The organism is Streptomyces sp. NPDC048481 (genome assembly GCF_043200075.1).
GTDB lineage: Bacteria > Actinomycetota > Actinomycetes > Streptomycetales > Streptomycetaceae > Streptomyces.
The window spans coordinates 1-57671 of record NZ_JBICXC010000008.1 but is presented as its reverse complement, the minus strand read 5'-3'; the positions used below and the strand labels follow the sequence as shown (position 1 = coordinate 57671).

The following is a 57671-nucleotide window of genomic DNA, read 5'->3' as shown; positions in this document are numbered from 1 at the left end:
GCATGGCGATCATGGCACCGCTGTCGCCGAAGTCGAAGGCGAGCGGGAAGGCGAACATCAGGGAGCCGATCGCGGCCAGGGCCACGATGGGCGCGAGCTGCCAGATCCGCAGCCTGCGCTGCGGGCGCAGTTCGACCTCGACCTCGGGGCCGCTCGCGAACATCTCCTCGGGCTCGGGACCGTCGTCGGTCACACCGCCCGTGGTGTCGTCCTCGTCCGGCCCGTCCGGGCTCAGACGGCCTTCCTCGGGCTCCGGTTCACCGCTTCCGGCGGTGCGGTGCTCGATGCCTTGCGCGGTGTCACGAGGGCCGGCCTCCATCGCCACGCGCCCTCCCAACTCGGACTCCACTTGGTCGATCGAAGCTCGATGATGGCACGCCGCCGCAGGCCTGGATGACGGCCTGGGCGTCCCGATGCCATGACGTGATCAGGCTGTGACCGGTCGCTCCACCAACGCCAGCGCGAGCTCCGGAAGTTCTGTGAGATCAGCCGCAGCCCCACTCAACCAGTGCACCCGCGGATCGCGCCTGAACCACGAATCCTGACGGCGCGCGAAGCGCTTGGTGGCGCGCACGGTCTCGGCCCGCGCCTCGTCCTCGGTGCACTCTCCGGCCAGGGCGGCCAGGATCTGCTGGTAACCGAGCGCGCGGGAGGCGGTGCGCCCCTCGCGCAGGCCCTGCGCCTCCAGCGCGCGGACCTCGTCCACGAGCCCCGCGTCCCACATCCGGTCGACGCGGTGGGCGATGCGCTCGTCGAGTTCGGGGCGCGCCACGTCGACCCCGATCTGGACGGTGTCGTAGACGGAGTCATGGCTGGGCAGATTCGCCGTGAAGGGCTTGCCGGTGATCTCGATGACCTCGAGGGCGCGGACGATGCGGCGGCCGTTGCCGGGCAGGATGGCTTGCGCGGCCTCGGGATCGGCGGCCGCCAGCCGGGCGTGCAGGGCGCCCGAGCCGCGCAGGGTCAGCTCCTCCTCCAGCCTGGCGCGCACCTCGGGGTCGGTGCCGGGGAACTCCAGATTGTCGACCGCGCCGCGGACGTACAGACCGGAGCCGCCGACCAGGACCGGCCAGCGGCCCTCGGCGAGCAGTGCGTCGATCCGCTCTCGCGCCAGCCGCTGGTACTCGGCGACGGAGGCGGTGACGGTGACGTCCCAGACGTCCAGGAGGTGGTGCGGGACCCCGGCGCGCTCCTCGGGCGTCAGTTTGGCGGTGCCGATGTCCATCCCTCGGTAGAGCTGCATGGAGTCGGCGTTGACGACCTCGCCGCCGAGTCGCCGAGCCAGGAAAACGCCCAGATCGGACTTTCCGGCCGCGGTGGGTCCGACGACGGCGATGACGCGGGGGGCGGGGGGTGCGCTGCTCACCGCACCAGTCTCGCAAACCTCGCGACCGCCCCCGAACGAGTTACGTGACGGCGCCGGTCCGGGGTCGTTCCCCGTTGCGGGATGCCCGTCACCCTGCGCAAGGGCGACGCCCCCCGGTGGCGCGAACGGACGCACCGGCCGACGCGGGATTTCGCCCGCACGAGTACCGTATGGAGTGGACATGGGCGTTTTGGCGCGACTTTTCCGGAGGTCGAAGTCCGTGGAGGAGCCGACGACGGAGGAGGCGGCGACCACCACCGACGTCGGGGCGCCGGCCGGTGAATCGCAGGACCGGACCGAGGCGGAGACGGTCACGGAGGACTCGCCGGAGCCCGCCGCAACCGCCCCCGGCGTGACCGAGGACGGCACGGAGCCCGTCACCACCGCCGACGACGACGGCGTCGACGGCGTCGGGATCCCCCGTCAGCAGTCCCCGGAGGAGACGGCCGACAGCGAGGCCGCCGACGACGGCGCCCGCACGTAACGCACCGCGAGGGAAGGTGGCTCATGGGTCTCTTGGACAATTTGAAGGCCAGGCTCGCCCCGGCCAAGGGCAAGGTCACGGACCTCGCCCAGCAGCATGGGGACAAGGTGCATCACGGCATCGACAAGGCCGCCAAGGTCGTCGACGAGAAGACCAAGGGCAAGTACAGCGACAGGATCCACAGCGGCACCGACAAGGCCAAGGGCGCCATGGACCGGATCGCGCACAAGGACGCTCCCCCGACGGGCGGCGGCGACACGTTCGTCCCGCCGACCCCGCCGCCTGCTTCCTGACCGGGCGTGGATCGGCGGACGGCCGCGCAGCGGACACGCTCGCGGCCGTCCGCCGACCCGCGCCCGGCGCCGCGCCGGGCCCCGCTGCGCACGTCGGCTACGACCAGGCAGCGACCACGTAGCCGACGCCGTACGGCGCGTCGTCGTACAGCAGCACGCCGGACAGCCCGGCGTCCTCGGCAGCGCCCGCGAGCACCTGCCAGGGCGCCCGGCCGCAGGCCTTCAGTTCGTACGCCAGCTCCGCGTCCAGCGCCCTGAGCGCCGCCACGTCCGCCGTGCCCAGCGCGCGGGCGACCTCCGCGTCGAAGGGCGCGGCGCGCTCGTCGAGGTACCCCGGGGCCTTCACCGTGCGGCACGCGCTCGCGTCGCCCATGACCAGCAGGGCGACCCGTGCGGACGACGCGCCGATCTCCCGGCCCACCTGGACGCACCGCTCGGGCGCGAGCGGTTCCCCGACACCGAGCCCCTCGACCGGGGCGGCCGACCATCCGGCCCGCTCCAGCAGCCAGGCGCCCACGGCGAGGGACGGCGGGAGGTCCCCGGCGGACGACGCTTCCCGCGCGCGGGGCGTCTCGTCTCCCTCCGACGTCCCCGACGTCTCCTGCTCGCGGGCGGTCCGCGGCGTCACGGGGGTGTTCACGGAGGTGTGCTCGGTGACGCGGGCGAGGCGTACGCCGACGTCCACTCCGAACGCGCGGAACGAGCCTCGCGCGCCCTCCGGGTGGGAGCCCCGCCCCGCCTTCTCGGCGGGGCCGACGACCACGAGCCGGTCCGGCCGGGCGGCCGCCAGCACGGCCAGCGCGTCGGAGCAGGCGGTGCGCGCCGCGTCCAGCTCGGGCGCGGCGCCCGAGGCGACCTCGGGCACGAGCAGAGGCGGACAGGGACAGACTGAGGCGGCGACAAGCATGATCGGCAGCGTAACCCCGCAGACGTACCCCGGGGCACCCCCATGGGCTTCCCCAGCGGCGCGCCCTTGAGCCGGACGCCGTCGTCCTCAGGGCCGCCGGCCGCCGCCGGAGCGCCCGCGGGTTGTCAGTCGCAGCCGCAGCCGCTGCCCGTGGTCACCGGAAGCGGCGCGGGCGCGCCGATCTTGGGCAGGCCGAGCAGGACACCGGCCGGCTTGGCCGACTTCTCGGCGGTGCGCTTCTCCCAGGCGTCGCCCGCGCGCGTGCGGCGCACGTCCAGGACGGCGCCCTCGGCCAGGAGGTGGTGCGGGGCGGCGTAAGTGATCTCGACCGTCACCACGTCGCCGGGGCGCACCTGCTGTTCCGGATTGGTGAAGTGCACCAGACGGTTGTCGGGGGCGCGGCCGGACAGGCGGTGCGTGGCACCGTCCTTGCGGCCCTCGCCCTCGGCCACCATCAGCTCCAGGGTGCGGCCGACCTGCTTCTTGTTCTCCTCCCAGGAAATCTCCTCCTGAAGGGCCACGAGACGCTCGTAGCGCGCCTGGACGACCTCCTTGGGGATCTGGTCCTCCATGGTCGCGGCCGGGGTGCCGGGGCGCTTGGAGTACTGGAAGGTGAACGCCTGGGCGAAGCGGGCCTCGCGGACCGCGTGCAGGGTCTGCTCGAAGTCCTCCTCGGTCTCGCCGGGGAAGCCGACGATGATGTCGGTGGTGATGGCCGCGTGCGGGATGGCGGCGCGCACCTTCTCGATGATCCCGAGGTAGCGCTCCTGACGGTAGGAGCGGCGCATCGCCTTCAGGACCGTGTCCGAGCCGGACTGCATCGGCATGTGCAGCTGCGGCATCACGTTGGGCGTCTCGGCCATGGCGGCGATGACGTCGTCGGTGAAGTCGCGCGGGTGCGGGGAGGTGAAGCGGACGCGCTCCAGGCCCTCGATCGCGCCGCACGCGCGCAGCAGCTTGCTGAAGGCCTCGCGGTCGCCGATGTCGGAGCCGTAGGCGTTGACGTTCTGGCCGAGCAGGATGATCTCGGAGACCCCCTCGGCGACCAGCGCCTCGATCTCCGCGAGGATGTCGCCGGTGCGGCGGTCCTTCTCCTTGCCGCGCAGCGCCGGGACGATGCAGAACGTGCACGTGTTGTTGCAGCCGACCGAGATCGACACCCAGGCCGCGTAGGCGCTCTCGCGTCGCGTCGGCAGGGTGGACGGGAACGCCTCCAGCGACTCGGCGATCTCGACCTGGGCCTCTTCCTGCACGCGCGCGCGTTCCAGCAGGACCGGCAGCTTGCCGATGTTGTGCGTGCCGAAGACCACGTCCACCCAGGGGGCCTTCTTCACGATGGTGTCGCGGTCCTTCTGTGCGAGGCAGCCGCCGACCGCGATCTGCATCCCGGGCCGGCTCGCCTTGCGCGGCGCGAGGCGGCCGAGGTTGCCGTAGAGCCGGTTGTCGGCGTTCTCGCGCACGGCGCAGGTGTTGAAGACGACGACGTCCGCGTCGCCGTCCGACCCCTCGGGGGCGCGCACGTAGCCAGCCTCTTCGAGCAGCCCGGACAATCGCTCGGAGTCGTGGACGTTCATCTGGCACCCGTAGGTGCGGATCTCGTAGCTCTTGGGGGCTTGGACGTCCACTGCGAGGCTCCGGTCGCTGCTGCTGGTCATGGCTCAAGGGTAGGCGCTCGCCGGAGGACGCCCGCCGCCCCCGTCCTCCCGGGACCCGGCCGCGCTCAGGGGTCGATGAGGCCCGCGCGGATCGCGTAGCGGGTGAGCTCCAGCCGGTCGCGCATGCCGAGCTTGTGCAGGAGGTTGGCGCGGTGCCGTTCGACCGTCTTGGCGCTGATGAAGAGCAGGGCGCCGATCTCCCTGGAGGTGTGCCCCTCGGCCACGAGCTTGAGGATCTCCTCCTCGCGCTCGGTGATGGGCCGCTCGGGCAGGCCGTCGACGTCGGCGCCGCGGTGCAGCCGGTCCAGGTAGGAGCGCACGAGCGCCCGCTCCGCACCCGGATAGATGAACGGCTCGTCGCGCACGACCGCGTGGCACGCCTCGACCAGGTCCCGGTCGGCGACCGACTTCAGGACGTATCCCCCGGCCCCGGCCCGCAGAGCCTCGAAGAAGTACTGCTCGTTGTCGTACATCGTCAGGATGAGTATGGGCAGCGCCGGGAGTCTGCGGGACAGCTCGCGCGCGGCCTGCAGCCCGGTCATTCGGGGCATGGCCACATCCAGGACGGCCAGATCGACGTCCCCCTCCCGCGCGCGTGCGACCGCCTCCGCCCCGTCACCGGCCTCGGCCACCACCGTCAGGTCGGGCTCGCCGTCCAGTATCAGCCGCACGCCACGGCGTACGAGCGTGTGGTCGTCGGCGAGGAGCACCCGGATCGGCCCGGCCGACGCGGACGATGCGGCCGGGGCCGACGACGTGGACAACGCTGACGGCAGGGGCAGTGAGGCTGAGGTCGTCCAGGACACGGGATGCGTCATCGCGGGCCTCCGTGCGCGGCCGGGGAGGCTGTCGCCGGGGCGGCGGCCGCCTTCGCCAGAAGCCGTACGTCGGTCCCGCCGCCGGTCCCGTCACCCCCGCCGCCGTCCGCGCGCGAGGAGACGGTGAGGACGGCGCCGATCAGCAGCGCCCGCTCGCGCATCCCGCGGATGCCGGCGCCCTCCCCGGCCCGCGCGCCCAGGCCGGCGCCGTTGTCCCGTACGAGGAGTTCGACGCCGTCGCCGGCGGGGCGCAGCCGGAGTTCCGCGCGGTCGGCGCCCGAGTGCCGGGCGGTGTTGGTGAGGGCCTCCTGAGCCACGCGGTAGAGCACCAGCTCCGTCTCCTCGGTCAGCGCGGGCAGCCCGGTACGAAGCTCGTGGCGCACCGTCAGGCCGTGGGTGGTGAACTCGGCGGCAAGGGAGCGCAGCGCGCTGAGCAGGCCCAGCTCGTCGAGGACGCCGGGACGCAGCCGTCGGGCGATGCGGCGGATCTCGTCCAGGCCGGCCCGGGTCGCCTCCTGCGCCTGGCCCAGTTCCTCACGCAGCACCTCGGGGGCCCGGTCTGCGACACGCTTGAGCTGTAGCAGTACGGCGGTCAGCGTCTGCCCGACCTCGTCGTGGAGCTCACGGGCGACGCGGTGACGCTCCCGCTCCTGCGCGGACAGCGCCCCGGCGGCGCTGGCGGCGCGCTCGGTCTCCAGCCGGTCCAGCATGGCGTTGTACGTGGTGATCAGCTCTGCCGTCTCCACCGGCCCCGCGACCACCGCCCGGGCCCCGGGACGCAGCAGGTCGGCGTCGGCCATGGCCCGGCCCAGCCGCCCCAGCGGCGCGAGGCCGACGCGCAGCACGACCGCGTTGACCGTCAGGAGCGCGGCCAGGCCGCCCAGCACGACGAGCACCTCGCCCGGCAGCACCGGTGTGGAGACGGTCACCGGTCCCAGGAGCAGCGCGGCCGCCACGACCAGGCCGGCGGCGTCGAGGCCGAAGATCCGCCAGAACAACGACACGTGCGCGGCCCCTCCCCTTCTGCCTGGTGTGCCGGATCCGCGTGACCCGTCCCGGCCGTACGCACTGCCCCTCTTGTCCGGTCCGGCGTGACTGTCATGACGTTCGCGATGGAGCTGACTGAGTTGGTCGCGCCGACCGTGTTGATCATGTTGATTGTGTTGACCGTCGTGGTTGGCACAGAGGTATCGGCTGGCACACCCGTCTCGTCCGGCGGCATCGGAGTCATCCCGGTCGCGGCTCGATGGCACCGCCGTGACCAGCCTCTCCGTAGGCCGGCGGCCCTGTCCATCCGTCATGACACCCATGTCGTCACCGTACGGGCAGGTGGCAGCATGAAGACTCCGGGCACCCGTCGGAAGACGTCACGGAACCACCGCTCACCACCACCTCCACGACCACCAAGGGGAAGAAACGTGACTGCTCCACGGCTGCGAACGACTCCGCTGCCAGGCATCGGCGTCCAGTACGACCTCGTGACGCGGGAGCAGCGCCATCTGTCCGTCGTGGCCCACCGCGACGGCGCGCGCACCGTCAACATGTACCGGAGCGACGACCCCGACTCCTGCGCCCAGTCGCTGCGGCTGACCGGCGCCGAGGCGGGCGCGCTGATCGACGCGCTGATGCCGTCCCACCACAGTGCGAGCCTGCTGTACACGACCGACCTGGGGCTGGTCGCCGAGCGCGTGGAGGTGGCGGCGACCTCCCGCTGGAACGGGCGGCTGCTGGGCGACACCAAGATGCGCACGGACACCGGCGCCTCGATCGTTGCGGTGCTGCGCCGGGCCGAGGCGATCCCCTCCCCGACGCCGGCCTTCCGTCTCGCGGGCGGTGACACGCTCATCGTGGTGGGCACCCGCGAGGGCGTGGACGCGGCCGCCGCGATCCTGGGCCGGGAGTGATCGGGTGCACTCCGCGGTCCTGTTGATCGAGTTCGGTTCCATCATTCTCGGCCTGGGCCTGCTCGGCCGGTTCGCGGCCCGCTTCCGGTTCTCGCCGATCCCCCTCTACCTGCTGGCCGGTCTGGCGTTCGGCGAGGGCGGGCTGCTGCCGCTCGGCGCGAGCGAGGAGTTCGTGGCCATCGGCGCCGAGATAGGCGTCATCCTGCTGCTGCTGATGCTCGGCCTGGAGTACACGGCGAGCGATCTGGTCTCCAACCTCAAGGCCCACTATCCGTCCGGTCTCGTCGACTGCGCCCTCAACGCCCTGCCCGGCGCGGCCGCCGCACTGCTGCTGGGCTGGGGGCCGGTGGCGGCCGTGGTGCTCGCGGGGGTCACCTGGATCTCCTCCTCCGGAGTGATCGCCAAGGTGCTGGGCGACCTCGGGCGGGTCGGCAACCGCGAGACCCCGGTGATCCTCAGCGTGCTCGTGCTGGAGGACCTGGCGATGGCCGTCTACCTGCCGATCGTCACCGCTCTGGTGGCCGGGGTGGGGCTGGCGGCCGGCAGCGTGACCCTGGCGATCGCGCTGGGCGTCGCGGGGCTCGTGCTCTTCGCCGCGGTGCGCTACGGCCGGGTCATCTCCCGTTTCGTGTCGAGCGACGACCCGGAGAAGCTGCTCCTGGTCGTGCTGGGGCTCACGATCCTGGTCGCCGGCGTGGCACAGCAGCTTCAGGTGTCGGCGGCGGTCGGCGCGTTCCTGGTGGGCATCGCGCTGTCCGGGGAGGTCGCCGAGGGCGCGCACACGCTGCTGAGCCCGCTGCGGGACCTGTTCGCCGCCGTGTTCTTCGTCTTCTTCGGGCTGCACACCGACCCGGCGAGCATCCCTCCCGTCCTGCTGCCCGCCCTCGCGCTGGCCGTCGTCACCGCCGCCACGAAGATCGCCACCGGCTACTGGGCGGCCCGGCGGGCCGGGATCTCGGTCAAGGGACGCTGGCGGGCCGGCGGTGCGCTGGTGGCCCGCGGGGAGTTCTCCATCGTCATCGCCGGGCTGGCGGTGACCGCCGGCATCGAGCCGTCCCTCGGACCGCTGGCCACGGCGTACGTGCTGATCCTGGTCGTGCTCGGCCCCGTCACCGCCCGCTTCACGGAGCCCCTCGCCGCGTGGTGGACGCGCCGCCGGGCGCGCCGCGAGACGGCCGCCGTACCGGAGCGGCCGGTCGAGGCGCGGCAGCAGACGTCGGTGGGCGACTGAGGCGAGCACCCGCGCGGACACGTCGGCATGCCGTCAGGCGTGAACCCTGTGCGAGACCTGTGAGGGCGGCCTGCGAGGACGGCCTGACGGGAGCTTGAGGGAACCGGGCCCGAGTCACGGCGGTCGAGGTCTGTGTCACGTTGGCCCGGGCCGAACGCCATGCGCGGCTGTCCGCGTGCCGAGGGCGTGCCGCCCAGAGACGAGTCTGGCGGGGCTCTCCGGGGCTGGGGCCGAGACCGGGTGCGGGACTGGGCGCGGGGGCCGTCCGGGGCCGTGCGGGGCTGCGCAGCGGCCCGCCACGCGCACGTCAGCTGCCGGGGCGGGACCGCGACTGCCGGGGTCACGCGCCGTCGGGTCTCCACCCCTGGCGGCGCAGCACCTCGCAGACGTCCGGCGCGCGGTAGTGCTCGCCCTTGAGCACCTTGCCGTCCGCGCGGCGGGCGACCCGGCCGTCGGGGCCGAGCTTGGTCATGTTGGAGCGGTGGATCTCTGCGAGGACGGCGTCGAGGTCGATCCCGTGCACCAGGGCCGTGCCGTAGGCGACGTAGACGACGTCGGCCAGTTCGTGCGCCAGCCGGTCCAGTGGGCCGCTCACCGACACCTCGGCGACTTCCGCCGCCTCCTCGGCCAGCAGGTTTCCGCGCTGTTCGGCAAGGCTCGGCGGCACCTCGGTCGGGGTGGTGCGGACGTCGAGCCCGAAGGCCCGGTGGAACTCACGGACCAGATCGGCGGGCGAGGAACTCATGCACCGACTGTACCGACGGCCACCGACAGCCCCGCCCCTCCCGGGCCCGGTGGGCCCCGCCCTGGTCAGCACCTCGTGAAGGCTGGCAGGATCGCGGGCATGTCCAAGGTGTTCTCCCGTCCCGGCAGGCGCGGCATCCTGGGGGGCGCGGCCGCCGCCGTCCTCGTCGTCATGGGGCTGCTGCTGTGGTGGCTGCTGCCCCTGGGCGAAGAGCCGCCGAGCGGTTCGATCACCTTCAGCACCGGCACGACGAGCGGCGTCTACTACGAGTACAGCAGCCAGTTGCGCGACGCCCTGGCCAAGGACATGCCCGACCTGGACGTGAACCTGACGACCAGCAACGGGTCCCCGGAGAACGTCGAGCGGGTGGCGACGGGCGCGGCCGACTTCACCATCGCCGCGGCCGACGCCGTGCAGGCCTACGAGTCGCAGCACCCCGGCGGAGCCGCCAGGCTGCGCGGCGTGGCCCGGCTCTACGACGACTACGTCCAGCTCGTGGTGCCCCGCGACTCGGCGATCCGCTCCATCGCTGACCTGCGGGGCAAGACCGTGGCGACCGGCCTGCCCCGCTCCGGTGTGCGCCTGATCGCGGAGCGGGTGCTCAAGGCGGCGGGCCTGGATCCGGTGAAGGACATCAAGGCCAAGTCGGAGGGCATCGACACCGGCCCGGAGAAGCTGAGGCGGGGCGAGATCGACGCGTTCTTCTGGTCCGGCGGAGTGCCGACGGCGGGGCTGGAGAGGCTGGCCGACACCTTCACCTTCCGGTTCGTGCCGATCAGCTCCGAGCTGGTCGCCCAGATGCACGACCAGGACGACTCCACGGGCTACTACCGTGCCGCGAACATGCCCGAGTCGGCCTACCCGACCATCCAGAACGGCTCCACCGTGGCGACGATCGCGGTGTCCAACCTGCTCATCACGCGCACGGACATGGCGCCCCGGCTCACCGAGTGGCTGACCCGCACCGTGATCAGGAGCCGCGACGGCATCGGCGCACATGTGCACTCCGCCCAGTTGGTCGACCTGCGCACCGCCATCTACACGGACCCGCTCAAGCTGCACCAGGGCGCCCGGAGCTACTACCGCTCCGTCAAGCCTTGACTGCCGCAGTACATGCGGCAGTCACCACTGCACCGATCAACCCTTCTCCATCGCCAATGCAGCCATCAACACCGCGGCGGCCAGGGCTGCGGCCACCTGGACTGCGCCCGTCAACTCCGGGTCCATCAACACCAAGTCCATCAATCCTGCGGCCGTCGGCACTGCGGTCCTCAACCCCGTGACTCGCAGCCAGGCAACCCAGCAGTCCGGCAGTCCAGCAGTCCACTGCCGATGTTCGCTCCAAGGACGAAGTCACCTCGACATGTCGCGCCGCGGGCTCACGTCGTCGGCGACCTGGGCACGGACACCGTCGCCGTCAGTCCGCTCGGCTCGTGGTGGGCGTACGTCAGGGAGCCGCCGCCGGTCGCGAGCAGGGCCCGGGAGATCGACAGGCCCAGTCCTGAGCCCTTGACGTTCTGGTGGCGTCCGCTGCGCCAGAATCGGTCGCCCACGCGCGTGAGCTCCTCGTCGGTAAGGCCCGGCCCGTTGTCGGTCACGACGACGGTCGAGGTGTCGCCGTCGGCGGCCACCGCGACTTCGACGCTCTCGCCCCGCGGGGTGAACTTGATGGCATTGTCGATCACCGCGTCCAGAGCGCTGGAGAGCGTCACCGGGTCGGCCCAGGCCGTGGTGGGCGGGCAGTCGCCCACCAGCCGGACGCCCTTGGCCTCGGCGGTGGGCGCCCAGGCGGCCACCCGCTCGGCGGCCAGCGCACCGATGTCGGTGACCCTCAGGTCGGCCTCGGCGTGCTCGGCGAGGGCCAGGTCGAGGAGATCGTCCAGGACCTGGGCCAGGCGCTTTCCCTCGTTCTGGACGGAAGCGATCTCCTCGTTGCCCTCGGGCAGCTCGTAGCCCAGCAGTTCGATCCGCAGCAGCAGGGCGGCGAGCGGGTTGCGCAGTTGGTGGGAGGCGTCGGCGACGAAGGCGCGCTGCTGTTCCAGCACGTTCTCGACGTTGTCCGCCATCTCGTTGAACGCTCCGGCCAGCCGTCGCAGCTCCGGCGGTCCGCCGGCCACCGCGACCCGGGATTTCAGCCGGCCGCTCGCGATCTCGTGGGTGGTGGCGTCCAGGACCCGCACGGGTCGCAGCACCCATCCGGTCAGCCGCAGGGCGGCCCCGATGGCCAGCAGCATCGCGGCGATCTCGCCGGCCCCGATGACCAGCCAGCCGTGCAGGATCCTCGACCTCATGGGCCCGGTGGGCGAGTCGGTGACGACGACCGCGACGACGTCACCGTCCCTGATGACCGGCGACGCCACGACGAGCCGGTTGCGCTGCCACGGCCACACCTGCCGGGGGTCGTGGCTGCGCCGGCTGAGCAGCGCCTCGTCGAAGGCGTCCCGCACCTCGCCCGATTCGGGGAGGTACCAGTCCCGGGGGGCATGAGCCATGGGGGTGTCGGTGCCGTAGAAGACGCCGGCGCGGATGCCGTAGACGTCGTAGTAGCTGGCGAGCTCCCGGCCGAGGGTCGCGCGGCGCTCGTTGGTGGACGCCGCCGTGGTGTCGCCCGCGCCGGACGAGGCGGTGACGAACTGGGCGAGCGCCGCGAAGCGCGCGGTGTCGTCGATGCGGTCGACGACCACCCTCTGCTGCTGGGCGCCGGCCACGCTGATCGCCAGCGGCACCCCGAGGGCCAGCAGCACGGCCGCCATCAGGACGATGAGCAGCGGCAGGAGTCGTGTACGCAACCGCGGTCCCCGCTACGCGGCCGGGGCGACGAGCCGGTAACCCACGCCGCGCACGGTCTCGATCAGGGCGGGCATGCGCAGCTTGGCGCGCAGCGAGGCCACATGTACCTCCAGGGTGCGCCCGGTCCCCTCCCAGCTGGTGCGCCACACCTCGCTGATGATCTGCTCCCGGCGGAAGACCACGCCGGGGCGCTGGGCGAGCAGCGCCAGGAGGTCGAACTCCTTGCGGGTCAGCTGGACGGCCGCGCCGTCCACCGTGACGCGCCGGGTGGGCAGCTCGATGTGGACGGCGCCCAGGCGCAGCACACTGTCCTGGCCGGTGGCCGGGTCGTCGGGGACGGTGCGGCGGCTGACGGCGTGGATCCGGGCGAGCAGTTCCCCGGTGTCGTACGGCTTCACCACGTAGTCGTCGGCGCCCAGGTTGAGGCCGTGGATGCGGGAGCGCACGTCGGAGCGGGCGGTCACCATGATCACCGGGGTGGCGGTGCGCTTGCGGATCTTGCCGCAGACCTCGTAGCCGTCCTGGTCGGGCAGGCCCAGGTCGAGCAGGACGACTCCGAAGCCGGGCCCCTCCGGGACGAGCGCCTGCAGGGCTTCTTCGCCGCTGCGCGCGTGGGTGACGTCGAAACCGTGCCTCTTGAGGACGGCGGACAGCGCGGCGGCGACGTGGTTGTCGTCCTCGACGAGCAGCAGTCTCATCCCGGCCTCCTCCGGTTCGGTTCCTCGCACATTCGGCCTGACTCACTCAGTCACCTGTGCGCTGGCACGACGTCCCGACAGGACGCACGAGAAGAACGCACGGAAGACAGCGGCACACGCGTGTGTGCATCATGGCAGTCACGCTGATGGACGAGGACGCCGTCAAGCGGGTTCCGGTTGCAGGGGGCTTCCGTTATCCGGCCGATACGCCCGCAGGTCACAAGTGCTACGACATGTGTCCGATTGCTATCGGATCGTGATGCTCAGATTCCCCTCAGATGTAATGACGCTGGTCGCGGCGGGTCACTACTGTCCAGCGCAACCGAGGAGGACGGAGCACCAGAGCGATGACCGAAGTTTCGGTGACCAAGGAGGACGCGGTCGCGAGCGGTGACCTGGTCGTCCTGAAGAGCGTCAACAAGCACTTCGGCGCGTTGCACGTTCTCCAGGACATCGACCTGACGATCGCCCGCGGAGAGGTCGTCGTGGTGATCGGCCCCTCCGGGTCCGGGAAGTCGACGCTGTGCCGCACCATCAACCGCCTGGAGACGATCGACGAGGGCGCGATCGCGATCGACGGCAAGCCGCTGCCCCAGGAGGGCAAGGCGCTGGCGCGGCTGCGCGCCGACGTCGGCATGGTCTTCCAGTCGTTCAACCTGTTCGCGCACAAGACCGTGCTCGAGAACGTGATGCTCGGCCAGATCAAGGTCCGCAAGGTGGACAAGGCGAAGGCCGAGGAGAAGGCACGCACGCTCCTCGACCGCGTCGGTGTGGGCACCCAGGCGGACAAGTACCCCGCGCAGCTCTCGGGCGGGCAGCAGCAGCGTGTGGCCATCGCCCGCGCGCTGGCGATGGACCCGAAGGTCATGCTCTTCGACGAGCCGACGTCGGCCCTGGACCCCGAGATGATCAACGAGGTCCTGGAGGTCATGCAGCAGCTGGCCCGGGACGGCATGACGATGATCGTCGTCACCCATGAGATGGGTTTCGCACGATCGGCTGCAAACCGCGTGGTGTTCATGGCGGACGGGCGCATCGTCGAAGAGGCTGCGCCCGACCAGTTCTTCAGCAACCCGCGCAGCGACCGTGCCAAGGACTTCCTGTCGAAGATCCTGCACCACTGACCCGCGCAACGATCTTGCGGCCCTGACGGACCCCGCACCGCCCGCAGTAGTTCATCACTCTTCTAAGGACGTTCTCCATGAAGCTTCGCAAGGTCACCGCCGCTTCGGCCGCAGCCCTCGTCCTCGCCCTGACCGCCACGGCGTGCGGCGGCGACAACAAGGACGACGCCGGCAGCGGCTCCAGCGCCGGCAGCGGTGGCGGCGGCAAGATCAAGGTCGGCATCAAGTACGACCAGCCCGGCCTCGGCCTCAAGAAGCCCGACGGGTCCTTCGCCGGCTTCGACGTGGACGTCGCCAAGTACGTCGCCAAGCAGCTCGGCTACCAGCCCGACCAGATCGAGTTCGTCGAGACCAAGAGCGCCGACCGCGAGAACGCCCTCGCCCGCGGCGACGTCAAGTTCATCGCGGCCACGTACTCGATCAACGACGAGCGCAAGAAGAAGGTCGACTTCGCCGGCCCGTACCTGCTGGCCCACCAGGACCTGCTGGTCAAGGCGGACTCGGACATCTCCAAGGGCACGGACCTCAACGGCAAGAAGCTGTGTTCCGTGACCGGCTCGACGTCGGCGCAGAACGTCAAGAAGACGATCGCCCCCGACGCCAACCTGAAGTCGGTGAGCTCCTACTCGGAGTGCATCGCCGGCCTGCAGAGCGGCGCCGTCGACGCGGTCACCACCGACGACTCGATCCTTGCCGGCTTCGCGGCGCAGGACCAGTACAAGGGCAAGTTCAAGCTCGCGGGCCTCAAGCTCAGCAACGAGAACTACGGCATCGGCGTCAAGAAGGGCGACACCGCGACCGTGGACAAGATCAACAAGGCGCTGGAGCAGATGGTCAGCGACGGTTCGTGGCAAAAGGCGGTCGACGCCAACTTCGGCCCGGCCAACTACAAGAACGAGCAGGCCCCGAAGATCGGCGTCATCGTCAAGTAGTCCGGGCCACGGCCCACCCTGCGGGGTACCTGCGGTGCGCCGCCGTCCGTCGCGATCCCGGCGGCGGTGCACCGCACCCTTCCCATACGCCACCCAGCCGGAAGCGCGGGAGATCGTGTTCGACTTTCTTGATGGTTACGACGTCCTAGGGGCGTTCTGGATGACGGTGAAGCTCACCGCCGTCTCCGCCGTGGGCTCCCTGGTCTGGGGCACCCTGTTGGCCGCCATGCGGGTCAGCCCGGTCCCGTTGATGCGCGGGTTCGGCACCGTCTACGTCAACATCGTCCGGAACATCCCCCTGACGGTCATCATCCTGTTCAGCTCGCTCGGTCTCGCCGACATCTTCGGCATGACCATGGGAAGCAACGACTTCGACGTCCAGGGCTTCCGGCTGGCCGTGCTCAGCCTGGTGGCCTACACCGCCGCCTTCGTCTGTGAGGCGATCCGCTCCGGCATCAACACCGTGCCGATGGGCCAGGCGGAAGCGGCCCGGGCCATCGGCTTGACCTTCACGCAGACCTTGACGCTGGTGGTCCTCCCCCAGGCCTTCCGCTCGGTCATCGGCCCGCTGGCCAACGTGCTGATCGCGCTGACCAAGAACACCACCGTGGCGGCCGCCATCGGCGTCGCCGAGGCCGCCTCCCTGATGAAGACGATGATCGAGAACGAAGCGCAGACGCTGCTCATCGGCGCGGTCTTCGCGTTCGGGTTCGTGGTCCTGACCCTGCCCACCGGCCTCATCCTGGGCTGGCTCAGCAAGCGACTGGCGGTGAAGCGATGAGCTCGGTCCTGTACGACACGCCCGGCCCTCGCGCCAAGCGGCGCAACGTCCTGTTCTCGGCGGTCTTCACCGTCCTCCTCGCCCTCCTCCTGTGGTGGATGTGGCAGAAGATGGACGACAAGAACCAGCTCGACTCCGCGCTCTGGAAGCCGTTCGTCGAGTCCGAGGCCTGGACGACGTATCTGCTGCCCGGCCTCGCCAACACGCTGAAGGCCGCGGCGCTCGCCATGGTCATCGCACTTCCGCTGGGCGCCGTCTTCGGCATCGCCCGGCTCTCCGACCACCGCTGGGTGCGCGCCGTGTCCGGCACGGTGGTCGAGTTCTTCCGGGCCATCCCGGTGCTGCTGCTGATGCTGTTCGCCAACGAGTTCTACGCCCGCTCCACGGACGTGGGCAGCGCGGACCGGCCGCTCTACGCCGTCGTCACCGGTCTGGTGCTCTACAACGCGGCCGTCCTCGCCGAGGTCGTCCGGGCCGGGATCCTCTCCCTGCCCAAGGGGCAGACGGAGGCGGCGTACGCCATCGGTCTGCGCAAGGGGCAGACCATGAGCAGCATCCTGCTCCCGCAGGCGGTCACCGCGATGCTCCCGGCGATCGTCAGCCAGCTGGTCGTCATCGTGAAGGACACCGCACTCGGCGGTGTGATGATCGGATTCGCGGAGCTGCTCAACTCCCGTGGCACCCTGGCGGCCAACTACGCCAACGTGGTCCCGAGCTTCATCGTCGTCGCGATCATCTTCATCCTGCTCAACTTCCTCCTGACCAGCTTCGCGAGCTGGCTGGAGCGCCGGCTGCGGCGGAGCAAGCGCAGCACCGGCGCGGTCCTCGGCGCCGACAAGGTCGACGACCTGAACGCCGCGGAGGTCGGCGGAACCTACGGCACCGGCGCGGGCGGCGGCATCTGACGCCCGCTCAAGCAGGGCGACCCGTACGGAAGGCAGTGGCCGGCTCGCCACTGCCTTCCGTCGCTTGACGCAAACAACGACAATGGGTTGCATACGTTCTGTGATCGTGCACCCTGCTCCAATCCGTGGTTCAGCCCATCCCGCGAGGACACCGTCGAAGGCAGGGGGCCGCACGCCGTGGACCCGGTGATCATCGTCGGAGCCGGGCCGGTGGGGCTCACGCTCGCCCTGGCTCTGGCGCGGCAGCAGGTGCCTTCCGTAGTGCTCGACGAAGGTCCCGGCAAGGACGAACCGCGACTCGCGCGCACCGTCGTGCTGCGCGAGGACACCGCCGCCCTCGTCCAGCGGCTGACCGGAGCCGACCTCGACCGCGCAGGACTCCGTTGGGCCGGATGGCGCTCCATGCGGCGCAAGCAGGTGATCCGCGAGGTCGTTTTCGACGACGGCTCCGCCCCGGCCCCCGCGCACGACGGCGACCCCGCGGAGCCCGCGCCGCTGCACATCGCCCAGCACGTTCTGACCGCCACGCTGCGTGCCGCGCTGGAGGGCGAGCCGCTGGTGAAGATCGCCGTGGACAGCCGACTGGACGGTCTGGAACAGGAAGCCGCCGGCGTCACGGCCCACACCCGCGGCCCCCGGGGCACCTGGTGGCGCGGCAGCCATGCGGTCGGCTGCGACGGGCCGCGCTCGACCGTCCGCAAGCTCCTCGACGTCCGCTTCCCCGGCCGCACGGCGGTGGAACGACATGCCGTGGCCGCCCTGCGCGTGGAACTTCCCTGGGCCGACGAAGCGTTGCTCCACCGGACGCCGCCATGGCGCACGTCCGGCCCCTCCGCCGGGGAGGTCACCGGACGCCCGCTGCCCGACGGCGTCTGGCGACTGGACTGGCTGCTGCCGCCCGGCAAGGACCTCGTCACGCCCGAACTGCTCGTCGCGCGAATCCGCGAGACCCTGGCCGGCTGGAGCGGCGGGCCGACGCCCGCCTACGAGCTGCTGGACACCGGCGTCCACACCGTGCACCACCGGCTGGCCCGCCGCTGGCGCGTGGGGCGGGTCTTCCTCGCCGGGGACGCCGCACACCTGCTCGGCGCGTTCGGCGCCCAGGGCCTCGACGAGGGGCTGCGCGACGCCGACAACCTGGCCTGGAAGCTCGCCCTGGCCTGGCACCACGGTCATCACCAGGCACTGCTCGACAGCTACCAGGAGGAGCGCCGCGCGCTCGTCTCCGCCCGCCTGCGCGCCGCCGACCAGGCATTGCCCCTGCTGCGGGGCGGAGGCGGCATAAGGGCGTACGTGCCCGGTTCCGCCCGCGGGCAGGACGCGCTGCTCACCGACGCCCACCTGGGACGGGGACCGCTGGGCGCGGCCGGCGGCTACGAGGGCTCTCCCCTCGCGCCCCGGTACCTTGAGGCGGAGGTCCCGGTGGGCACCGCGCCGGGCGCGCAGGTCCAGGACGTCCGCGTGACGGCGGAGGACGGCTCCTTCGTCCAGCTGCGGGACCGGCTCGGGAGGGGTGCGCTGCTCGTCCTGCTGATCGCTCCGGGCACCGGTGTGTGGGAGCGCCGGCACTGGGTGAGCGCCGGGATCATGCCCCGCCTGGCCGCCGCGGTGACCGCCCTGCCGAGCCCGGCCGAGCTGCTGGTGGCGGAGAGCTATCCGGGCGCGGCCGCCCACACCGTCCTGCTGATCCGGCCCGACGGCCATCTGGTCGCCGCGCTCAACGGGGTGCGTGCCGCCGACCTGTACGCGGCGGCGGAGGCGGCTCTGGGCGGCCCGGCGACGGCGCAGGGCGCACAGGAGGCTCAGGGCGCCGGCGGCGGGACGAAGGAACACAGGAGCGGCAAGGGACCCACGGGGACCGCAGCGGCCCAGGAGGCGTCCGCGGCCGGTGCCGCGGCGGCCAGCGCGGTCAAGTAGCAGCCACACGAGTCCACCGCCGGGACCACGCAGCAGCGGTGACTTCCGCGATCCCGGCGACCGCATGTCCGCCCGCACTCATCGTCACGTTGAGGTCCACATCGTGACAATGAGTTGACCAGGTTGAGCCGTCATGGTCTACTCCGGATCGTGACCGACACCAATGTGCGCCTGTGGCGGAGGGTCCATATGGACCTCGTCCGCTATGCGGGCTGCGTGTGTCGTCCGTCCTGCTGAATTCGCATCCCCCTTCACCGGCGCCCCCGTCGTAGCGCACTCGCGTACGTGCGCCCGGGCGCGCCCCTCCCCGCGAACCTTCACTGGACGGTACCCGTGTCTGTCTCCCCTGTTTCCCCTAGTCCCTCAGTTCCCTCTTCCCCCTCCGCCGTCGCTGCTGACGCCTCCGTCGCAGCGCCCACGCAGGCGGATCTCCTCGACTTCGTCCGGCGCACCGCCGCCGACGCCGAACTGATCTCCTCGCTCCCCCTAGACCCCGAGGGCCGCACCTGGGTGCGCCTGGAAGGCCCCGGCGGCAGCGAGGCCTGGCTGATCGGCTGGCCTCCCGGCACAGGTACCGGATGGCACGACCACGCCGACTCGGTGGGCGCCTTCCTGACCGCCCGGGGCACGCTCAAGGAGTACTCCCTCGCCGCCCGGCTGCCCACCGACGGCTGGAAGACCCTGGAACTGGCGGACGGCGTCGACCGCGAACGCTCCCTCACCGCCGGGCACGGCCGCGCCTTCGGCCGGCATCACGTCCACGAGGTGCTCAACGAGTCGCCCGAAGAACATGCCGTGTCCGTCCACGCCTACTACCCGCCGCTGCCCGGCATCCGCCGCTACAGCCGCACCGGGCGCGTGCTGCGGCTGGAGCAGGTCGAGCGTCCCGAGGACTGGCAGTGAGCGGCTCGGACATCTCAGGCTCCCCACAGAGCGGACCTCCGCACGGACAGCGGGACGGACAGACGCACGTGCCCTCGGACGCCCGGCAGGACGACACCACCGACCATCACGTCGACTGTAACCCTGACGGCCACATTGACGGTTACATTGACGGCGGTCGCCTCGAAGAGCACGTTGACGGCGACCTTGACGACCAGGTTGACGACTACCGTGACGGTGACCGCATTGACCACCGCCATGACAGCCGCGTTGACGTTCCTGCTGACAGCCTGACGTCCGACCGACAGCCGCCCAGTATTGACGAGTTGCTCGACCGCGTACGTTCCCGGTACGCGCGTGTGGAGGCGCGGGAGGCCTACGAAGCCGCACGCGCGGGCGAGGCGCTGCTCGTCGACATCAGGTATGCGGCCCTGCGTGAACGGGACGGGCTGATCCCCGGCGCGTTGGTCATCGAGCGCAACGAGCTGGAGTGGCGTCTGGATCCCCGGGGCAGCCACCGGCTCCCCGAGGCCGTCAGCCATGACGTGCGGGCCGTCGTGATCTGCAACGAGGGTTACGCTTCGAGCCTCGCCGCGGCGTCGCTGCACCAGTTGGGGCTGCATCGGGCGACCGATCTCGTCGGCGGCTTCCAGGCCTGGAAGGCCGCAGGGCTGCCGTTGACGTCGTAGACGGGACCGCGCCGACCACCGTCGGCGCGGTCCCGTCCCCCAACCGTCCGCACCGTCCAGGCCGTTCAGGCCGTTCAGGCCGTTCAGGCCGTTCAGGCCGTTCAGGCCTCCACGCCTCCCGTCCTTCCCCGCGTTTCAGTCCTTCGCCGTCGCCACCGTCACGGCGCGCACCCTGAGCGCCATCCGCCCCGGTACGGCCGTGGCGACGAGCGCGAGCAGTCCGGCCCCGGCGACCACCGTGGAGTACACCAGAGGCACCACCGCCGGGGCCGCCCGCCCGGTCATGCCGACGCTGAACGCGGTCAGGACGGCCAGGGCGATGCCGCTGCCCAGGCCGACGGCGAGGAGGAGGACCGAGAGCGCCTCGGTGCGCAGCATGCGCAGCACCTGACGGCGGGTCGCTCCTGCCAGGCGGAGCAGTGCGAACTCCCGGACCCGCTCGGCGACCGACATCGCCAGCGTGTTGACCACGGCGATCGCCGTGAACGCGAGGACCAGTCCCATGGCGAGGAAGTTGACCTCGGCGTTCGCCTGTTGCCGCTCGGCCTGAAGCGTGTCGGCGTCCGCCGGCGAGATCACCGTCAGTCCCGGGAACTCACGCAGTGTGCTCGCGAGTTGTGTCTGTGTGCGGGGCGTGCGGACGAGGAGGGAGGAGGAGAGCGGGTTGTCGACGTGGCGGGCGATCAGGCCGTGCGCGAAGGTGAGGTCTCCGAAGCCGAGACCTCTGGCGTAGACGGCGGCGACGGTGAGGGTGGCGGGCGTGCCGTCGCCCAGCGTGAGTTTCAGGGTGCTTCCCGGTGTCAGGTGGAGCTGGTCCGCGGCCAGTTCGCTCACGGCGACGGTGTGTGCGGTGAGCTCGTCGAGCGAGCCTGCGGTGACGTCGGGGTCCCAGGTGCGGTCCAGGCCTGCCGGGGTGACGCCCTGGGCGGGGTACTTGTCCAGGCCGACCCGCACGGTCGTACGGACGACCTCGGTGACGACGGTGTGCTGCCCGCGCAGTTGTCGTGCCGCCTCGGCGGGGACGCCGGGTCCCCGCGAGGCGACGACCCAGTCGGCGCGGACGCCTTCGCGGGCCTGGGCGCGGGCCGCGTCGCCGAGGGTGGGCTGCACGAACAGCACCGTGCAGGCCATCCCGACGAGGAGGGTGAGTGGGGTGACGACGGAAGCCATCCGAGCGGCGTTCCCGCGGAGGTTGGCGGCGGCGAGCCGGCCGCCGGGGCCGGTCAGGCGCAGTGGACCGGCCAGCACGAGGACGGCCGCCCTGACCAGGAGCGGTCCGAGCAGAGCGACGGAGGTGGACATCACGACCACGGCGAGGAACGTGACGGGTGTCGAGGCCGGTTCGGTGCGCAGCACCCTGAGCAGGGCGACGAGGACGACGCCGCCGGCGAGCAGCAGCAGGCCGGCGAGGAGGCGGCCCCAGCCGGGCCGAGTGCGCTCGGTGCGGGCTTCGGCGAGCGCCTCCGCCGGGCGGATCCGGGCCACTCGGCGGGAGGCGATCCGGGCGGACGCCCAGGCGCCGAACACCGTCGCGGCGACGGCGGCGAGCGGAGGCAGCGCGCTCACCGTCTGCTGCAGTGTGGCGGGTACGGCGCCCAGGGTGACGAACCGGCCGTACAGCCACCCGCCCAGGGGGATTCCCAGGAGCGCCCCGGCCGTGCCCGCGGCCAGACCCACGATCAGTGCCTCACGTCCGAGAAGCCGGCGAATCTGCCCCGAGGTGGCGGCGATGGCGCGCAGCAGTGCGAGTTCGCGGTGTCGCTGCTGAACGGAGAGCGCGAACGTTCCGACGACCACCAGGATCGCCACGAGCAACGAGGTGCCGCCCATCGCTCCTCCCATGCTCACCAGCCTGGTGCGCGCCGCGGCGGCGTCCAGGAACTCGACCGGCCCGCGGCCATCACCGGTGCTGACCTGGGCTCCGGTGCCCTGGAGGGCGGCGGCCACGGCGGTCTTCAACCGGCCGGGATCGGTTCCCGGCCTCGCGAACACGCCGAACGCCGTGACCTGTCCGGGACGTGCGGCGAGTCGGCGCGCCTCCGCGGTGGAGAAGAAGAGGGACGTCTGATGGCGTACGGCGGTGTCGGGGGCGGCGACACCGGAGACGCGGTAAGTGCGCGGCGCTCGCGTCGACTGGACGGTGAGCCGGTCGCCGGGGGCGAGGTGGGCCCGTCGGGCGAGGATGTCGTCCACGACCACGTCGGTGTCGGCCTCGGGAGCGGCGCCCGCGGTGAGCCGGTAGGGCGTCAGCACCGCGGATTCCCAGGCGTGCCCGTACGCGGACCCGCCGTCGGCCCCCGTGGCGGCCGGGCGGCCGTCCGGGCTCAACGCCCGTGCGGGAAAGGTGAGTTCGGGGATGACGCGGGCGACTCCGGGGGCGGTAGCCAGCCTGTCCCGCAGGTCGGCGGGCAGCCAAGCGCGTTCGGCGATGGGCTTGGCCTTGTATTTGACCTTGGTCTTGCCCTTCTTGTGCTTGACGGTGGTTTGGTGGACGTTCTGGTCGGCGGAGACCACCACCGGCGCCGCGGCATAACGCTCAGGGCGGATGGTCCCTCTCAGCCCGGTCTCCAGGAGTGTGCCGCAGGCGGTGATCAGGGCGGCCGCGCACATCAGGGCGAGGAAAGCGCCGAGGAAACCGGCCTTACGGGCGCGGACCGTCTTCAGGGCGTAGCGCAGCATCATGACGGGTCCGTCTCTGTTGTGTCGTCCGGGGCGGTGAGGTGGACGGGCCCGTCGGGATGATCGGGAGCGGGGTGGGCGAAGAACCGGGTGAGGACGATGCGCGCACCGGGCGGGGTCGCAGACCCGGGGCGCTTGTAGCGGTTGAGGAGGGCGATGTACTCCTCGAAGAACTCCCGCAGTTCGGGCGGGGTGAGCCGGAGGGCGCCACGGGAGTAGGGGAAGGCGTCGCACCAGGGGTCGCCGTCCGGCGCGTCTCGCTGAAGCCGTTCGAAGAGTTCCACGTCCGAGGCGTAGACGTGATGGTTCAGCTCGTCCATCACCTCACGCATCGCGGGACTCTGGCGGCTGCGCGGCGGGAAACGGCGGTCACCGGGGACGGCCCGCCACCAGCGCCGGCGCTGAGCGGACGGCTCCGGGCAGCCGCCCGGTCGCAGCGCGCCATCGGCCTCCGCAGCCGTCCGCGCGGGCGTCCGCGCAGATGTCTCCCCGGCCGCTTCTTCGGTCGTCGCCTCGGCCGTCTCCTCGACGAAGCCGTATCTGGCCAGTTCACGCAGGTGATAACTGGTGGAGCCGGTGTTCAGGCCGAGGGCTCGGGCGAGTGTCGCCGAGGTAGCCGGCCCGTGCAGCGTGAGGTGTTCGAGCATGCGCCTGCGGCGAGGCTGCGCGAGCGCCTTGAGCGTGGCGAGGTCGCCCAGTTCGATGGGCGCAGCGGGCTCGGAGGCTCCGGGTTCCTTGGGCGTTGGGGGCATACGCACACACTCGCCTGTGCACAGACACGTGTGCACTGCGGCGATCCGGCGTCTTCAACGGGGGATATCCCCACCCTGGGGCTCGCGACCGCGGTTCAGGTTCGCTGTTCCCCCTCCCCCCGCCCCACCCCGCCCCCCAGGTTCAGAATTCGTCGTTCTCCAGGAACTCCGTGTCCTCGCCCTCTTCTTCCAACGCCTGCCGGACCACCCGCAGGGCCATGCCCTCGGGGTAGCCCTTGCGTGCGAGCATGCCGGCCAGGCGACGCAGCCGTCTGTCGCGGTCGAGGCCGCGCGTAGATCGCAGTTTGCGGGCGACGAGGTCGCGCGCCGTCTCCTCCTCCTGTTCGGAGTCGAGGCGGCCGACGGCCTCGTCGATCAGCTCCGAGTCGACGCCCTTGGTGCGTAGCTCCCGGGCGAGGGCACGCCGGGCCAGGCCTCTGCCATGGTGGCGGGACTCCACCCAGGCGTCCGCGAAGGCGCTGTCGTTGATCAGCCCGACCTCCTCGAACCGCGAGAGCACCTCCTCCGCCACGTCGTCCGGGATCTCTCGTTTGCGCAGTGCGTCCGCGAGTTGTTTTCGTGTGCGCGGGGTCCCGGTGAGCAGGCGCAGACAGATCGCCCGCGCCCGCTCAGCCGGGTCCGCGGAAGACGCCCCCTGCTCGGCCCTCGACGAGGAGGAGTCGCCTTCGTCCTTGGCGGACGGTTCGCCGAAGCCGCCCCGACGACGCCCACGCCCCCCGCGTGGACCTCCTTCGGCGCCGCGCCCCGTCCGGCCGCCCCGGGGCCGGGCGTCGTCGCCGTCCCGCGCCCCCTCGTTCCGACGCCGGTCGTGTTGCGGCCGGTCGTCGCCGTCCTGGGCAGGGCCGTCGTCGACCCCGCTCTCCTCCTCGTGGGGGATGCCGGGGTGGACGTACTCGGCCCAGTCGGTTCGTCGTGTCACGGATCAGCTCTTGGCAGCCGCGGCCTTGGTCTTGGCGGTCTTTGCGGCGGTGGCCGGCACCGCCTTCGCGGCGTCGTCCGAGGTGCCGGCAGCCACCGCGGCGTCCGGGCCCGGTTCGGCGGCGGACTCTTCGGGACGCACGCCGACGCCCAGCTTCTCCTTGATCTTCTTCTCGATCTCGTTGGCGAGATCGGGGTTGTCCTTCAGGAAGTTGCGGGCGTTCTCCTTGCCCTGTCCGAGCTGGTCGCCCTCGTACGTGTACCAGGCGCCGGCCTTGCGGACGAAGCCGTTCTCCACGCCCATGTCGATCAGACCGCCCTCGCGGCTGATGCCCTGGCCGTAGAGGATGTCGAACTCGGCCTGCTTGAAGGGGGGCGCGACCTTGTTCTTGACGACCTTGACGCGGGTGCGGTTGCCGACCGCGTCCGTGCCGTCCTTCAGGGTCTCGATACGGCGGATGTCGAGTCGCACCGAGGCGTAGAACTTCAGCGCCCGGCCACCGGTCGTGGTCTCCGGGGAGCCGAACATGACGCCGATCTTCTCGCGGAGCTGGTTGATGAAGATCGCGGTGGTCTTGGACTGGTTGAGCGCGCTGGTGATCTTCCGCAGCGCCTGGCTCATCAGACGGGCCTGGAGGCCGACGTGGCTGTCGCCCATCTCGCCCTCGATCTCCGCGCGCGGCACGAGTGCGGCGACGGAGTCGATGACGATCAGGTCGAGGGCGCCGGAGCGGACCAGCATGTCCACGATCTCGAGGGCCTGCTCGCCGTTGTCGGGCTGGGAGAGGATCAGATTGTCGATGTCGACGCCGAGCTTCTTGGCGTACTCGGGGTCGAGGGCGTGCTCCGCGTCCACGAAGGCGACCTGGCCGCCGGCCTTCTGCGCGTTCGCCACGGCGTGCAGCGTCAGCGTCGTCTTACCGGAGGACTCCGGGCCGTACACCTCGACCACGCGGCCGCGCGGCAGACCGCCGACGCCGAGGGCGACGTCGAGGGCGGTCGATCCGGTGGGGATGACCTCGATGGGCTCGTTCGGCCGCTCGCCGAGCCGCATCACGGCGCCCTTGCCGAATTGCCGTTCAATCTGTGCGAGTGCGGCGTCCAGGGCCTTCTCGCGGTCGGTTCCTGCCATGGGTTCCACCCGATTTGCTTGAGTCGATCGCTTCACGTCAAAGACGCTAACGCCTGCCACTGACAATGCGCCTCGACGCCGGTTCGGCCTGTGGATAACTCATGCGCTTACTGCCCCATACCGGGACAGAACACCCGCGAAGAGCCTTGCCGGAGCCTCCATCAGAATGGATGTTCGATTTTGGTGTCAAGCGCACCACGCGGCACTTCCGAGGCTACGTCCCCGAGCCCGTGAGCCTCCGGACCCGCCGCTTGCTCCCCCGGGTGTACAACGGGTGCCTCCGCCCGGACGACGACGGGCCACGGCGCGTCCGGGAGGCTCGGAGCATGGACCTGGACGAACAGAAGAGCAGGGCGGCATCCCTCACCGGTACCCGCCCGGCGTTCATGAATCCGCCACCGGACCCCGCGCACGGGCACGCCCGCTCGCGCGAAGGCTTCTACCGGGCGATCGCGCTCCTGCTGGTCCTCTCCGGCCTCTTCCACCTCGTGGTGTTCGCCGTCGACGGCGGTCCGTGGAACGGCCCCGTCTCCTGGCGCAAGCCCGTCACCTTCGGCCTCTCCTTCGGCGTGACCCTCCTGGCGGTCGTCGAAGTCACCTCGTACCTGCGGACGGGGCGGCGGCTGCGTACCGCGCTGCTCGGGGTCTTCGCCGCCGACTGCATCGTGGAGGTCGCGGGCATCACCCTCCAGGCGTGGCGCGGAGTGCCCTCGCACCTGGACATGGAGACGCCCTTCGACACGGCGGTGTCCATGACGCTCGCGGTCGGCGGCGGTGTTCTGGTGGTGCTGCTCACCGTGTTCGCCGCGATCTCCTTCCGGCGTCGGCCGACGGGCCCCGCCGGGATGGCGCTCGCGGTGCGCTCCGGCTTCGCGATCCTGCTCGTCGCGCTCGCCTCGGGCGCGGCGATGATCGCGCGCGGCGTCGTGCTCACCCGCACGGGGCACCAGGAGGCCGCGTACAGCTCGACAGCGTCGCTCAAGCCTCTGCACGGGGTCAGCCTGCACGCCGTCCTGGTGCTGCCCGCGTCGGCCTGGCTGCTGTCGCGCACGTCCTGGAGCGAGACGGCCCGGCGGCGCATCGTGGCCGCGGCGGTGGGCTGCTACGTGGTCGCGGTCGCCGCGGCCGCGGTATGGGCCGTCCTCACGTACTGAGCCACGGCGCCCTCACGCGCGTGTTCCTCGTCCCGCCTCCCATGCGCACGGGCCACGGGCGGCCCGGTGACGGCGGACCCGGGACCGGCCACAGGCCCTGCCGTAGCCCTCAGCCGTACCCCTCAGCCCGGTCCGCCGGGTCCCCGGCGCGGGCCTCGCGTCCGGTCCCGGCCGCGTGTCCACAGCCCGCGCGCTCGGGTGAGCGCTCCCGGCCCCTCGCCGCGGTCACGGTGTCCGTGGACGCGAGGGTCGTCCGTGACGTCGTAGCGCTTGACGTAGGCGCCCAGGAACGCCTGGAGGGTGGCCACCGCCGGAATGGAGATCAACGCCCCTATGGCGCCCAGGAGCGCGGTGCCCGCGATGACGGAGCCGAAGGCGACGGCGGGGTGGATGTCCACGGTCTTCGACGTCAGCTTGGGCTGCACCATGTAGTTCTCGAACTGCTGATAGACCACGACGAAGATCAGCACCCACAGGGCGTACAGGGGCGAGACCGTGAAGGCGATCAGCATGGGCAGGGCGCCGGCGAGATAGGTGCCGATGGTGGGGATGAACTGCGAGACCACGCCCACCCAGACGGCGAGGACGGGAGCGTACGGGATGCCGAGGGCCTGTAGCAGCACGTAGTGCGCCACACCGGAGATCAGCGCCATCAGACCGCGCGAATAGAGGTAACCGCCGGTCTTGTCGACGGCGATCTCCCAGGCCCTCAGCACCTCCGCCTGTCTGGCCGGCGGGAGGACGGAGCACAGTGCGCGGCGCAGCCGCGGTCCGTCGGCGGCGAAGTAGAACGAGAACAGGGCGATCGTCAGCAACTGGAAGAGGCCGCCGAGGACCTGGGTGGAGACGTCCAGGACGCCCGCGGCGCTGTTCTGGGCGTACTTCTTCAGCCAGTTGGAGTGGAGCAGGCCCTCCTGGATGTCCACACGCCTGAGTTCGGTGTGGAACGTGGTGTTGACCCAGTTGATCACCGAGTCCAGGTAGTCGGGGAAGCCCTCGATCATCTTGATGATCTGTCCGGCGAGCATCGAGCCGAGCAGGGCGAAGAACCCCGCCACGACGATCAGCAGGCCGAAGAAGACCAGGAAGGTGGCGAGCCCTCTGCGCATCCCCCGGGCGGACATCCGGCTGACCGCCGGTTCTATCGCGAGGGCCAGGAAGAACGCGATGAGGATGTTGAGCAGCAGGCCGATGAGCTGGTGGAAGGCCCAGGTGCCCAGTTGGAACGCGCCGACGAGCGCGAGAGCGAGCACCATGGCGCGCGGGAGCCAGCGCGGCATGCGCGCCGCGTGCCCGGCCTCGCCCTGGTCGGGAGGCTGCTGCGGGGGCGGCGTCGTGCCGGGCGGGGATGCGTTCCGGGCGGTCTGCCCGGTCTCGTCAGTGGGTGCCACGCAGCAAGTCTCGCCTACGCCACCGACAACCGGGGAGCCGCGTGCGGTCTTCGCCCGAGGTCAGCGCATCTCCTGGGGGACGTTCATCACCAGGCACACCACGCGCCACACGTCCTTGGCGTCCCAGCCGTCCGCCAGCGCCTGGTGCACCGTTTTCCCGCCGAGCTCCGCCATCACGTGATCGCGCGCGAAGGTTTCGGCGTATCCCGTGCCGAAGTGCTCGTCCATCCGCTGCCAGAAGACCGTCAACCGCATGCCACCAGTATCCCGCGCGCGGGGGGTGGCCCCTGCCGGGACCGCCTGCCGAGACCGCTTTCCGCCCTACGGTCTGACCATGGCCGAAACCGGAGCATCCCCACTCCCCCCGACGCCCCCGGCGCACTCCCCGCTCTTCCGCGCCGAGCACTTCGTCTGGCTGACCGCGCGCGTGCTGGAACAGCGCATCTTCGCGCACGACTTCCTCCACGGCGCCGCCGATCCCGTCGAGACCGCCCTCGACGCCTACCGCAACGAGGACGGTGGATACGGCCACGCGCTGGAACCCGATCTGCGCGGCCCTGTCAGCCAGCCGCTGCACACCGCGCGCGCACTGAGGGTCCTGGACTCCATCGGGCGGCTGAACGGGCGGCGAGTGGAGCGGGTGTGCGGATATCTCACGTCCGTCTCCACCCGCGACGGCGCGCTGCCGGCGATCCATCCCAGCCAGCGCGGCTACCCGGCGGCGCCTTTCATCCCGATCGTGGACGACCCGCCCAGCGAGCTTCTGTCCACCGGGCCGGTGGTGGGCCTGCTGCACCGCAACGAGGTGTGGCACGCCTGGCTCTTCAGGGCGACGGACTTCTGCTGGCAGGCGGTGGACTCCCTGGAACGGTCCCACCCCTACGAGGTCCAGGCCGCCGTGGCCTTCCTGGACTCCGCTCCCGACCGCCCGCGCGCGGAAGCGGCAGCCGACCGCCTGGGCCGGCTGGTGCGCGACGAGCGGCTCGTCGCCCTGGACCCGGACCGCCTCGACCTGTATCCGGTCGCCCCCGGCTACGCCCCGGGCGAGCACCACTTCCCGTACGACTTCGCGCGGACCCCGCAGTCGCTCGCGCGCGCGTGGTTCACCGACGAGGAGATGGCACGCTCCCTGGACCACCTCGCGGACGCGCAGCAGAAGGACGGCGGCTGGCCCGTCCGCTGGCGCCGCTGGGCGCCCGGCACGGCGCTGGAGGCACGTCCCATGGTGACGATCGAGGCGCTGCGCACCCTGCGGGCCTATGGCCGCAGCGTCGGCTGACCGCCGGCCCGCCGTCCCTCGTCCACCGCGCCGCGCCGCACCACGCCACGCCGACGGCTCCTGCCACCCCTCGTCCGCGCTCCTCACGCCGCTTCGACCGAACCCGCCGCATCCACCACCGTCGCCGTTCCCACGGCCGTGCCCTCTGCCGGCGCCGCTTCCGCCGGCAGACAGCCCGCCCCGCCGACGGCCCGCTCATCCCCCGATGGCCCGGACGCCCGCCGTGACCACTACGGCGGCCGCGACCACCAGCAGGAAGGGCGCCCGCAGCACGAGGGCGACGACGGCCGCGGCGAGCCCCGCGGCCCGCGCGTCCAGGACGAGGGCGCGGCCGTCCGCGAAGGTCTGCTGGGCCGTGAGGGCGGCGAGCAAAGCGACGGGGAGGAGGGCCGCGAAGCGTCTGACGACAGGCCGCTCCAGGACCCCCTCGGGCACGAGCAGTCCGGCGAGCTTGACGGCATAGCAGCCGAGTGCGGTCGCACCGATCGCGATCCAGGTGTTCACCGTTCCTCCTCCTTCTGTCCTGAGCCGTCCCGGTCGGCGTCCGGGTTCCCGCGGGAAGCCTCCCGGCGGACCGCGCGGCGGCCTTCGGCGTACAGCACGGCCGGCGCGGCGAGCGCGGCCGCCAGGACGGGCACTCCGGCGGGCAGAACCGGCAGCAGGCCGAGTCCCAGGAGCACCGCGAGTGCGGCGACGGCCCGCTCGACGGCGGATTTCAGCATGGGCGCGAGCAGCGCCAAGAAGACGGCGGGTCCGGCCACGTCGAGTCCCCACGCGTCGGTGTCGCCGAGGGCCTCGGCGCCGAGGGCGCCGAGCAGCGTGGTGAGGTTCCACAAGACGTAGAGGGTCACTCCGGTGACGGCGAAGCCGAGGCGGGCGGCCCGGCGTCCCGGCTGGGCCAGCGAGACCGCCGTCGTCTCGTCGATCACCCAGTGGGCGGCGAACGGGCGCACCGCGCGCGGGAGGGCGAGCGACTGCGACAGACGCAGGCCGTAGAACGCGTTGCGCACGCCCAGGAAGAAGGCGCCCGCGGCGGCCGTCAGCGGGTTGCCGCCCGCCGCCAGGGCTCCGACCAGCGCGAACTGGGATGCGCCGGTGAACACCAGGAGGCTGAGCGCACAGGTCTGCCACACCGTGAGTCCGCTGCCCGCCGAGGTCACGCCGAAGGCGAACCCGGAGAGTCCCACGGCGACCCCTACGGCGAGGGCGTCCCGTACGACGGCGCGGTCCGGTTTTCCCCCGGCGTCCGCCTGGGTGCCCGGGTGGGCTGCGTCGGCGCCTGCTGCGCCGGTGTGAACTGGGTCCATGTCAGCTGGGTCCGTGTGGGCTGTGTCCGTGTGAGCTGTGTCCGTGTGAGCTGTCTGTTCTGCCACGTCCCGGACGCTAGGGGCGCCGGTCCCGCCGCGTCTTGTACGTTCTTGCGCTCCCGCTGGTAGGCCCCAGGAGGGACTCCCACGATGCGGGCGAAATGACGATTGAGGTGGGGCTGGTCGGTGAAGCCGACGGCCACGGCCGCCTCGGCGGGCGCCGTGCCCGCGTCCAGCAGCCGTCGCGCCCGCCGTACCCGCGCGTCGGTCAGCCAGGCGTGGGGCGGCAGCCCGTAGGTGTCCCGGAACGCCCGCAGCAGCGCGAACGAGCCGGTGCCCAGGTCCTCGGCCAGCTGGTCCAGCGTCGGCGGATCGACCAGCCGGTCCTCCAGCGCGGCACGCGCGCGTGCGGCGATCCGGGCGCCCGCCGACCGGATCTCCCGTTGCGGCAGCGGTCCGCCGTTGAGCCGCAGCAACCGTGTCACCGCCACCCTCAGCAGGGTGTCGGCGGCCAGTGCGTTGCCCTCCTCGGCGGCCCGGAGCACCCGGTGCACGAGGGTGGCGGCATACGGGTCGTCGAGCACGGGACGGACGAAGCCCACGGCTCCGCGCAGGGTCGTCGTCTCGGCGGCGATGCCGGCCACGACGTCGGGCGAGGGATACACGGCCCCGTAGCGCCAGCCCTCCGGGACTCCGGCCCGCCCGGTGTGCGGGGTGTCCGGGTTGACCAGCGCGAGGGCTCCCGCCCCGGCGTACTGGTCGGCACCGCGGTGGGCGAAGACCTCCACCCCTTCGGCTATGGCGGCGATCACGAAATGCTCATGCGTGTGCCGCACGAACGTCTTGCGGACATAGCGGGCGCGCAGCAGGTCGACGCCGGGCAGCTCGGCATACCGCCAGTGCCGTGCGAGCTCACCCGATTCCGCCATGCCCCCATTCTCCGCGACGCCCGGAGATTGCCCACTCGCCCCTCCTGCCGTCTCCTCCCGCCTCTCCGCCCGGTCTCCTCCGACCGCGTCCCGCGCCCCGCGTCCCGCCGCGCGCCGCCCCCCTACGCGCCGCCGTGCACCCCCACTCACGCCCCTCCCGCCTCACGCCACTGCCGCCCCCAGCCGCCCCGCCGTACATCCCGCCCCACGCCGCCCGTGCCGCACGCCGCCCCGTGCCGAAGGGCCGCGCCGCGTCGGCGGTGAAGCCGCAGCTCAGCACCATTGTCAGTGGTCGGGTGCAGGATGGACGCATGGTCAGCTCCGCACACCGAGCCCTCGACGGCTTCTCCCCCGCGACCCGCGGCTGGTTCACGGGGGCGTTCTCCGCGCCCACCGCGGCCCAGGCGGGCGCGTGGCAGGCCATCGGCGAGGGCTCGGACGTGCTGGTCGTGGCCCCGACCGGGTCAGGCAAGACCCTGGCCGCCTTCCTCGCCGCGCTGGACCAGCTCGCCTCGACGTCCCCGCCCGCCGACCCGAAGAAGCGCTGCCGGGTTCTCTACGTCTCCCCCCTCAAGGCCCTGGCGGTCGACGTCGAGCGCAACCTGCGCAGCCCGCTGACGGGCATCCGCCAGGAGTCCGTGCGTCTGGGGCTGACCGAGCCCGAGGTCAGGGTGGGCATCCGGTCCGGCGACACCCCGCCGGCCGAGCGCCGGGCGCTGTCCACCCGCCCGCCGGACATCCTGATCACGACCCCCGAGTCGCTGTTCCTGATGCTGACGTCGGCCGCCCGCGACGCGCTGACGGGCATCGAGACGGTGATCCTGGACGAGGTGCACGCCGTGGCCGGCACCAAGCGCGGCGCTCACCTCGCGCTGTCCCTGGAGCGGCTCGACGAGCTGCTTCCGAGGCCGGCCCGCCGCATCGGCCTGTCGGCCACGGTCCGCCCGGTCGACGAGGTGGCGCGCTACCTGTCCCCGCACCGCAAGGTGGAGATCGTCCAGCCGAAGTCCGGCAAGGAGTTCGACCTCTCGGTCGTGGTCCCCGTGGAGGATCTGGCCGAACTGGGCGGCTCGCCCGTCGCCGACGGCTCCGAGGGCGCCGAACGTCCGTCGATCTGGCCGCACGTCGAGGAGCGGATCACCGACCTCGTCCAGGCCCATCGCTCCACGATCGTCTTCGCCAACTCCCGTCGCCTCGCCGAGCGCCTGTGCAACCGGCTCAACGAGATCGCCTACGAACGGGCGACCGGCGAGTCCCTGGAGGAGCACCACTCCCCCGCGCAGCTCATGGGCGGTTCGGGCGCAGCCCAGGGCGCTCCGACCGTCATCGCGCGCGCCCACCACGGCTCCGTCTCCAAGGAACAGCGCGCGCTCGTCGAGGAGGACCTCAAGGCGGGCAGGCTTCCCGCCGTAGTGGCCACCTCCAGCCTCGAACTCGGCATCGACATGGGCGCGGTCGACCTCGTCGTCCAGGTGGAGTCGCCGCCTTCGGTGGCGTCCGGCCTCCAGCGGGTGGGACGGGCGGGGCACCAGGTGGGCGCGGTGTCGACCGGTGTGGTCTTCCCGAAGTACCGCGGCGACCTCGTCCAGGCGGCCGTGGTCACCGAGCGGATGCGCACGGGCTCCATCGAGTCGCTGCGGGTCCCCGCCAATCCGCTGGACGTCCTGGCGCAGCAGCTCGTCGCGATGACGTCGCTCGACACCTGGCAGGTGGACGACCTGCTGGCGACGGTCCGCCGCGCGGCGCCCTTCGCGTCGCTCCCGGAGTCGGCGTTCACGGCCGTCCTGGACATGCTGGCCGGCCGATATCCGTCCGACGCGTTCGCGGAGCTGCGCCCGCGCGTGGTGTGGGACCGGGTCGCCGGCACGGTCACCGGCCGTCCCGGCGCCCAGCGCCTGGCCGTCACCTCCGGGGGAACGATCCCCGACCGGGGCCTGTTCGGCGTGTTCCTCGCGGGCTCCGACCCCAAGAAAGGCGGAGGCCGGGTCGGCGAGCTGGACGAGGAGATGGTCTACGAGTCCCGCGTGGGCGACGTCTTCACGCTCGGCACCAGCTCTTGGCGGATCGAGGACATCACCCGCGACCGCGTCCTGGTCTCCCCCGCCCCCGGCGTCCCGGGCCGGCTGCCCTTCTGGAAGGGCGACCAGCTGGGGCGGCCGCTGGAACTGGGCCGGGCGGTGGGCGCTTTCCTGCGCGAGGTGGGCTCCCTGCCCAAGGACGACGCCCGGCTCCGGCTGCTCACCGCCGGTCTGGACGCGTGGGCGGCCGACAACGTGCTGTCCTACCTGGAGGAGCAGCGCCAGGCGTGCGGGCACGTCCCGGACGACCGCACGATCGTCGTGGAGCGCTTCCGGGACGAACTGGGTGACTGGCGGGTCGTCGTCCACTCCCCGTTCGGCGCCCAGGTCCATGCCCCGTGGGCGCTCGCCCTCGGCGCCAAGCTCTCCGAGCGGTACGGCATGGACGCCCAGGTCATGCACGCCGACGACGGCATCGTGCTGCGGCTGCCCGACGCCGACCTCATGAGCCTGGACCTCCTCGACCACGAGCCGGTGAAAGCGGGCGCCGAATACGACGCGGAGCAGGCGCCCGTCGGCGCGGCGGACGTCGTCTTCGACAAGGGCGAGGTCGACCAGATCGTCACCGACCAGGTCGGCGGTTCGGCGCTCTTCGCGGCCCGCTTCCGCGAGTGCGCGGCCCGCGCGCTGCTGCTGCCGCGCCGCAACCCGGGCCGGCGCACGCCCCTGTGGCAGCAGCGCCAGCGCGCCGCTCAACTGCTCCAGGTGGCGAGCGAGTTCGGTTCGTTCCCGATCGTTCTGGAAGCGGTCCGCGAGTGCCTCCAGGACGTCTTCGACGTGCCCGGCCTCGTCGAGCTGATGGGCGACCTCGAGTCGCGCAAGGTGCGCCTGGTCGAGGTCACCACACCGGAGCCCTCCCCCTTCGCCCGCTCCCTGCTGTTCGGCTATGTCGCCCAGTTCCTCTACGAGGGGGACTCCCCGCTCGCCGAACGGCGGGCCGCCGCCCTCTCCCTGGACTCCCGGCTGCTCGCCGAGCTGCTCGGCCAGGCCGAACTGCGCGAGCTGCTCGACGCCGACGTCCTGGCCGAGCTGGAACAGGAACTGAGGTGGCTCACCGAGGACCGCCGCGTGAAGGACGTCGAGGGCGTCGCCGACCTTCTGCGCCTCCTCGGTCCGCTCACCGACGCCGAACTCGCCGAGCGCGGCGCCGAACCGCATTGGGCGCAGGAACTGGCCGTCGCCCGCCGCGCCATCCGGGTCCGCATCGCCGGCGCCGAGCACTGGGCCGCGATCGAGGACGCGGGCCGCCTGCGCGACGCGCTGGGCACGGCCCTGCCGGTCGGCGTGCCGGAAGCGTTCACGGAACCCGTCAAGGACCCCCTGGGCGACCTCCTCGCCCGGTACGCCCGCACCCACGGCCCCTTCACCTCAACCGCGGCGGCCGCCCGCTTCGGCCTCGGCGTGGCGGTCACCGAGGGCGCCCTCCAGCGGCTCGCGGCGGGCGGGCGGGTCGTCCAGGGCGAGTTCCACCCGGCGGGCATCGGCCAGGAATGGTGCGACGCGACGGTCCTGCGCCGGCTGCGCCGCCGCTCTCTGGCGGCCCTGCGGCACGAACTGGAACCCGTGCCGCCGCCCGCGCTCGCCCAGTTCCTGCCCCAGTGGCAGCACATCGGCCGGGGGCACTCACTGCGCGGCGTCGACGGCCTGGTGCGTGCCGTTGAACAGCTTCAGGGAGCGTCGGTACCCGCCTCGGCGCTGGAGAAGCTCGTCCTGCCGTCCCGCGTTCGCGACTACACCCCGGCGATGCTCGACGAACTGACCGCGGCCGGAGAGATCGTCTGGTCCGGAGCCGGCGCCCTCCCCGGCAAGGACGGCTGGGTCTCGCTGTACGTGGCCGACGCCGCGCCCCTGCTGCTCCCACCGCCGCACCCCCTGGAGCTGACGGCGCTGCACCAGTCCGTCCTGGACGCGCTGTCCGGCGGCTACGGCCTGTTCTTCCGTCAGATCGCCGACCGGGTCCGCGCCACCACCCATCCCGAGGCCACCGATCCCCAACTCGCAGACACCGTCTGGGACCTGGCCTGGTCCGGCCGGCTCACCAACGACACGCTCGCCCCGATGCGCTCCCTGCTGGGCTCGGGCCGCACGGCCGGTTCCACCGCCCACCGCGCCAAGCGCACCGTCCCGCGCGGGCGCTACGGCTCCCTGACGGCCGCGGCCCGACCGGCCTCCCGCAGCGGCCCTCCGACGGTCGCGGGCCGTTGGTCGCTCCTCCCCGTCCTGGAGCCCGACCCCACGGTCCGCGCTCATGCGCTCGCCCGCACCCTCCTGGACCGGCACGGCGTGGTCACCCGCGGTGCCGTCGCCGCCGAGGGCGTCGAGGGCGGCTTCTCGGCGACGTACCGCATTCTGTCCGTCTTCGAGGAGAGCGGTCAGGCCCGGCGCGGTTACGTCGTCGAGGGCCTGGGCGCCGCGCAGTTCGCCATGGACGGCGCGGTGGACCGGCTGCGCGCGGTGGCCAACGCCCGGGACCGCGGCGAGCCCCTGCCCTCCGCGAGCCCCCAGGCGGGCGACCCGGACGGCTTCGTCTTCCCCGACGGCTCCCCGTCGGACGACGTCTGGGACACCGCCGACCCCGACACCCCGTTCGCGTCGCCCTTCGGCACACGACCGGCCGCCGGCTCGCGTGACGGCTACGTCTCGCACCGCGACTTCGCCTCTCCGGGCGCCGGCGGCCCTCGCGGCGGCGACTTCTCCGACGGCGGACCGTCGGAGCGTTCCCGCCGCGGCCCGGTCCAGAGCCGCGGCGGCGGCGCCAACGCCGCACGGGCCGTCGTCCTCGCCGCCGCCGACCCGGCCAACGCCTACGGCGCGGCCCTGGGCTGGCCCGAGCCGTCCAGCGGCGCCGGTCACAAGCCGGGCCGCAAGGCAGGCTCCCTGGTGGTCCTCGTGGACGGGGAGCTGACGCTCTACATGGAGCGTGGCGGCAAGTCGCTGCTGGCCTGGCCGTCCGCCCCGGACACCGAGGAAACACCCGGCGACGACCCACGCCTGCGCGCCGCGGCCGAGGCCCTGGCCGAGGCGGCACGCGCGGGCTCCCTCGGCACGGTCACCGTGGAGCGCGTCAACGGAGCCTCCGCCCTCACCTCCCCCATCGGCGGCCTCCTGGAAGGAGCCGGCTTCATCGCGACCCCCCGAGGATTGCGCCTGCGCGCCTGACAGCCCCATGCCCTGCCCCGCCCCTGCCGCGGTCCCGGCCGAGCTTCCTGGCTCCTGCCCACGTCCCCGGAGCCCAGGGACCAATACACCCGCATGCACCGCCTCGCCCTGCACCTCAGCGCCCAACCCTGCCCCCTTCGCACCTCAGCGAACCAAGCCCAGCCGAACCCCACCACGCCCATCCCCCGCGGCCGCGACGGCTCGGCCCCGACACCGCTCTTGGCGACACCGCTCCGGGCCCGGGGGCGATCCCGCCGCGCCCTGCCGTTCCCTCGCTCGTGTCACCCTTGACCCATGCCCGAAGGTGACACGATCTGGCAGGCCGCGAAGCGTCTGCACGACGCTCTCGCGGGAAAGGTGCTGACCCGCTCCGATCTGCGCGTGCCCAAATACGCGACGGCCGACCTCACCGGCCGCGCCGTTCTCGACGTCACCGCGCGCGGCAAACATCTCCTCACGCGCGTGGAGGGCGGCCTGACGCTCCACTCGCATCTGAGGATGGACGGCGCCTGGAAGATCTACGCGAGCGACCAGCGCTGGACCGGCGGCCCGGTCCACCAGATCCGGGCGATCCTCGGCGTCCACGACCGCAACGCCGTCGGCTACCGCCTCCCCGTCCTCGAACTGCTGCGCACCGCCGACGAGCAAGAGGCCGTCGGCCACCTGGGCCCCGACCTGCTGGGCCCCGACTGGGACGCCGAGCGGGCCCTGGCCAACCTCGCCGCGACCCCCGACCGCCCGCTCGGCGAGGCACTCCTCGACCAGCGCAATCTGGCCGGCATCGGCAACGTCTACAAGAGCGAGCTCTGTTTCCTCCTGGGCGTCACGCCCTGGCTTCCGGTCGGCGCGCTCCCCGCCGACCGCACGGCGAAGCTGCCCGTGCTGGCGAAGAAGCTGCTGGAGGCCAACCGCGACCGCCCGGTCCGCAACACCACGGGCCGCCGCGCCCCGGACCTGTTCGTCTACGGCCGCACACCGCGCCCCTGCCTGCGCTGCGGAACCCGGATCCGGGTCGCCGACCAGGGCGACGGCTCCCGCGAACGCCCGACCTACTGGTGCCCCACCTGCCAGACGGGCCCCGCCCCGGCGCCGGGCTCTCCACCGACGCACCGATTCCGTTCCCGCACCCTGCCGTAAGCGTCCCCTCCCGCCGGCGTCCACCCGTCCACCCGTGCACCCGTGCACCCGTGCACCCGTGCACCGATGTCACGGTAATTGACGGACCGTCAGAAACGCTCGTACCGTCGTTTCATGGCCGTGAAGGCGTACGACCTCACCGGACGCACCGCGTTCGTCACCGGCGCCGCGAGCGGGATCGGCCGCGCCTGCGCCGTGCTGCTCGCCCAGGCGGGCGCCGCCGTGCACGGAGCCGACCGCGACGCGCAGGGCCTGCACGAGACGGCGGCCCTGATCAAGGAGCACGGCGGTACCGCCCGCACCCACCACCTCGACGTCACCGACCGGGGCCAGGTCCGCGAGGCGGTGGAGTCCTGCGGACGGCTGGACGTCATGGCCGCGGTGGCGGGGATCATGCACAGCAGCCCGGTCCTGGAGACTCTGGACGAGGATCTGGACCGGGTCTGGGCCGTCAATTTCAAGGGCGTGCTCCACGCCTGCCAGGAGGCGGCCCGCCTGATGCTGGCGCGCGGCTCCGGCGGCAGCATCGTCACCATGGCCTCGGGCGCCGTGGACACCGGCGGTCCCGGCCTCCTCTGCTACGGCGTGGCCAAGGCGGCGGTGGTCCAGTTGACGAAGACGCTGGCCGCGGAGGTCGGCCCGCACGGCATCCGGGTCAACGCGGTCGCGCCGGGCTGGATCCGCACTCCGATGACCGATCGCCACGACGCGGGCGCGCAGGCGCACACCGAGGCCCTCATGGCGCGTATGTCGCCGCTCGGCCGGGTCGGCGAACCGCAGGACATCGCCCACGCGGTCCTCCACCTGGCCTCGGACGCGTCGGCGTTCACCACGGGCCAGATCCTCCGCCCGAACGGCGGCGTGGCCATGCCCTGGTGACCGTGCAGTTCCTCGCCCCCATCCGCACCACACTCACCCCGGCGCCCGGCGCCCGGCGCTCGACATCCGGCGCCCCACCCCTCTCTCCCCCGCACCTCCCCGCCCTCCTCACCCCGGCGGCCGCTCAGCCCTCCGCCACGCGGTCCTCCACCGCCCCTGCGCGACGACGCCCGCCGCCCGCGCCCTGGCCACGCAGTGCACCGGCAGCAGGCTCAGCCCCCAGCCTCCCGCGGCCACCGCGCCCTCCAGCGCGCCGGCGTCGGGCGTGACGGCGAGCCGCACCACGGCCCACCACCACACCGCGCCCAGAGCCAGGCTCAGGACCGTGCCCGGCCCGGAGACGGTCCCGCGCCTCGCTATTCGCGCCGCCATGGCCGTCACCGCCTCCAGCTGAGCCTCACGGGGGTCACACGGTGTCCGTCACGATCTCGGAAGGCCGGACGCACCCCGGCCCCCTGAACCTCGTCCGGGCGGCACTCGTCCGGGTCACGCGTTCTCCGCCTGGAACATCCAGTGGTGCTTCTCCAGATCGCCGGTGATGCCGATGAAGATGTCCTGGCTCACGGGGTCGGCGTCGCCCGTCGCGGCCACCCGTTCCCGCATTCGGGTGATGATCGCCCCGAGCGCGGCGACGAGCGTGCCGACGGCGTCGGTGTCCTTGACCCAGCCGGCCGACACCGCGGTGATCCCGCTGCCCGCGGCCACCGTCGAGGCGCGCCCGTCCGGGGAGACGCCGAGCGCGGAGGCGCGCTCGGCCACCGTGTCGGAATGGGTACGGGCGACGTCCACGACCTCGTCGAGCTGGAGGTGGACGGAGCGGAAGCGGGGCCCGACGACGTTCCAGTGGACCTGCTTGGCGACGAGCGACAGGTCGACGAGGTCGACGAGCGCCCCCTGCAACGCCTCGGACACGGTCCGCAGGTCGGTGTCGGACAGGGGACTCTTCACGACGTTCATCGGTACCTCCGGTGTCTTCGGCTCCCGCGGTGCCCCTCCACGATGACCTCGGCCACCGGCACCGGCAAACGGACCCCCGGCCCCGCCGGGCCGCTCCCGCCCGCACCCCGATGACACCGGGGCCGCACCGCCAGGCTCGCCGTCCTGCCCGGAGCGCGCCCCTCAGAGCGCGGACGAGCCCTGCCCGCGGATCCGTCCAGAGACGCGAAAAACCCCGACCGCACCTTCTCCGGTTCCCTCCGGAGAAGCCCCGGCCGGGGCCTCACACTGCCTGTGCACGTACCGTGCGAACGTACCTGTCCGGGCCTCAGCGGCCCGGGCGCACTGATCTCACGCGGCGACCACGTCCACCGCCTCGGCGGGCGCCTTGATGGTCACCCGCTCCGGTGGCACACCGGTCACCGACACGGAACCCAGCATCGGACGGACCGACGTGGGGACAGGCTGACTGGGAGTGGCCGCTGCCGACTGTGCCAGCTCGGCGAGGGCGAGCTCGTCGCTCACTTCCCGCATGAGCTCGGACATCCGTACGTCCAACGCGTCGCAGATGGCGGAGAGCAGTTCGGAGGAAGCCTCCTTCTGCCCCCGCTCCACCTCGGAGAGATAGCCGAGTGAGACTCGGGCGGACGAGGAGACTTCGCGCAGAGTACGGCCCTGGCGCTGGCGCTGCCGACGCAGCACGTCACCCAGCAGGCGACGGAGCAGAATCATCGGTGGCTCCCTCCTCGGACCGCGTAGCCGCATCCTTCACGCCCCACCGTACCGCCTCGCGCTGCGGCCGTGCGGGGAGCGATGTCGTGTTCACTCAGGGCTGCAAACATCAAAACCCCCCGTTCTGTTCCGTATCCTGTGCCCGCTCATTCCCGGCGTGTTCGCCCGCAAGCTCTCTCAGGAGCAGTGCGAGTACGCTCCGTACACTCTCTCTACGAATTTCCGCCCGGTCGCCGTTCAACCGCAGGGCCTCCACTTTTCCGCCGCCGGCGGAACCGCGGTCCGTCCCGCACGGTCCGTCCACCGCCACGAAGACCGTCCCCACGGGCTGTCCGTCCTGGGGGTCCGGGCCGGCCACGCCGGTGGTCGCGAGCGCCCAGTCGGCGCCGAGCGCCGTGCGGGCTCCGGCCGCCATCTGGGCCGCGACCTGCGCGTCCACGGCGCCGCGGGCCGCCAGCAGGCCGGCGTCGACGCCGAGCAGCCGGTGCTTGAGCTCGGTGGCGTACGCCGTGACCGAGCCCCGGAAGACCTTGGACGCGCCGGGGACCGACGTGATCTCCGCCGCGACCAGGCCACCGGTGAGCGACTCGGCCACAGCGAGCGTCTCACCTCTCACTGTCAGTAGTCGCACCACCTCGGCGGCCGGGGAGTTCACGCTCGGGTCTCCTCCGACGCGGCCTTGCGCTCCGCGATTCCCTGCCGGCGCAGCACGATGGCCTGTCTCACGTAGTCGAGCCCGGTCGCCACGGTCAGCACGACGGCCGCGCCCATGACCCAGAACCTGAGGGTGGCCAGCCACCCCGTGAGCGCGAGGACGTACATGCCGACGGCGATGCCCTGGGTCAGCGTCTTCAGCTTGCCGCCCCGGCTGGCCGGGATGACGCCGTACCGGATGACGAGAAAACGCAGCAGGGTGATGCCGAGTTCCCGGCCGAGGATGACGATCGTCACCCACCACGGCAGGTCGCCGAGCGAGGACAGGCAGATCAGCGCCGCGCCCATGATCGCCTTGTCGGCGATGGGGTCGGCGATCTTCCCGAAGTCGGTGACGAGGTTGTACGTCCGCGCCAGGTGCCCGTCGAACAGGTCGGTGATCATGGCGATGGCGAAGGCGGCCCACGCGAACGAGCGCCACGCGGGGTCGTAGCCGCCGTCGGCCAGCATCAGCGCGACGAAGCCCGGCACGAGGATCAGCCGCAGCATCGTCAGGAAGTTGGCGATGTTCCACACGCTCGCCTGGTTGACCGCGGCGGCAGCGATCTTCGCGCCGCGCGGCGGCCGTGCGGCCTCCTGCTCCCCGGCGGTTCCCGGCACGTTCCCGACGGCGGCGCCCTCGACGTCCGCGACGGCGGTCGCGCCCACGGGCTCGGCCGCGATCACCTCGGCCTGCGCGGACTGGGCGGCCTGCGCGGGCTGGGCGGCCTCGGGCTGCGTGGCCGGGGCACGGGAGGAGCCGTCGGCGGCCGACGCCGGAACACCCGTCATCTGCCCGCCTCCTCACTACACCCGAACGAGCCCGGCAGAGGCTCGGCGACCAGGTCGACGCCTTCCGTGCCGACCACCTTCGCCTCGACCATACGGCCGACGGCCAATCCCTCGCCCGGCGTGAGCAGCACCTGGCCGTCCGTCTCCGGGGCCTGATGGGCGCCGCGGCCGTGCACGCCCTCGTCGTCCACCGACTCCACGAGGACGTGGACGGTCTCGCCGACGCGCTCCTCGGCCCGCTGCGAGACGAGTTCCTCGGCGAGCCGGGAGACGCGGGCGAGGCGCTCGGCCACCACGTCGGGGTCGAGCTTGCCGTCGTAGGTCGCGGCCTCGGTGCCGTCCTCGTCGGAGTAGCCGAAGACGCCGATCGCGTCCAGCCTCGCGCCGTCGAGGAAGCGCTCCAGCTCGGCCAGGTCGGCCTCGGACTCTCCGGGGAAGCCCACGATGAAGTTGGACCGCACGCCCGCCTGGGGGGCCTTGCTCCGGATGGTGTCGAGCAGTTCGAGGAAGCGGTCGGTGTCGCCGAAGCGGCGCATGGCGCGCAGCACGCCGGGCGCGGAGTGCTGGAAGGACAGGTCGAAGTAGGGCGCGATCTTCGGCGTCGACGTGAGCACGTCGATGAGGCCGGGCCGCATCTCGGCCGGCTGGAGGTAGCTGACGCGCACCCGCTCCAGGCCGTCGACGTCGGCGAGCTCGGGCAGCAGCGACTCCAGCAGGCGGATGTCGCCGAGGTCCTTGCCGTAGGAGGTGTTGTTCTCGGAGACCAGCATGATCTCCTTCACGCCCTGCTCGGCGAGCCAGCGCGTCTCGTTCAGCACGTCGCTGGGCCGGCGGGAGATGAAGGAGCCGCGGAAGGACGGGATGGCGCAGAAGGAGCAGCGCCGGTCGCAGCCGGAGGCGAGCTTGACGGAGGCGACCGGTGCGCCGTCCAGGCGGCGGCGCAGGGGCGCGCGGGGGCCGGACTGCGGGGCGACGCCCTCGGGCAGGTCGGTGGGCGCGCCGTGCCCGGGCAGGGCCACGTCGCCCGCCGACTGGCGCTCGGCGGGGCTGATCGGCAGCAGCTTGCGCCGGTCGCGCGGGGTGTGGGAGGCGTGGATGCCGCCGTTCAGGATGGTCTGGAGGCGGTCGGAGATGTCGGCGTAGTCGTCGAAGCCGAGCACGCCGTCCGCCTCGGGCAGGGCCTCGGCGAGTTCCTTGCCGTACCGCTCGGCCATGCAGCCCACGGCGACGACGGCCTGGGTTCTGCCGTGGCTCTTGAGGTCGTTTGCCTCGAGCAGGGCGTCGACGGAGTCCTTCTTGGCGGCGTCGACGAAGCCGCAGGTGTTGACGACGGCGACGTCGGCTTTCTCGGCGTCCTCCACGAGCTGCCAGCCGTCCGCCTCCAAACGGCCTGCGAGCTCCTCCGAGTCCACCTCGTTACGGGCGCAGCCAAGGGTGACGAGTGCGACGGTACGGCGTTCAGGCATGGGCTCAAGACTACTTCGTCTCACGGACAGCCCACGTCGACGGGGTTGACGATCTTCGTCGGCCCCGTCGCGTGCGGGTACTGCGGGCTCATCCCGCCTGCGGGTCGCCCTTGGTGTACGTCAGCCGCTCCACCGCTCCGGGCCGGAAGTCGTCGTCGAGCTTCTTGCCGTTGACGAAGAGATCGATCGCGCCGGCGTCGCCGAGCACGAGGTTGATCTTCTCGCTGTCCTGGAAGGTCTTGGAGTCGCCCTTCTTGAGCAGGCCGTCGAAGAGCAGCCTGCCGTTGTGGTCCTTGGCCGCGACCCAGCTGCGGCCGTCCGCGGCGCTGACCTGGACGGTCACCTTGTCCTGCGGGGCGGCGGCGATGGCGCTGTCGGACGGCGCGGGCTTGCGGTCGACGGGCTTGTCGGTCTTCGGCGTGGGCGAGGCGGTCTTGCCCGCGGTGGGGGTGGCGCCCTCGGCGGCCTGTTCCTTCGCTCCCCCGTCGTCGCCGCCCTTGAAGGCGGTGAAGCCGACGAAGCCCACGACGGCGACGATCGCGGCGACCATGGCCGCGGTCCAGTTCGGCCCGCGGCGCTCGGGGCGGATGCGTTCCGCCTCGAAGAGGGGCGCGGCCGGGGTGGGGGCGGGGCGGCCGCCGTGGGTGGCGTCGTAGCGCTCGATGAGCGGGGCGGGGTCGAGGTGGACGGCCCTGGCCAGCGTCCGGATGTGCCCTCGCGCGTAGACGTCTCCGCCGCAGGGGGCGAAGTCGTCCGCCTCGATGGCGTGGACGATGGCGATGCGGACGCGGGTGGCGGTGCTGACGTCGTCGACCGTCAGCCCGGCCTCGATGCGCGCCTGCCGCAGGGCGCGGCCGATCGAGACGGGGGCTTCTTCGGACGGGTCTTCGAACGGACGCTCGTCTTCGGGGGAGTTGCCGATGGACACGGGGGCGCCTTTCGAGCGTGTAGCCACCTGTGCTGGAGGTTCAGTCTAGGGGGGGTGCCGAACGGAGGGGCAACCGGGCGGTACGACTTTGTACGCCATCGGTATGGCCGGTCACACCGATGACGGGCCGGTTACGGCCCCGGCGGGGAGCCGCACCTGTCCTCTCGCTCAACTGGACGTATGCCAAAGGGAAACGGTTGCCCACTGCTCTCTAACGGGTGAGTCACGGCCGGCGCCCCTTTCCCTCGACGGACGTCTACCCCTCAGACTGCCCCCGGATCACGGCGAGGACGCCGTCCAACTCGTCCGGCTTCACGAGAACGTCACGCGCCTTGGAGCCCTCGCTCGGTCCGACGATGTTGCGGGACTCCATGAGGTCCATCAGGCGGCCGGCCTTGGCGAAGCCCACGCGCAGCTTGCGCTGGAGCATGGACGTGGAGCCGAACTGGGTGGAGACGACCAGCTCGGCCGCCTGGCACAGGAGGTCCAGGTCGTCGCCGATGTCCTCGTCGATCTCCTTCTTCTGCTTGGCGCCGACGGTGACGTCGTCCCGGAAGACGGGCGCCATCTGGTCCTTGCAGTGCTGGACGACCGCCGCGACCTCGGCCTCGGTCACGAAGGCGCCCTGCATACGGGTGGGCTTGTTGGCGCCCATCGGCAGGAACAGCCCGTCGCCCTTGCCGATCAGCTTCTCGGCGCCAGGCTGGTCGAGGATGACGCGCGAGTCGGCGAGCGAGGAGGTCGCGAAGGCGAGCCGTGAGGGCACGTTCGCCTTGATCAGGCCGGTGACGACGTCGACCGAGGGGCGCTGGGTGGCGAGCACCAGGTGGATGCCCGCCGCGCGCGCGAGCTGGGTGATCCGCACGATGGAGTCCTCGACGTCCCTCGGCGCGACCATCATCAGGTCGGCGAGCTCGTCGACGATCACCAGCAGGTACGGGTACGGCTGGAGCTCGCGTTCGCTGCCCTCGGGCGGCTTGACGGTCCCTTCGCGCACGGCGCGGTTGAAGTCGTCGATGTGCCGGTAGCCGTAGGCGGCGAGGTCGTCGTAGCGCAGGTCCATCTCACGGACGACCCACTGCAGCGCCTCGGCGGCCCGTTTGGGGTTGGTGATGATCGGCGTGATGAGGTGCGGGATGCCCTCGTAGGCGGTCAGCTCCACGCGCTTGGGGTCGACGAGGATCATCCGGACGTCCTCGGGGGTGGCCCGGATCATGACCGAGGTGATCAGGCAGTTGATGCAGGACGACTTGCCGGATCCGGTGGCGCCCGCGACCAGTATGTGCGGCATCTTCGCCAGCGAGTGCATGACGTAGCCGCCCTCGACGTCCTTGCCGAAGGCCACCAGCATCGGGTCGTCGTCCTCGGCGGACTCGGCGAGCCGCAGCACGTCGCCGAGGTTGACCATCTCGCGGTCGGTGTTCGGGATCTCGATGCCCACCGCGGACTTGCCCGGGATCGGGCTGATGATCCGCACGTCCGGGCTGGCCACGGCGTACGCGATGTTCTTCGCCAGCGCGGTGATCCGCTCGACCTTCACGGCCGGCCCGAGCTCGACCTCGTAACGCGTGACCGTCGGGCCGCGGGTGAACCCGGTGACGGCGGCGTCCACCTTGAACTCGGTGAAGACGTTCGTCAGCGAGGCGACGACGGCGTCGTTGGCGGCGCTGCGCGCCTTGCCGGGGCCGCCGCGCTCCAGGAGGTCGAGCGAGGGCAGGGCGTAGGTGATGTCGCCGGACAGCTGGAGCTGCTCGGCGCGCGCGGGCAGCTCGCGCGGCGCCTCGGGAGCCGCCTTCGTCAGATCCGGGACCGCTCCCCCGGTGTTCAGCTTCTGCTGCCGGGGGCGGGCGGCCGGCGCGGGGACGGGCGTCGGCACGGGCGTCGGCACAGGGGTCGGCGTGGTCGGCTCCCCGTCCGCGGTCGTCACGCCCTGGGTGAGGTCGGCGACGATCCGCGAGGGAGGCATGCCGTGCAGGACGGCGCCGTCGAGGTCGGCCGCCGCGGCCGCGGCGATGTCCACGGCGTCCATACGGCGGTCCATGGCCGGCTGGGGCACGGCGGAGCGCCGGGGGCGGCCGCGTCGCCGGGTCAGCGCCTCCTGCTCGGCGCTGTCGGGGTCGTACGCCTCGGGGGCGCCCGTGCGCCGTCGAGGGCGGGCGGGCAGCGCCTCACGCCACTGCTCGTCGTAGCGGGCCTCGTCGTCGCCGAACTCGTCGTACGCGTCCTCCTCCGGGTCGCGCAGCAGGCCGAGGCTCACGCCGAGCCGGCGCAGCCGCTGCGGGACGGCGTTGACCGGAGTGGCCGTGACGACCAGCAGCCCGAAGACGGTGAGCAGCACCAGCATCGGTACGGCGAGGACCTCGCCCATCGTGTAGGTGAGGGGGGTCGCCGCGCTCCAGCCGATGAGGCCGCCGGCGTCCCTTATGGCCTGCATGCCGGCGCTGCGGGCGGGCGCGCCGCAGGCGATGTGGACCTGGCCGAGCACGCCGATCACGAGGGCCGACAGACCGATCACGATCCGGCCGTTGGCCTCGGGCTTCTCGGGGTGGCGGACGAAGCGCACGGCGACGACGGCGAACAGGATCGGCACGAGCAGGTCGAGCCGTCCGAACGCGCCGGTCACCAGGATCTCGACGAGGTCGCCCACGGGGCCGCGCAGATCGGCCCAGGTGCCCGCGGCGACGATCAGCGCGACGCCGAACAGCAGCAGCGCGACGCCGTCCTTGCGGTGGGCCGGGTCGAGGTTCTTGGCGCCGTTCCCTATGCCGCGGAACACGGCGCCGACGGCGTGCGCCAGCCCCAGCCACACGGCGCGCACGAGCCGGTACACGCCCCCGGTGGGGCTGGGTGCGGGCGGGGGCGCGGGTTTTCTGGCCGCGGCTTTCCTGGCGGGCGCCTTCTTCGCCGGGACCTTCCTCGCGGCGGCCTTCTTCGCCGGAGCCTTCGCCGGAGCAGCCGCCTTCCTGGCGGGCTGCTTCTTGGCTGCGGAGGGACGTGAGGCCATGGTGTGAGGTTACCGGTGGAGACCACTGGGGACACGTGTGCCCACTGCTTCACCCGTTCGTGTCGCCCGCGCCACGGGGCCGGACTGACGCGTGCGGTCCGCTGTGCGAGGGAACTGACGCGCCCTCATGCACAACTTCTGCGTCGCACGCGTCAGTTCCGGCGGGTTCTTCCGATCAGTTCGGCGAGGGCAGCGAGGCGGCCCCGCCGCCCGTGCCCGGCTCCAGGGCGTCCAGCGCGCGCCGCAGACCGGTGAGTTTGCGCTCCAGGTGGGCCGCCGTGGCCACCGCCGCCGCGTCCGCCGACTCGTCGTCCAGTTGCTTGGACAGGGCCTCGGCCTGCTCCTCGACGGCCGCGAGGCGCGCGGAGAGTTCCGCGAGCAGCCCGGCCGGCTCCTTGACGTCGCCGCCCGCGACGGCCCTGCCGCCGCCCTCCAACTGCAGCCGCAGCAGCGCCGCCTGCTCCCGCAGCTGGCAGTTCTTCATGTACAGCTCGACGAACACCGAGACCTTCGCACGCAGCACCCACGGGTCGAACGGCTTGGAGATGTAGTCCACCGCGCCGGCCGCGTATCCGCGGAAGGTGTGGTGCGGCCCGTGGTTGATCGCGGTGAGGAAGATGATCGGGATGTCCCTGGTCCGCTCCCGCCGCTTGATGTGCGCGGCCGTCTCGAAGCCGTCCATTCCCGGCATCTGGACGTCCAGCAGGATGACCGCGAAGTCGTCCGTCAGCAGTGCTTTGAGCGCCTCTTCCCCGGACGATGCCCGCACCAGCGTCTGATCGAGCGCAGAGAGGATCGCCTCCAGCGCCAGCAGATTCTCCGGCCGGTCATCGACCAGGAGGATCTTGGCCTTCTGCACCATGGCCCGCCCTCCTCGCCCCGGCAGTGCACCGGGCGCCGCCCCTGGGGACGACTCCTTTGCGCCGCCCTTCCTTGTGCCGGTCATGGTAGCCGCACCCCGACCGTCGCCACACCCTGTCACCGTGATGTCACTGTGCACATAGCAGGAACGCGGCGCAGGACCAGAAGGTTCCCCGCATCGCGCCCCGCCACACGGCGACGGCCACCCTGAGTCAGCAACTCCCGGCCCGCACCGAAGGTTCCCGTCACGCCCAGGGTTCCCGTCGACCGGCGCCTCACTCCTCCCTCATCCACTGCTGCATCACCGACAACAGGTGATCGGGGTCGACCGGCTTCGTCACGTAGTCGGAGGCCCCCGACTCGATCGCCTTCTCGCGGTCGCCCTTCATCGCCTTCGCGGTGAGCGCGATGATCGGCAGCCCCGAGAACTGCGGCATCCGCCGGATCGCCGTCGTCGTCGCGTAGCCGTCCATCTCCGGCATCATGATGTCCATCAGGACGACCGCCACGTCGTCGTGCTGCTCCAGGACCTCGATGCCCTCCCGGCCGTTCTCCGCGTACAGCACCGACAGGCCGTGCTGTTCCAGGACGCTGGTCAGCGCGAACACGTTGCGGATGTCGTCGTCGACGATGAGCACCTTCTCCCCGCCGAACTTGATGCCCGCGCGCGCGGGCGCCTCCGCCTGCTGGGCACGCGCCGGCCACTGGTCGGGCCGGCCCACCTGCTCACCGCCGCTCACCAGCCGCCGCCGGCGCCGGAAGAGCGCCGCCGGACCGTTCTGCGCGTCCCGGTACGACCGCACCTCGGCCGGCGTCTGGATCTCCGCCGGGGTCAGCTCCGACAGCTCCGCCGCCCCGTTCTCCGACGCCACCAGGTCGCCGGCCTCCAGGGCGGGCACCACCTGCTGGTAGCCCTGCGGCGGCAGCTCGCTCGGGTGCAGCGGCAGGTACAGCGTGAAGGTGGAGCCGCGTCCCGGCTCGCTCTGGGCGTGGATCTCGCCGCCGAGCAGCTGCGCGATCTCCCGCGAGATCGACAGTCCGAGGCCCGTGCCGCCGTACTTGCGGCTGGTCGTCCCGTCCGCCTGCTTGAACGCCTCGAAGATCACCCGCATCTTGCTGGCCGCGATCCCGATGCCGGTGTCGGTCACCGAGAACGCGATCAGGGGGGCGTCCGGGTCGGTCAGCGAGCCGGCCTCCAGCAACTGCTCGCGGATCGCCACCGGCACCTCCGCGCCGGCCGGCCTGATGACCAGCTCCACCGACCCGGAGTCGGTGAACTTCACCGCGTTGGACAACAGGTTGCGCAGCACCTGCAGCAGCCGCTGCTCGTCCGTGTGCAGCGTGGCCGGCAGCTCCGGCGACACCCGCACGGACAGGTCCAGGCCCTTCTCCGCGGTGAGCGGACGGAAGGTGGCCTCCACGTAGTCGACCAGCTGGACGAGCGCGATGCGCGTCGGCGAGACGTCCATCTTGCCCGCCTCCACCTTGGACAGGTCCAGGATGTCGTTGATCAACTGGAGCAGGTCGGAACCGGCCCCGTGGATCGTCTCGGCGAACTCGACCTGCTTGGGCGAGAGATTGCCCTCCGCGTTGTCCGCGAGCAGCTTGGCCAGGATCAGCAGCGAGTTGAGCGGCGTGCGCAGCTCGTGCGACATGTTGGCGAGGAACTCGCTCTTATAGCGCATCGACACCGCGAGCTGCTCGGCCCGCTCCTCCAGGACCTGCCGCGCCTCCTCGATCTCGGTGTTCTTCACCTCGATGTCGCGGTTCTGCTGGGCCAGCAGCTCGGCCTTCTCCTCCAGTTCGGCGTTGGACGCCTGAAGGGCCTTCTGCCGCTGCTCCAACTCCGCCGAGCGCTCGCGCAGTTGCTCGGTCAGCTCCTGCGACTGCTTCAGCAGCTGCTCCGTCTTGGTGTTGACGGAGATCGTGTTGACGCTCGTCGCGATCATCTCGGCGAGCTGGTTGAGGAAGTCCTTCTGGATCTGCGTGAACGGCGTGAACGACGCCAGTTCGATCACGCCGAGCACCTGGCCCTCGAACAGCACCGGCAGCACGATCACCTGCGCGGGCGGCGCCTCGCCCAGCCCCGAGGCGATCTTCAGATAGCCGCTCGGGGCGTTCGCCACGAGGATCGTGCGCTTCTCCTCGGCCGCCGTCCCCACCAGCGCCTCACCCGGCCGGAACGACGACGGCATGGACCCCATCGAGTACCCGTACGAGCCCAGCATCCGCAGCTCGTAGAGATCCGCGTCCCCGTCGGCCGGCGGCATCGCCAGGAAGAACGCGCCGTGCTGCGCGGCCACCAGCGGCGGCAGCTCGCTCATGATCAGCGAGGCCACGTCCTGGAGGTCGCGCCGGCCCTGCATCAGAGCCGACACACGCGCGAGGTTGCCCTTGAGCCAGTCCTGCTCCTTGTTCGCGATCGTGGTGTCGCGCAGGTTGGCGATCATCTTGTTGATGTAGTCCTGGAGCTCCTGGATCTCCCCGGACGCGTCCACGTCGATCTTGAGGTTCAGGTCGCCGCGGGTCACCGCGGTCGCCACGCGCGCGATGGCCCGCACCTGCCGGGTCAGGTTCCCGGCCATCTCGTTCACCGACTCCGTCAGGTCGCGCCAGGTGCCGTCGACGTCACGCACGCGTGCCTGACCGCCCAGCTGCCCCTCGGTGCCCACCTCACGGGCCACCCGGGTGACCTCCTCGGCGAACGACGACAGCTGGTCGACCATCGTGTTGATGGTCGTCTTCAGCTCGAGGATCTCCCCGCGCGCGTCGATGTCGATCTTCTTCGTCAGGTCGCCCTTGGCGATGGCAGTCGTGACCATGGCGATGTTGCGCACCTGACCGGTCAGGTTGGACGCCATCCCGTTCACCGAGTCGGTGAGGTCCTTCCAGGTGCCCGCCACCCCCGGCACATGCGCCTGGCCGCCCAGGATGCCGTCGGTGCCCACCTCACGGGCCACCTTGGTGACCTGCTCGGCGAACGAGCTCAGCGTCTTCACCATCGTGTTGAACGTGTCGGCGAGCTGCTGCACCTCGCCGCGCGCCTCGATGGTCACCTGCCGCGTCAGATCGCCGTTGGCGACGGCCGCCGCGACCTGCGAGATGTTGCGCACCTGCATGGTCAGGTTCTTGGCCATCAGGTTGACGTTGCCGCTGAGGTCCTTCCAGATGCCCGTGACGCCCGGCACGTGCGCCTGACCGCCCAGGATGCCCTCGGTGCCCACCTCACGGGCCACCCGGGTCACCTGCTCGGCGAACGACGACAGCTGGTCGACCATCGTGTTGACGGTGGTGACCAGCTCCAGGATCTCGCCCTTGGCGTCCACCGTGATCTTCTTCGACAGGTCGCCCTTGGCGACCGCCGTCGTGACCTCCGCGATCTGGCGCACCTGGATGGTCAGGTTGTTCGCCATGAAGTTCACCGACTGCGTGAGGTCCTTCCAGGTGCCGGAGACGCCCTGCACCTCGGCCTGGCCGCCGAGCTGCCCCTCCGTACCCACCTCACGGGCCACCCGGGTGACCTCCTGGGCGAACGACGACAGCTGGTCGACCATCGTGTTCAGGGTGTTCTTCAGCTCCAGGATCTCCCCGCGCGCGTCCACGGTGATCTTCTGGGACAGGTCACCGCGGGCCACCGCGGTGGCGACCTGGGCGATGTTGCGCACCTGGGCGGTCAGGTTGCCCGCCATGCCGTTCACCGAGTCCGTCAGGTCACGCCACACACCGGCCACACCGGGCACCTGCGCCTGCCCGCCCAGCCGCCCCTCCGTACCCACGTCCCGCGCCACCCGGGTCACCTGGTCGGCGAAGGCGGAGAGCTGGTCGACCATCGTGTTGATGGTGTTCTTCAGCTCCAGGATCTCCCCGCGCGCGTCCACGTCGATCTTCTGCGACAGGTCGCCCCGCGCCACCGCCGTCGTCACCTGGGCGATGTTGCGCACCTGCGAGGTCAGGTTCCCGGCCATGGAGTTCACGGAGTCCGTGAGCTCCTTCCAGGTGCCCGACACGCCGTCCACCCGGGCCTGACCGCCCAGCCGGCCCTCGGTGCCCACGTCCCGCGCCATCCGCGTCACCTGGTCGGCGAACGACGACAGCTGGTCCACCATCGTGTTCACGGTGTTCTTCAGCTGCGCCATCTCGCCGGACACGTCCACGGTGACCTTCTGCGACAGGTCGCCGTTGGCCACCGCCGTGGTCACCTGCGCGATGTTCCTCACCTGTCCGGTGAGATTCCTGAACGCCGTGTTGACGGAGTCCGTCAGGTCCTTCCACGTGCCGGCCGCGCCCGACACCTGCGCCTGACCGCCCAGCTCGCCCTCGACGCCGATCTCCCGCGCCACCCGGGTCACCTCGGCGCCGAACGCCGACAGCTGGTCCACCATCCCGTTGACGGTGTTCTTCAGCTCCAGCATCTCGCCGGCCACGTCCACCGTGACCTTCTGCGACAGATCGCCGCTGGCCACCGCCGTCGTCACCGCCGCGATGTCCCGCACCTGCGTGGTCAGGTTCCGGAACACGGTGTTGACCGAGTCCGTCAGGTCCTTCCAGGTGCCCGCCGCGCCCGGCACGTTCGCCTGACCGCCCAGCTGCCCGGCGGCCCCGACCTCGTTGGCGACACGCGTGACCTCGTCCGCGAAGGTCCGCAGCGTCTCCGTCATCTGGTTGATCGTGTCCGCGAGCTGCGCGACCTCGCCGCGCGCCGACACCGTCACCTTCTGCGACAGATCGCCGTTGGCGACCGCCGTCGTCACCTCCGCGATCCCGCGCACCTGGGCCGTCAGGTTCCCGGCCATGGTGTTCACCGAATCGGTGAGCTCCTTCCACACCCCGTCCACACCGGACACCTGCGCCTGCCCGCCGAGAATGCCCTCGGTGCCCACCTCGCGGGCCACCCGGGTCACCTCCGACGAGAACGCGGAGAGCTGGTCCACCATCGTGTTGACGGTGTTCTTCAGCTCCAGCATCTCGCCCTCGACGTGAACCGTCACCTTCCGTGACAGATCACCCTTGGCCACCGCCGTCGTCACCAGCGCGATGTCCCGCACCTGCGCCGTCAGCCGGTAGGCCATCGTGTTGACGGATTCCGTGAGGTCCTTCCACGAACCCGACATACCACGCACCTGGGCCTGCCCGCCCAGTTTGCCCTCGGTGCCCACCTCGCTGGCCACGCGCGTGACCTCGTCGGTGAACGTCGACAGCTGGTCGACCAGGTTGTTCACCGTCCGCCCGACCTTCAGGAACTCCCCGCGCAGCGGATGCCCCGTCCCCTCCGGGGACTGCGTCCGCAGCTCCATCCGCGACGACAGATCACCCTCGGCGACCGCCGACAGCACCCGGCCGACCTCGGAGACCGGGCGTACGAGGTCGTCGACCAGCGCGTTCGAGTTGTCGATCGCAGTCGCCCAGGACCCCTCGCAGGCCCCCGTCTCCAGCCGCTCGGTGAGCTTCCCCTCACGCCCCACCATGCGCCGCACCCGCGACAGCTCACCCGTCAGATGCAGATTGCGGTCCGCGACCTCGTTGAACACGGCGGCGATCTCCGACATCACGCCGTCGCCGGAGACCGTGAGCCGCTTGCGGAAGTTCCCGTCCCGCATGGACACCAGAGCCGTCAGCAAACGGTCCAGAGCTGCCGTGTCCACGACAGTGGTGCCTCCGCGTGGGGTGCGTGGCCTGCTCAGAGACTGTCCGCCTTTCGCGCGCGTCTCAGTGCCCCGCGTCGCTGCGCCAGACTCCACGTTGTCCCTCCCGCAGGGGTCGACCGTCACCACTGTGCCCGGGCCGCTCGCCGCCGTTCCCGGGTACCACCCGGTACCCGCGCCCGGCGGAACCGGGCGAGCCCGGAGGGCTGCTGCCCGCCGAACCGGGACGACACTCACTCCGCCCGGACCTTCACCACAAGCCTGCCCAGTGTTTCACCCTTGCCGAACCAGGCCATAACAGTTCGGCAGCTTCGCACACGGTCCGCACACCCTCGGGCGGAAACACCGGTGACCGGCATCCGCACGGCCCCGGAAGGTAAGTAACCTTGCATGCGGCTGTCCAGCCACACCGGTCCGACGGTCTGGGCGGTGGCACCGGCACCAGCGGGCATCGGAGGGGCGGCCGCACACATGACCACCGGACTGATCCCGGGGGGACATCCCCCGGACCCCCGGCCCCCGGCCGCGCGCACGCCCCACCAGCGCCGCGACCCGGTCGGCCGGGGAGCCCTGTCCGCAGACAACCGGCCGAGGAGTTCTGTGATCACCGCGCGCGCGGCCGCCAGTTTCGAGCCCGTCGGGCGATCGGTGGCGACCGCCCGGTCCTTCGTCCGCGACACCCTCCAGGGCTGGGGCTTCGCCGACATCATCGACGACGCCGTCGTCCTCACCAGTGAACTGGTGACCAACGCGGTCGTCCACGCCGGCACCCACGCCGACGTCCTGTGCCTGCGCAGCGACGACGGCGTCCGCATCGAGGTGGCCGACCGGTATCCCGAGCGCGAGATCCCCCTCCAGGGCTCCCTCGCCACCATGGGCAGCCCCGACCGCGAAGGCGGCCGCGGACTCCAGCTGTGCGCCGCCATCGCCGCCCGCTGGGGCGTCGAGTACACCCCCACCCACAAGCAGGTCTGGTTCCGGCTCGACCTCCCCGACCGCCCGGTGGGCACCCGCGCGGCCGGCCCCTCCCTCCCGGCCGACCTCCTGCCGCTCGCCGACAGCCGCGTGCGCGTCGCCGTCGTGCAGATCGACCGCACGGGCGCCATCTCCGCCTGGAACGAGGACGCCGAGGAACTCTTCGGCTACGCCGCCGACCAGGTCACCGGCAAGCCCCTCACCGACCTCGCCGCCTGGCCGCACACCCCCGGCACCAGCACCGGCATCGTGGAGGCCCTCCAACTCTCGCGCTGGGAGGGCAGTTACGGCATCCGCGCCGCCAACGGCCGCGTCACACCGGTCTACGCCTCCCATCTGCGCGTCCGCGACACCGACGGCGAGCCCTCCACCGTCTGCCTGCTCGTCCGCGACCACGAACGCGCGGTCCTTCAGACGCCGTTGCGCGTCCCGGCCTCCGACACGAGCACCGGCTCCGACGGCCAGAGCACGGATCCCTTCGAGGTCTTCATCGGCTCCCCCGCCCCGGACGACCTCGACGGCCTCCTCCAGCGCACGGTCGAGCGGGCCCGCGACATGCTCGACGCCGACTCCGCCTTCCTCCTCCTGGCAACTGACGACGAGACCGAGCTGGAGGTCCGCGCCTCCACCGGCCTGCCCTCGGCCCGCCAGCGCTTCGCACGGGTCCCCGTCGAGGCGGGCCCCGGCCGCTACGGCTCGGCCCGCATGCCGGCCGTCCATGAGGACCTCCTGGCCGTCCCCGGCGCCGTCCCCCTGCTCAGCGGCACCGGCATGCGCTCCGTCGTCACCGTCCCCCTGAAGGTCGAGGGCCGCCTGACGGGCTCCCTGGGCGTGGCGGCGGAAGCCGCGGGCCGCTACTCCAACGAGGAGGCCCTGCGCCTTCAGTTCGCGGCCGACCGCATCGCTCTGGCCGTGGAGTCCGCCCGCCTGGGCGAACTGGAACGCCTGCGCCGGGGCTCCCTGAGCTTCCTCGTCGAAGCCTCCGACCTCCTCGCGGGCACCTTGGACCGCGACCAGACCCTGGCCCTGATGGCCCAGATGACGGTGCCGACGCTGGCCACCTGGTGCGCGGTCTACACGATCGCCGACCAGGCGTCCGAGCCCTATCTGTCGTACGTCCTGCACGAGGACGAGGAACTCATCGACGGCATCAAGTCGTTGCTGTCGAAGGTCCCGCCCCCGGACCCGGTCCCCACCCCCGGCGCGCGCGTCTGGGCGGCCCCCGCCGAGGCCGCGCACGACGCGGCCCTGCGCAGCTCCATGCGCAGCCTGGGCCTGACCGGCGGCCCCACCCACCAGGTGGCCTCCGGCATCGGCCCGACGCTCGCGACGGCCTCCGCGGTCGGCGGCGAGACCGTCGTCCTCCCCCTGGTCGCCCGCAACCGCGTGATCGGCATGCTGACCCTCGGCAAGCCCACCGACGAGCACTTCCGCCAGGAGATCCTCGAACTGGCCGAGGACCTGAGCCGCAGGGCGGCCCTCGCCCTGGACAACGCCCGCCTGTACTCCGAGCGCACGGCCATCAGCCAGGCCCTCCAGCGCAGCCTCCTGCCCCCGGAACTCCCTTCCATCGACGGCGTCGAGGTCGAGGTCATCTACCGCGCGGCCGGCGAGGGCAACGAGGTCGGCGGCGATTTCTACGACGTCTTCCCGATCAGCGACGGCGCGTACGGCTTCGCCATCGGCGACGTGTGCGGCACGGGCCCCAACGCCGCGGCGGTGACGGGCCTGGCACGGCACGCGCTCAGGCTCCTGGCCCGGGAGGGCCTCAGTGGCCCGGCGGTCCTGGAGCGCCTGAACTCGGCCATCCTCGACGAGGGGGCGCGCAGCCGCTTCCTCACCCTCCTCTACGGCGAGATGCGCCCGCAGGCGGACGGCAGCGCGGAGTTGAAGGTGGTCTGCGCCGGCCACCCGCTGCCCTTGCGCCTCCGCCAGGACGGCACGGTCGAGCCGGCCGCCGAACCCCAGCCGCTCCTGGGCGTCATGGAGGACCTGGAGCTGTACGAGGAGTCGGTGACCCTCGACCCGGGCGACGTCCTGCTCTGCGTCACGGACGGCGTCACCGAACGCCGCGAGGGCACCCGCATGCTGGGCGACGACGGCCTCGCCGACGTCCTCACCACGTGCACGGGCCTCACGGCAGGCGCGGTCGCGGCGCGCATCATGCGCGCCGTGGAGCGCTTCGCGTCCGACGCCCCTTCCGACGACATGGCCATCCTGGCGATGCGCGTGGCGTGAGAATCAGCCCGGACATGAGAAAAGCCCCCGCCCGAAAGGGCGGAGGCTTTTTTCGTGGAGCCCCCTAACGGAATCGAACCGTTGACCTTCTCCTTACCATGGAGACGCTCTGCCGACTGAGCTAAGGGGGCTGGTCACTTTTCGAGGTTTCCCTCGCGGCAACGGAATAGAGCATACCCCGAACAAGCCGATGTTCTCAAACCCGTTCGGGCTGCGGTCCGAACCCGTTCCGGCGGGGCCAGCGGCAGTCCGTCGCTCACCTCGCAGGCCGCCGCGATGCACCGCCCGTCCTGCTTCGCCGCGCGGCAGCCGGCCGGCGGCGGGACCGTCTCGACGCCGGCCCGCAGGCCGGCAAACGACAGTGCCCGGAAAAGCAGAAAACCCCCGCACCAACGGTGCGGGGGTTTCCCATAAAATTTGTTCGGCGGTGTCCTACTCTCCCACAGGGTCCCCCCTGCAGTACCATCG

48 protein-coding genes and 1 tRNA gene (1 of these 49 running past the window's edge) are annotated in these 57671 nt (G+C 71.8%); 19 read left to right on the top strand and 30 right to left on the bottom strand.

Translation table 11 applies throughout. The features are described from left to right. A protein-coding gene (locus ACGFSH_RS23670; protein WP_393352284.1) for a hypothetical protein crosses the window boundary here: on the bottom strand, positions 1-319 show its 5' portion. Its footprint begins 191 nt before the window's first position; only the first 319 of its 510 coding nucleotides appear in the window; its start codon is at positions 317-319; its stop codon lies off the left edge, out of view. A 108-nt stretch (positions 320-427) separates the two neighbouring features. Then, a complete protein-coding gene (gene miaA / locus ACGFSH_RS23665; protein ID WP_393351750.1) occupies positions 428-1366 on the bottom strand; it encodes a tRNA (adenosine(37)-N6)-dimethylallyltransferase MiaA in 939 nt (312 codons plus the stop codon). A 220-nt stretch (positions 1367-1586) separates the two neighbouring features. Here miaA and ACGFSH_RS23660 point away from each other — a divergent pair, with 220 nt between their 5' ends. After that, positions 1587-1850 (top strand): hypothetical protein, encoded by a 264-nt coding sequence (locus ACGFSH_RS23660; protein WP_393351747.1) that lies wholly within the window; start codon positions 1587-1589, stop codon positions 1848-1850. Positions 1851-1873: 23 nt separating this feature from the next. Then, complete coding sequence (locus ACGFSH_RS23655) at positions 1874-2143, top strand: antitoxin (RefSeq protein WP_393351744.1); 270 nt, start codon at positions 1874-1876, stop codon at positions 2141-2143. A gap of 97 nt (positions 2144-2240) precedes the next feature. Here the strand turns inward: ACGFSH_RS23655 and ACGFSH_RS23650 are convergent, their stop codons facing one another. From ACGFSH_RS23650 to ACGFSH_RS23635, 4 genes are all read right to left on the bottom strand, one after another. Next, a complete protein-coding gene (locus ACGFSH_RS23650; protein WP_393351741.1) occupies positions 2241-3050 on the bottom strand; it encodes a class III extradiol dioxygenase subunit B-like domain-containing protein in 810 nt (269 codons plus the stop codon). Positions 3051-3175: 125 nt separating this feature from the next. Beyond that, a complete protein-coding gene (gene miaB / locus ACGFSH_RS23645) occupies positions 3176-4705 on the bottom strand; it encodes a tRNA (N6-isopentenyl adenosine(37)-C2)-methylthiotransferase MiaB (RefSeq protein WP_393351739.1) in 1530 nt (509 codons plus the stop codon). 65 nt (positions 4706-4770) lie between these two features. Next, positions 4771-5523 (bottom strand): response regulator, encoded by a 753-nt coding sequence (locus ACGFSH_RS23640; protein WP_393351737.1) that lies wholly within the window; start codon positions 5521-5523, stop codon positions 4771-4773. After that, complete coding sequence (locus tag ACGFSH_RS23635; RefSeq protein WP_393351735.1) at positions 5520-6527, bottom strand: sensor histidine kinase; 1008 nt, start codon at positions 6525-6527, stop codon at positions 5520-5522. Before ACGFSH_RS23635 ends, ACGFSH_RS23640 begins: the two co-directional genes overlap by 4 nt. Positions 6528-6941: 414 nt before the next feature. On the opposite strand from ACGFSH_RS23635, the gene ACGFSH_RS23630 reads away from it, so the two are divergent. Together ACGFSH_RS23630 and ACGFSH_RS23625 are read left to right on the top strand one after the other, a co-directional pair. After that, entirely contained in the window at positions 6942-7427 is a 486-nt protein-coding gene (locus ACGFSH_RS23630) for a cation:proton antiporter regulatory subunit (RefSeq protein WP_393351733.1), read from the top strand. Positions 7428-7431: 4 nt separating this feature from the next. Then, positions 7432-8658 carry a cation:proton antiporter gene (locus ACGFSH_RS23625; RefSeq protein ID WP_393351731.1) on the top strand — a complete coding sequence of 409 codons (1227 nt, stop codon included), beginning with the start codon at positions 7432-7434 and terminating at the stop codon, positions 8656-8658. Between the two features lie 340 nt (positions 8659-8998). On the opposite strand, the gene ACGFSH_RS23620 is transcribed toward ACGFSH_RS23625, so the two are convergent. Then, positions 8999-9403, bottom strand: a complete 405-nt coding sequence (locus ACGFSH_RS23620; RefSeq protein WP_393351729.1) for a MazG nucleotide pyrophosphohydrolase domain-containing protein — start codon at positions 9401-9403, stop codon at positions 8999-9001. 99 nt (positions 9404-9502) lie between these two features. Between ACGFSH_RS23620 and ACGFSH_RS23615 the strand changes: the two genes are divergently transcribed. Continuing rightward, the gene (locus tag ACGFSH_RS23615) at positions 9503-10504 is read left to right on the top strand and encodes a TAXI family TRAP transporter solute-binding subunit (protein WP_393351727.1); all 1002 of its coding nucleotides are present in this window, start codon (positions 9503-9505) and stop codon (positions 10502-10504) included. A 278-nt stretch (positions 10505-10782) separates the two neighbouring features. Here the strand turns inward: ACGFSH_RS23615 and ACGFSH_RS23610 are convergent, their stop codons facing one another. Together ACGFSH_RS23610 and ACGFSH_RS23605 are read right to left on the bottom strand one after the other, a co-directional pair. Continuing rightward, positions 10783-12192 carry an ATP-binding protein gene (locus tag ACGFSH_RS23610; protein ID WP_393351725.1) on the bottom strand — a complete coding sequence of 470 codons (1410 nt, stop codon included), beginning with the start codon at positions 12190-12192 and terminating at the stop codon, positions 10783-10785. A gap of 12 nt (positions 12193-12204) precedes the next feature. After that, positions 12205-12891 (bottom strand): response regulator transcription factor, encoded by a 687-nt coding sequence (locus ACGFSH_RS23605; protein ID WP_393351723.1) that lies wholly within the window; start codon positions 12889-12891, stop codon positions 12205-12207. Between the two features lie 347 nt (positions 12892-13238). On the opposite strand from ACGFSH_RS23605, the gene ACGFSH_RS23600 reads away from it, so the two are divergent. The 7 genes from ACGFSH_RS23600 (at position 13239) to ACGFSH_RS23570 (ending at position 19453) form a co-directional block, all read left to right on the top strand. Beyond that, positions 13239-14015, top strand: coding sequence for an amino acid ABC transporter ATP-binding protein (locus ACGFSH_RS23600; protein ID WP_393351721.1), 777 nt, complete (start codon positions 13239-13241; stop codon positions 14013-14015). Between the two features lie 77 nt (positions 14016-14092). Beyond that, on the top strand, positions 14093-14947 hold the full coding sequence (locus ACGFSH_RS23595; RefSeq protein WP_393351719.1) for a glutamate ABC transporter substrate-binding protein: 855 nt from the start codon (positions 14093-14095) through the stop codon (positions 14945-14947). Between the two features lie 115 nt (positions 14948-15062). After that, positions 15063-15728, top strand: a complete 666-nt coding sequence (locus ACGFSH_RS23590) for an amino acid ABC transporter permease (protein ID WP_393351717.1) — start codon at positions 15063-15065, stop codon at positions 15726-15728. Next, a complete protein-coding gene (locus tag ACGFSH_RS23585; RefSeq protein WP_393351715.1) occupies positions 15725-16633 on the top strand; it encodes an amino acid ABC transporter permease in 909 nt (302 codons plus the stop codon). Before ACGFSH_RS23590 ends, ACGFSH_RS23585 begins: the two co-directional genes overlap by 4 nt. A gap of 177 nt (positions 16634-16810) precedes the next feature. Continuing rightward, positions 16811-18550 (top strand): FAD-dependent monooxygenase, encoded by a 1740-nt coding sequence (locus ACGFSH_RS23580; RefSeq protein ID WP_393351713.1) that lies wholly within the window; start codon positions 16811-16813, stop codon positions 18548-18550. Positions 18551-18700: 150 nt separating this feature from the next. Further along, positions 18701-18787, top strand: coding sequence for a putative leader peptide (locus ACGFSH_RS23575; RefSeq protein WP_319285218.1), 87 nt, complete (start codon positions 18701-18703; stop codon positions 18785-18787). A gap of 96 nt (positions 18788-18883) precedes the next feature. Next, positions 18884-19453 (top strand): cysteine dioxygenase, encoded by a 570-nt coding sequence (locus ACGFSH_RS23570; protein WP_393351711.1) that lies wholly within the window; start codon positions 18884-18886, stop codon positions 19451-19453. 14 nt (positions 19454-19467) lie between these two features. On the opposite strand, the gene ACGFSH_RS23565 is transcribed toward ACGFSH_RS23570, so the two are convergent. Continuing rightward, the gene (locus ACGFSH_RS23565) at positions 19468-19692 is read right to left on the bottom strand and encodes a hypothetical protein (protein ID WP_393352304.1); all 225 of its coding nucleotides are present in this window, start codon (positions 19690-19692) and stop codon (positions 19468-19470) included. 30 nt (positions 19693-19722) lie between these two features. Here ACGFSH_RS23565 and ACGFSH_RS23560 point away from each other — a divergent pair, with 30 nt between their 5' ends. Then, a complete protein-coding gene (locus ACGFSH_RS23560; RefSeq protein WP_393352281.1) occupies positions 19723-20121 on the top strand; it encodes a rhodanese-like domain-containing protein in 399 nt (132 codons plus the stop codon). A gap of 135 nt (positions 20122-20256) precedes the next feature. On the opposite strand, the gene ACGFSH_RS23555 is transcribed toward ACGFSH_RS23560, so the two are convergent. From ACGFSH_RS23555 to recA, 4 genes are all read right to left on the bottom strand, one after another. Further along, a complete protein-coding gene (locus ACGFSH_RS23555; RefSeq protein WP_393351708.1) occupies positions 20257-22803 on the bottom strand; it encodes an ABC transporter permease in 2547 nt (848 codons plus the stop codon). Next, positions 22800-23552, bottom strand: a complete 753-nt coding sequence (locus ACGFSH_RS23550; RefSeq protein WP_393351705.1) for an ArsR/SmtB family transcription factor — start codon at positions 23550-23552, stop codon at positions 22800-22802. The genes ACGFSH_RS23555 and ACGFSH_RS23550 overlap by 4 nt, the downstream gene beginning before the upstream one ends. Before the next feature lie 142 nt (positions 23553-23694). Further along, the gene (gene recX / locus ACGFSH_RS23545; RefSeq protein WP_393351703.1) at positions 23695-24492 is read right to left on the bottom strand and encodes a recombination regulator RecX; all 798 of its coding nucleotides are present in this window, start codon (positions 24490-24492) and stop codon (positions 23695-23697) included. Between the two features lie 3 nt (positions 24493-24495). Next, the gene (gene recA, locus ACGFSH_RS23540; RefSeq protein ID WP_393351701.1) at positions 24496-25623 is read right to left on the bottom strand and encodes a recombinase RecA; all 1128 of its coding nucleotides are present in this window, start codon (positions 25621-25623) and stop codon (positions 24496-24498) included. A 386-nt stretch (positions 25624-26009) separates the two neighbouring features. Between recA and ACGFSH_RS23535 the strand changes: the two genes are divergently transcribed. Further along, positions 26010-26777: a hypothetical protein gene (locus ACGFSH_RS23535; RefSeq protein ID WP_393352278.1), complete on the top strand. Its 768-nt coding sequence runs from the start codon at positions 26010-26012 to the stop codon at positions 26775-26777. Between the two features lie 122 nt (positions 26778-26899). On the opposite strand, the gene ACGFSH_RS23530 is transcribed toward ACGFSH_RS23535, so the two are convergent. Together ACGFSH_RS23530 and ACGFSH_RS23525 are read right to left on the bottom strand one after the other, a co-directional pair. Beyond that, positions 26900-28168, bottom strand: a complete 1269-nt coding sequence (locus ACGFSH_RS23530; protein ID WP_393351699.1) for an AI-2E family transporter — start codon at positions 28166-28168, stop codon at positions 26900-26902. Positions 28169-28228: 60 nt separating this feature from the next. After that, the gene (locus tag ACGFSH_RS23525; protein ID WP_329414284.1) at positions 28229-28423 is read right to left on the bottom strand and encodes a DUF3046 domain-containing protein; all 195 of its coding nucleotides are present in this window, start codon (positions 28421-28423) and stop codon (positions 28229-28231) included. Between the two features lie 79 nt (positions 28424-28502). On the opposite strand from ACGFSH_RS23525, the gene ACGFSH_RS23520 reads away from it, so the two are divergent. Further along, complete coding sequence (locus ACGFSH_RS23520; RefSeq protein ID WP_393351696.1) at positions 28503-29447, top strand: hypothetical protein; 945 nt, start codon at positions 28503-28505, stop codon at positions 29445-29447. A gap of 195 nt (positions 29448-29642) precedes the next feature. Here ACGFSH_RS23520 and ACGFSH_RS23515 read toward each other — a convergent pair whose 3' ends face one another. The 3 genes from ACGFSH_RS23515 to ACGFSH_RS23505 are packed head-to-tail and all read right to left on the bottom strand — an operon-like array spanning position 29643 to position 31683. Next, on the bottom strand, positions 29643-29951 hold the full coding sequence (locus tag ACGFSH_RS23515; protein WP_393351694.1) for an AzlD domain-containing protein: 309 nt from the start codon (positions 29949-29951) through the stop codon (positions 29643-29645). Further along, positions 29948-30754, bottom strand: coding sequence for an AzlC family ABC transporter permease (locus tag ACGFSH_RS23510; RefSeq protein WP_393351692.1), 807 nt, complete (start codon positions 30752-30754; stop codon positions 29948-29950). The genes ACGFSH_RS23515 and ACGFSH_RS23510 overlap by 4 nt, the downstream gene beginning before the upstream one ends. Further along, positions 30643-31683 (bottom strand): AraC family transcriptional regulator, encoded by a 1041-nt coding sequence (locus ACGFSH_RS23505; protein ID WP_393351690.1) that lies wholly within the window; start codon positions 31681-31683, stop codon positions 30643-30645. The genes ACGFSH_RS23510 and ACGFSH_RS23505 overlap by 112 nt, the downstream gene beginning before the upstream one ends. A 311-nt stretch (positions 31684-31994) precedes the next feature. Between ACGFSH_RS23505 and ACGFSH_RS23500 the strand changes: the two genes are divergently transcribed. From ACGFSH_RS23500 to ACGFSH_RS23490, 3 genes are all read left to right on the top strand, one after another. Next, complete coding sequence (locus ACGFSH_RS23500) at positions 31995-36920, top strand: ATP-dependent helicase (protein ID WP_393351688.1); 4926 nt, start codon at positions 31995-31997, stop codon at positions 36918-36920. Between the two features lie 294 nt (positions 36921-37214). Beyond that, on the top strand, positions 37215-38057 hold the full coding sequence (locus tag ACGFSH_RS23495; protein WP_393351685.1) for an Fpg/Nei family DNA glycosylase: 843 nt from the start codon (positions 37215-37217) through the stop codon (positions 38055-38057). 114 nt (positions 38058-38171) lie between these two features. Next, entirely contained in the window at positions 38172-38936 is a 765-nt protein-coding gene (locus tag ACGFSH_RS23490; protein ID WP_393351683.1) for an SDR family NAD(P)-dependent oxidoreductase, read from the top strand. Between the two features lie 108 nt (positions 38937-39044). Here ACGFSH_RS23490 and ACGFSH_RS23485 read toward each other — a convergent pair whose 3' ends face one another. The 10 genes from ACGFSH_RS23485 to ACGFSH_RS23440 form a co-directional block, all read right to left on the bottom strand. Further along, positions 39045-39308: a hypothetical protein gene (locus tag ACGFSH_RS23485; protein WP_393351681.1), complete on the bottom strand. Its 264-nt coding sequence runs from the start codon at positions 39306-39308 to the stop codon at positions 39045-39047. Between the two features lie 114 nt (positions 39309-39422). Further along, a complete protein-coding gene (locus ACGFSH_RS23480; RefSeq protein ID WP_393351679.1) occupies positions 39423-39893 on the bottom strand; it encodes a Dps family protein in 471 nt (156 codons plus the stop codon). A gap of 330 nt (positions 39894-40223) precedes the next feature. Next, entirely contained in the window at positions 40224-40604 is a 381-nt protein-coding gene (locus ACGFSH_RS23475; protein WP_057575292.1) for a helix-turn-helix domain-containing protein, read from the bottom strand. 109 nt (positions 40605-40713) lie between these two features. Beyond that, positions 40714-41259, bottom strand: a complete 546-nt coding sequence (locus ACGFSH_RS23470; RefSeq protein WP_393351677.1) for a CinA family protein — start codon at positions 41257-41259, stop codon at positions 40714-40716. Then, on the bottom strand, positions 41256-42089 hold the full coding sequence (gene pgsA / locus ACGFSH_RS23465) for a CDP-diacylglycerol--glycerol-3-phosphate 3-phosphatidyltransferase (RefSeq protein WP_393351674.1): 834 nt from the start codon (positions 42087-42089) through the stop codon (positions 41256-41258). The genes ACGFSH_RS23470 and pgsA overlap by 4 nt, the downstream gene beginning before the upstream one ends. Further along, complete coding sequence (gene rimO, locus ACGFSH_RS23460; protein WP_393351671.1) at positions 42086-43555, bottom strand: 30S ribosomal protein S12 methylthiotransferase RimO; 1470 nt, start codon at positions 43553-43555, stop codon at positions 42086-42088. The genes pgsA and rimO overlap by 4 nt, the downstream gene beginning before the upstream one ends. 88 nt (positions 43556-43643) lie before the next feature. Next, the gene (locus ACGFSH_RS23455) at positions 43644-44483 is read right to left on the bottom strand and encodes a helix-turn-helix domain-containing protein (RefSeq protein ID WP_393351668.1); all 840 of its coding nucleotides are present in this window, start codon (positions 44481-44483) and stop codon (positions 43644-43646) included. A gap of 256 nt (positions 44484-44739) precedes the next feature. Beyond that, entirely contained in the window at positions 44740-47487 is a 2748-nt protein-coding gene (locus ACGFSH_RS23450) for a DNA translocase FtsK (protein WP_393351665.1), read from the bottom strand. Positions 47488-47662: 175 nt separating this feature from the next. Continuing rightward, the gene (locus tag ACGFSH_RS23445; RefSeq protein ID WP_329414256.1) at positions 47663-48349 is read right to left on the bottom strand and encodes a response regulator; all 687 of its coding nucleotides are present in this window, start codon (positions 48347-48349) and stop codon (positions 47663-47665) included. A gap of 274 nt (positions 48350-48623) precedes the next feature. Continuing rightward, the gene (locus tag ACGFSH_RS23440) at positions 48624-54086 is read right to left on the bottom strand and encodes a HAMP domain-containing protein (protein ID WP_393351663.1); all 5463 of its coding nucleotides are present in this window, start codon (positions 54084-54086) and stop codon (positions 48624-48626) included. A 375-nt stretch (positions 54087-54461) separates the two neighbouring features. Between ACGFSH_RS23440 and ACGFSH_RS23435 the strand changes: the two genes are divergently transcribed. Continuing rightward, the gene (locus ACGFSH_RS23435) at positions 54462-57203 is read left to right on the top strand and encodes a SpoIIE family protein phosphatase (RefSeq protein WP_393351661.1); all 2742 of its coding nucleotides are present in this window, start codon (positions 54462-54464) and stop codon (positions 57201-57203) included. Positions 57204-57258: 55 nt separating this feature from the next. On the opposite strand, the gene ACGFSH_RS23430 is transcribed toward ACGFSH_RS23435, so the two are convergent. Next, positions 57259-57334, bottom strand: a tRNA-Thr gene (locus ACGFSH_RS23430). Positions 57335-57671 lie beyond the last annotated feature (337 nt).

Coding starts and splice junctions, on each gene's coding strand:
- ACGFSH_RS23655 (WP_393351744.1), top strand. CDS start 1,874: ATGGGTCTCTTGGACAATTTGAAGGCCAGGCTCGCCCCGGCCAAGGGC.
- ACGFSH_RS23650 (WP_393351741.1), bottom strand. CDS start 3,050: ATGCTTGTCGCCGCCTCAGTCTGTCCCTGTCCGCCTCTGCTCGTGCCC.
- miaB (WP_393351739.1), bottom strand. CDS start 4,705: ATGACCAGCAGCAGCGACCGGAGCCTCGCAGTGGACGTCCAAGCCCCC.
- ACGFSH_RS23640 (WP_393351737.1), bottom strand. CDS start 5,523: ATGACGCATCCCGTGTCCTGGACGACCTCAGCCTCACTGCCCCTGCCG.
- ACGFSH_RS23620 (WP_393351729.1), bottom strand. CDS start 9,403: ATGAGTTCCTCGCCCGCCGATCTGGTCCGTGAGTTCCACCGGGCCTTC.
- ACGFSH_RS23615 (WP_393351727.1), top strand. CDS start 9,503: ATGTCCAAGGTGTTCTCCCGTCCCGGCAGGCGCGGCATCCTGGGGGGC.
- ACGFSH_RS23605 (WP_393351723.1), bottom strand. CDS start 12,891: ATGAGACTGCTGCTCGTCGAGGACGACAACCACGTCGCCGCCGCGCTG.
- ACGFSH_RS23600 (WP_393351721.1), top strand. CDS start 13,239: ATGACCGAAGTTTCGGTGACCAAGGAGGACGCGGTCGCGAGCGGTGAC.
- ACGFSH_RS23595 (WP_393351719.1), top strand. CDS start 14,093: ATGAAGCTTCGCAAGGTCACCGCCGCTTCGGCCGCAGCCCTCGTCCTC.
- ACGFSH_RS23585 (WP_393351715.1), top strand. CDS start 15,725: ATGAGCTCGGTCCTGTACGACACGCCCGGCCCTCGCGCCAAGCGGCGC.
- ACGFSH_RS23565 (WP_393352304.1), bottom strand. CDS start 19,692: ATGGCGGTGGTCAATGCGGTCACCGTCACGGTAGTCGTCAACCTGGTC.
- ACGFSH_RS23555 (WP_393351708.1), bottom strand. CDS start 22,803: ATGATGCTGCGCTACGCCCTGAAGACGGTCCGCGCCCGTAAGGCCGGT.
- ACGFSH_RS23550 (WP_393351705.1), bottom strand. CDS start 23,552: ATGCCCCCAACGCCCAAGGAACCCGGAGCCTCCGAGCCCGCTGCGCCC.
- recA (WP_393351701.1), bottom strand. CDS start 25,623: ATGGCAGGAACCGACCGCGAGAAGGCCCTGGACGCCGCACTCGCACAG.
- ACGFSH_RS23535 (WP_393352278.1), top strand. CDS start 26,010: ATGAATCCGCCACCGGACCCCGCGCACGGGCACGCCCGCTCGCGCGAA.
- ACGFSH_RS23525 (WP_329414284.1), bottom strand. CDS start 28,423: ATGCGGTTGACGGTCTTCTGGCAGCGGATGGACGAGCACTTCGGCACG.
- ACGFSH_RS23520 (WP_393351696.1), top strand. CDS start 28,503: ATGGCCGAAACCGGAGCATCCCCACTCCCCCCGACGCCCCCGGCGCAC.
- ACGFSH_RS23510 (WP_393351692.1), bottom strand. CDS start 30,754: ATGGACCCAGTTCACACCGGCGCAGCAGGCGCCGACGCAGCCCACCCG.
- ACGFSH_RS23505 (WP_393351690.1), bottom strand. CDS start 31,683: ATGGCGGAATCGGGTGAGCTCGCACGGCACTGGCGGTATGCCGAGCTG.
- ACGFSH_RS23500 (WP_393351688.1), top strand. CDS start 31,995: ATGGTCAGCTCCGCACACCGAGCCCTCGACGGCTTCTCCCCCGCGACC.
- ACGFSH_RS23495 (WP_393351685.1), top strand. CDS start 37,215: ATGCCCGAAGGTGACACGATCTGGCAGGCCGCGAAGCGTCTGCACGAC.
- ACGFSH_RS23490 (WP_393351683.1), top strand. CDS start 38,172: ATGGCCGTGAAGGCGTACGACCTCACCGGACGCACCGCGTTCGTCACC.
- ACGFSH_RS23485 (WP_393351681.1), bottom strand. CDS start 39,308: ATGGCGGCGCGAATAGCGAGGCGCGGGACCGTCTCCGGGCCGGGCACG.
- ACGFSH_RS23480 (WP_393351679.1), bottom strand. CDS start 39,893: ATGAACGTCGTGAAGAGTCCCCTGTCCGACACCGACCTGCGGACCGTG.
- ACGFSH_RS23475 (WP_057575292.1), bottom strand. CDS start 40,604: ATGATTCTGCTCCGTCGCCTGCTGGGTGACGTGCTGCGTCGGCAGCGC.
- pgsA (WP_393351674.1), bottom strand. CDS start 42,089: ATGACGGGTGTTCCGGCGTCGGCCGCCGACGGCTCCTCCCGTGCCCCG.
- rimO (WP_393351671.1), bottom strand. CDS start 43,555: ATGCCTGAACGCCGTACCGTCGCACTCGTCACCCTTGGCTGCGCCCGT.
- ACGFSH_RS23450 (WP_393351665.1), bottom strand. CDS start 47,487: ATGGCCTCACGTCCCTCCGCAGCCAAGAAGCAGCCCGCCAGGAAGGCG.
- ACGFSH_RS23445 (WP_329414256.1), bottom strand. CDS start 48,349: ATGGTGCAGAAGGCCAAGATCCTCCTGGTCGATGACCGGCCGGAGAAT.
- ACGFSH_RS23435 (WP_393351661.1), top strand. CDS start 54,462: ATGACCACCGGACTGATCCCGGGGGGACATCCCCCGGACCCCCGGCCC.